The organism is Shewanella psychropiezotolerans (genome assembly GCF_007197555.1).
GTDB classification, from domain to species: Bacteria; Pseudomonadota; Gammaproteobacteria; order Enterobacterales; family Shewanellaceae; genus Shewanella; species Shewanella psychropiezotolerans.
This window is the reverse complement of the sequence record NZ_CP041614.1, coordinates 3,454,696-3,512,366: the sequence shown is the minus strand read 5'-3', so window position 1 is coordinate 3,512,366 and position 57,671 is coordinate 3,454,696. Positions and strand designations below refer to the sequence as shown.

The following is a 57,671-nucleotide window of genomic DNA, read 5'->3' as shown; positions in this document are numbered from 1 at the left end:
CTACCGCGGGGGACGTCGAAAAAGCGTCTGGATTAGGAGGTGTGCAGTGTCCCACTAGCCTTATCATATTATCTCATATCATCCACAGACCATTTACAGCATCATATCCTCTTCGACTTTAACTCGCTAGTTTAAAGGGGCATAAACTGAGATCTTAGCGAGCGTCAGTAATATTTAAGCTTGATGTGTCACGATTAATTTAACGAACAGTTATGACTTGTGAAATAAATAGAGTGGTGGCTATTTATGATAAATACTTAGATTTCACTGGGGGTTTAGGTTTTCTACTAGAAGTCTAGGTTTGGCAAAGAGTCAATGATGATAAAGAAGCCCATAATTCATCAATGAATTATGGGCTTTAAAACTGAAGTCATGACAAAATTAATTTGGTACTAATCAGCTACATTACCTCTGCTTCACTCGCCACAGGCTTATTCGCCGGGTGCTTCATGACACCAAACTTGTGGAACAAGATCAGGCCTAGGGCTGTGATTAAACCGAAGGCACCTATGATGTACCACATCAGATCTGGTCTTTGTGCTTGTTTTGCCACCTCAGAATAGAGATAGCCGGACAAGGGACCCGCCAGTAGGAAGCCGATGGCAGATGATACGAAGTAGTAACCCATAAACATGGCTTTTTTGTCGTGTGGGGCAAAGCTGGCGACATATTCCTGACTTTTAGGTGAGGCTACCATCTCCCCAATAGAGAATACCAAGATAGAAGTCAGTACCATCACGCCTCCCATGATGGCGCCGTGAGCCACACCACCTAAAGCGGTGCCAAAGGCAATGATCACAGTTCCGGCGACCAGAACGGGTAAAGCCTGGAATTTCTCTGCAACGCGACTAACTAATAACTGCAAGAATACGATAGAGAGAAAGTTAAGGCCTATCATATATTCAGGGTTAATCTGGCGATATTCTGTAGACCAAGCATTCGCATAGCCTTCAGCTTGAGAAGGATCTGCGGCTATCGCATTTAACCCCAGGCTAAGTTCAGATACGGGCACCATGACTTTATAATGTACCAGGTCAAAGTAAGCGGCCTGAGCCGTGAGTTCCTGATTAACTAAAGCGGCAGACAGTCTGGTGAGCTCAGTTTGTAAGCTTGAAAGATCGACCGGAGCCAGGAAGCTGAGAAGGTTCGGATAAGACGCCATCATGGCGATAAGATCCGATGTATCGACAAAATCACGAATATAGATGGGTAGCGTGATGAATATTTGCTGATAGACCATCCAGAAACCAGACAAAATCAGCAGATAGATCACGAAGGGCTTATTACCGATAGCGATTTTTTGCTTATACCAAGGCGCGGTGAGATCTGACTTTCCCTTCAAGTTCCACAAGTAGTGTCCCGAGAACCAAGCTAGATAGACCAAGAGTGTAGTTTGTCCCGACAGCCACTTAGCGCCATAAGACATGAGGATGATCAGAGTCCCGAAGAAGAGCAGCGCGAAGCGTAAGTTACCCAGTACTTCCTGTATATCGGCGAAGACGGCCTTGAGTGGTTTGCCTTTTTGCGCATTTTGATCTGTGGGTTCCTTGTAGAAGAGTAGGGCGGGTATAAAGTTAACCGCAATCCAGAATGATGACATGATAAACACCCAGTCCCAGCTTATTGCTCGAACATAGCCTGCAATGAAGGGGCCGAGAAACCCGCCGATGTTGACCATCATGTAGAAAATTCCGAAACCTAAGCCGCGGTTGGTATCATCGGTCGTACGGGCAACGGTGCCAGTAACCACAGGTTTGAAACAGGCTGCACCGAGCGCCACGCCCATAAAGGCAATGAAGAAACCTGCGAAAGAGTCCACTTGTCCCAGAATGAAGTAACTGGGACACATGATGGCATAGGATATCAGAAACATCTTACGGTAACCGTATCGGTCAGCCAAGGCGCCTGTGATAACAGGAAATAAGTAGAGGAAGAAAGGGATCATGCCTTGGAGTAAGCCACGTTCCTGATCGCTAAAGCCTAAGCCACCTTGCTGAGAAGGCGAGGTCATGTAGAGGGATGACAGGGTAAAAAAACCATACCAGGCAAGACGTTCGAAGATCTCCATGGTGTTGGCGACGAAGAAAGTCTTGGGCAAGGGGGTTCGAGTCACTTGTGTCATACTACGTCCTGTATATTTTATACGATTCATTCATGCTATCCACATATATGCAGGAATTCAAGTTATGTGACAATAAGGTTAAAAATGAAAAGGTGACTGATGTAATTTTGACCGTTATGGAGTTGCCTTTAGCGTTTATTCGGTCATAATGGCGCCAAATTTTTCTTTATGTGATCTATCTATCTATGGCCGTACTCGATATTTTAACTATTCCCGATGAACGTCTTAAACGCAAAGCCCGCGTAGTTGAAGATATAGACTCGGTTCAAGGTTTTATAGATGATCTGCTCGAGACCCTGTATGACACCGAAGATGGCATAGGGCTGGCGGCGACACAAGTCGGTAGTCAGCACGCCATCTTAGTCATAGATCTGTCAGAGGAAAGAGACCAGCCACAGGTGCTGATCAATCCGGAAATTATGGCAACTCAAGGTGACTTTATAGGCGAGGAGGGGTGTTTATCTATCCCTGGCTATCGCGCTAAGGTGGCCAGAAGTGAGCAAGTCACAGTCAAAGCACTGGATCGTACCGGTAAAGCGTTTGAAATAGAGACAGATACATTTTTGGCGATTGTATTACAGCACGAAATGGATCATCTGCAAGGCATAGTATTTACCGATCACCTGTCGAAACTTAAGCAGCAAATAGCACTTAAGAAAGTGAAGAAGTACGGCTGAGTAAGTTACTGCTTAAGGGTTTGCTCGACTCAGCTTGTTGATGCCTCATAGTTTTGCTCTTTCATGGCATGAAGACGCTCTATTTTTACCGTCTCCATGAGGTTTAAGGGCAAGTTAAAGCTGATACATAGCCCTCCTCTGAGATGGTTTTTGGCACTCACTTCCCCCCCAGTAATTTAAGGCTCTGTTTAACTATTGCGAGTCCCAATCCGTATCCCCCCTGACTAGAGTGTCTGGCTTCATCCATTCTGGTGAAGGGGTTGAAGAGGTTTTCTAATTTGTCTTCCGGGATCCCGGGACCGTCGTCTTCTATATCAACGACCAGATTGCCGTCATTGATACGCGAACTAATGATAACAGTACAGGTTTCACCCGCATATTTAAGCGCATTTCTCAGTACATTATCTAAGGCTCGAATGAGAAAGTTGGCGTCAGTCTGGATATTTAAGTCGTGGGTAAACTCAGTCCAGGTGATGGTTTGCTCAGCTTTAGCTTCAAACTGGATATCTGCCAAGACTCTAGAACGAATATGGCTTAAGGCAACTGAAGCGTAGGTCAACTCTACGTAGGCATTATTGAGTCGACTGTAATCTAAAATACTATTGATAAGGGAGGCCATCTGATGATTTTCTTGCTCTAAGCGTTGTATAAATTTGTGCTGTTCAGGGCTCGCTTGCCTCGCTAAGAGGTGTAGTGCTAGCTCCTGCCTGGCTAAGGGAGTCCTGAGTTCATGGGATACATCCCTCAATAAGCGCTTCTGATTTTGCATCGATTGCTGTACTTGTTCCGCCATATGATCGAACTCTGTGGCGAGGTGATAAAATTCAGGTTCTTTAACTGAGAAATGCTGGGCGATCCTGGTGTCTAATCGACCACTGGCCAAGGCTTGTGTGCCTAATTTCAAATGTTTAAGCGGTGTAATTAAGTATCTGGTCAAAATGGAAGTGAATACCAGTAATACAGATATTCCCACCAGAACGCGAATAACCCAAAGGCTTTGGGTTAGCTTTTGAGCCGGGTGTAGCTCGGGCTTTAACTGCACCACTAGAGTCAAGGGGCCATTGAAATAGGTGGCATTAGGCAGAGGAATACCAATCAGAGGCTTTCTGACACTGTTTCCCATAGGCAGATGAAGTTGCCGCATATATTGTAATTTGAAGATGAAATGGGGATGCAATTCTGATTTTGTGATGGATTTGAGGTCTTTGTCTAACACATAAACACGGAATTCCTGATTTTGTTCCCATCTTGTTAATGCTGTTAGAGCATCATTGTTGACTAATTCGGTTGCCTGATTAGCCAAGTGAATAATTTGAGCCTGAGTAGATTGAGGCAGAGTCAATAAGCGGTTGATCACAACCCTTTCAATCCCTGTAGCGATAAGTAAAATAGCCAATAGAGATAAGGCAAAGTAACTGAATAGTTTCACTTGTAGGCCTGAGAATAGACCCGTTATTGGTATGGACATAATTCGCTATAACTGTATTTATTGGAATGAGAATTGTTATCGTTAGATTTTATCTCACAGTAGATGATTTTCCTAGTACAAGAGAGTAAATAGGTGAGCTGTCACTGCTTATACAGTTTTCGTATAATGACTTTCCTATTTTCATGCATGAATAATGATAAGAGTAAAAATAGATGAACTTGGTCTTGTTAACGCATCAAAGAGAAGTAGATCGCCCAACCAACACAGGTTTACTTGCATTAAACGCTTTTCCTCAATGGTGTAGGCGGATCATTTGGTCTAGGGTGTCTCCGGATCTAGCCTTGATAGAATTAATTCGCAGCCATAGAGCCGCGGTACTTTTTCCAAGAACTAAAGATCTATGTCTCTCAGAAGGAAGTTGTGATCCAGATGGAAAAGATGGGCCAGTGCCTATGGAAAATACTCAGGCTCAGCTCTATCTCGAGCACATGCCTGATACGCTCATTATATTAGATGCAACTTGGCAAGAGGCCCGTAAGATGATGAGGCAAAGTCCTTATCTTAAGGCTGCTGATAAGTTTGCTTTAACTGAGCAGGCGGATTCAGGCTTTACTCTGAGACGTAATCAAATAGAAGGGGGATTGTGCACCCTAGAGTGCATCATCGGCCTACTCGAGTTAAAGAATCATCATGAAGAGGCTGAGCTGTTAAAACAAGCCCTCATTGATTTTCAAGCAGGCTGACAGTCTGGATAAATCTAAATTCTACGGCTTATATCAGTGTTAAGTATACACAGAGAAAGTGACTTACCGCACCAGCGAGCACAAATAGATGCCATATTGCGTGGTTATAGGGAATGCGTTTACCAACATAGAATATCACCCCAAAACTGTAAAGTAATCCGCCCAAAATCAATAACTGAAAACCTAGAACTGTCATCGAATCGATCAGCTCACTCATCACGGTTGCGCACAGCCAGCCCATTAATAAGTAGAGGGCAACGCTCAGCTTCTTGAAACGATTAATAAACCGAGTTTTGAATAATACTCCACCGAATGCCAGGGACCAGATGGCGATGAGAATAATATTAGCCTTGGTACCATCCAGGGCGATAAGCATCAGAGGAGTATAGGTACCTGCGATTAAAAAATAAATGGCGCAATGATCTGCAATCTTAAGTCTGAGTTTCCAAACAGGAGAGGAAACCGAATGATATAAAGTTGAGCAGGAAAAAAGTAAGATAATGCTGGCACAGTAGATAACCAGCCCAAATAATTGAATGCTATCGAGTGTTTGCTGGCCTTTTATCAGAGAGAGTGCAAGCCCGATAATCCCCGCCACAATACCCAGACCATGGCTTATGCTGTTAGCCATCTCTTCTTTATGACTATAGCCGCTGCTATTAACTGAGACAGTTGATACTTGCTGGGCCAATGATTCTTCTAGTGGCATATATACCAATTCCATTAAATTTATGGTTAATTCAGAGCTCTCTCAGGGTTGTTAATTCAAGGCGCATTGTTGAGGAAATGGTTATTCCCTTTTAAGACAACACAACACAACACAGAAGTAGCAGTCCTGAGAAGCTCACGTAGTGCGGCTTTAAAAACACTTTATGCTGCGCAAGTGGCTTTCGATATAGAATAACTATTAGCTTCAATCCCCTTACTTGCCTACAGCGTTTTTAACTCCCGCTGAATGACCACTTACTTAATGGAACTGATATTTAAGTTTCTCTTAAATCGTTTCGGTGGAGTCTAACAGTAAATTCAGCATAAAACCACACTTGAGCGTACACGTGTAAGCTAAGTTTTATTCGTCAAAATGAACTTTCTGTCTTATTTGTAATCTGATTTTTATTGATATTGAGTCCAGAATGAAATCCTGGTACTGACTGATTCGCTGCATTTGAAGTGAAATGAACAAACAATGATAAACCACAGGGATGATATTATTGAAAGCGTTTCGCGTAGAGGAAGTTCTACTTAATGAAAACAAGGAAGGACTGAAGGGGGTAAAGGCGGATAAGTGCGCCGTGAATCTCGATATTCAGTTTGATACCTCCTTCGAGCCTCAAGAGCTGAATCATGAGCTCAGGCCATTTATCTTATCTGCTAATGAGCATGCTGATCTTGTAGTAAATAAGCGCAGGATTTCTTGGCTATGGGTGAGCGTTCTGGTCATTAGCGGTCATCTGGCCCTGGTGCTCACCTTAGATATCCTCTGGACCTCCGCTCCCTTGTTATACCCGCAAGATAAGATCTATGGCATTAAATCTGAAGCACCTCAATTAAAAGGTCCTCAATTGAAAGCCTATATGTATTATCAAGCCCCTGTGATAAAGAAAGGTCACTCTGAATTAATCGATAATAGAGTGCAGGAGCCTAATCGTGCAGCAGCTGTTTTGACAGAGAGTGACGTGTCTCAAGTTCAGCTTAAGCCGAAATCAAAGCAGGCCCCCTTTGTACAGGACCCCGTTGGAATAGAAGCTAAACAATCTCTGGCTAAGCAAGAAGATGTTTTCAAGCCAAAGAAAGCTTCTTCTATGAGTCAATCTTCCTATTTCTTCTCCCCGGAACAAGAGAACAATGACGAGAACGATAGGCTTAATATTTCAAGTTTTAGTGCCTCTACCCAAAAATACCTTTCTCGCCAGAGAGAGGCGGCTCTGGGTGAGTTTTTTGTCGAACAAGCTAATCAATATACCCGAACTAAAACGCTCAGTGAGATGGATGGTGAGATGATCATTCTCGAACTCCCTGAGATAGATACCTGGAGTGATGCTGAGACTCTAGATAGTGAGTTAGATCCAAATCGAATCGTTAAACAGGGAGATACCTGCTATCGAATCGTTAAAACCCCCAATCCAATTAATCCCCATGCCGAGAATCTTGGCTATCCATTTCGCTGTGATGGTGACTCAGTTGTGGCGGCGTTAACGCGAGCGATAGCAAAAAGAGTGCATAAAAGGCCTATTAAGTCATAATTTTAATGATGAAATAATTTAATGACTAATTAGTAACTTCAACTTAAATATTGCAAATTAAATTACATTGCCAATAAATACAAATATTTAACTTTTAAGTTGTCATGATTTTTTTAGATTTGGTATCTTTACAAAAGCCTTGTTAACTTTGATGTTTTAAGATTATACTTCTCACATCTTGTCGGAGTGCCTAATTGGCTGAGACCGTTTATTCGGGATCCGTTGAACCTGATCAGGTTAAAACCTGCGAAGGAAACAAGCATGATAATGTCCATAAATCGTGTGAATTTTTGTATTCATTGAATCATGATATCTTGATTCAATAGCTGCTAATTTTAGTGCCATCGCCTCAATTTTTTGAGCCGACGACCTTGAGTCTTAGTATCTGGTTTTCAGAATAGATCCGTTTATTGTCATTATCTGTGACTTCGAGACTTCGTTCTCGTGTCTGCTATTCAACTCTCCAGGCAAGCAACTTCATTTCAATTAAAGTGAGATTGCTTATGTCAAACCGCCGCGAAACCCGAGCTCAAGCTCAAGAGTTCATCGATACCCTAAAGCCGCTACAGCACCCTAATTCTGAGAAAGTTTATCTAACCGGTAGTCGTGAAGATCTCCGTGTCGGTATGCGCCAAATTCTCCTGTCCGATACCATGGTGGGGGGACTGAGTCGGATCCTATCTTGGAGCCCAATGCGCCGCTAAGAGTCTATGACTGCGCCGGGCCATATTCAGATCCCGATGCCGATATTAATGTCCGCAGGGGTCTGGATAAATTCAGAAATAACTGGATTGTAGAGCGTGACGACACTGAGCAACTTGTCGGTGCCAGTTCAGGATTTACTCAGCAAAGACTTGCCGACGATGGCTTAGATCACCTGAGATTCGATTCTTTGCTTCCTCCAAGAAAGGCGAAACCGGGTCAGTGTGTCACTCAGTTACATTATGCCAGACAAGGGATTATTACCCCTGAAATGGAATATATCGCCATTCGCGAAAACATGGCCCAGTCAGAGATAACCGACGAGGTATTGACCCGGAAGGCTCCGGGTGAAAGCTTCGGTGCCTCGATTTCAGAGCCTATCACCCCCGAATTTGTCAGAAGTGAGATTGCCCGAGGCCGTGCGATTATTCCGTTGAACATCAACCATCCAGAAGCTGAGCCCATGATCATAGGCCGGAATTTTCTGGTTAAGGTCAATGCTAATATCGGTAACTCGGCGGTGACTTCATCTATCGAAGAGGAAGTCGAAAAGCTGGTCTGGTCTACTCGTTGGGGCGCGGATACTGTGATGGACTTGTCCACCGGCCGTTATATACATGAAACCCGCGAGTGGATCATTCGTAACTCTCCGGTTCCTATCGGAACTGTGCCTATCTATCAGGCCTTAGAGAAGGTGAACGGTGTCGCCGAAGATCTGACCTGGGATGTGTTTAAGGACACCTTGATTGAGCAGGCTGAGCAGGGCGTCGATTACTTCACCATTCATGCCGGTGTATTACTGCGTTACGTGCCTATGACGGCAAATCGCCTGACAGGTATAGTCTCACGCGGTGGCTCCATTATGGCAAAGTGGTGTCTGTCCCATCATCAGGAAAATTTCCTCTATGAGCACTTCAGAGATATCTGTAAGCTTTGTGCCGCTTATGATGTGTCCTTATCTCTCGGGGATGGTATGCGTCCGGGCTCCATCGCCGATGCGAATGATGAGGCACAGTTTGCCGAGCTTGAAACCTTAGGCGAGTTGGTTAAGATTGCCTGGGAGTACGATGTGCAGACCATCATAGAAGGCCCTGGTCACATTCCCATGAATCTTATTAAAGAGAACATGGAAAAACAGTTAGCAGTGTGTGATGAGGCCCCTTTCTATACCTTAGGCCCACAAACGACTGATATCGCACCTGGGTACGATCACTTTACCTCTGGCATTGGGGCGGCGATGATCGCCTGGTTTGGTTGCTCCATGCTCTGTTATGTGACGCCTAAAGAGCACCTTGGATTACCAAACAAGGAAGATGTAAAGCAGGGATTAATCGCCTATAAGATTGCGGCTCATGCCGGTGATGTGGCTAAAGGACACCCGACGGCGCAAATTCGTGACAATGCCTTATCCAAGGCTCGTTTCGAGTTCCGCTGGGAAGATCAATATAACCTGGGACTGGATCCACAAACCGCCAAAGCCTATCACGATGAATCTCTGCCTCAGGAATCGGCCAAGGTGGCTCATTTCTGCTCCATGTGCGGGCCTAAGTTCTGTTCGATGAAGATCAGCCAAGAGGTGCGTGAATATGCCGCGGCCCAGAAGCTTGAAATGCAGACCAATGACGAGTTTAAGGCGAGAAGCACGGCCGATTTAAGCTCTGATATGGATAGAGAGAAGGGGATGGCCATGATGTCGGCTGAGTTTAAGGCTAAGGGTGCCGCCCTCTATCATGAAGCTGGCACGGCTAAACCTGTACTCGATGAAGTTGAGGGCTAATCTAATGGCAAATGTAGAGCCGACTTTGTCGGCTTTAAAGCCTGTTGTTTGGTCAATAGCAGGCTCTGACAGTGGCGGCGGTGCGGGCATTCAGGCGGATCTCGCCACCATGAATGATCTCGCTTGTCATGCTTGCACTGTGATCACGACATTAACGGCCCAGAGCTCAGTTGCAGTCAATTTGGTTGAGCCAGTCTCCGATGAGATGCTGTTGGCTCAACTCGATACCTTGCTACAAGACTTGCCCCCAAAGCGATAAAGATAGGCCTGTTAGCAAATCAGCAGCAGATAGCTCTCTTGAGTCGATGGCTTGCCCTGGACCTTCATGATCACAAGAAGCGCAGTGGTACTGAAGTCGCGGTTATCTTAGATCCCGTTATGATAGCCAGTTGCGGTGACAGGTTAGATGGAGATGACAATCGACTCGATTTTTCGCCATTTAAAGGCTTACTTACGCTGATCACCCCAATGCCGTTGAGCTTGGTGAGCTGGTGGGGCAAACCTTAGTTGGCATGTCCCAGTATCATCTTGCAGCCAAAGATTTATCGCAATTACTCGACACCAATGTGTTGGCTAAAGGTGGGGATAAAGGTCCAGCTTGGCACATCGACTCGGCCCAAGATATCTTCGTCTGTACTTGCGCCGCCGCTTGCTCTGAATTGCATCTGCAACGTAGTTTTTTGTTATCGAGTCCGCGTATCGCATCGAACAATAATCATGGTACCGGATGCACCTTAAGCTCAGCTATCGCCAGTGTGATGGCCACAGGGTTTGTGCTCCATGATGCTATTGTCGTGGCTAAAGCCTATGTGTCTGCCGGAATAAAACACAGTTATCGTGTGGGTGAGGGACCCGGGCCTTTAGCGCGCACCGCATGGCCTAGAGAACTGAGTGATTTTCCGGCGATCAGCAGCTTAGGCGACGGACCTTCTCTTCCGGTTGGGATTAAGTTTAAGAAGATAGATGAGCGGTTGGGCCTCTATCCTGTGGTGTCTGACTTGCCAGTGTTAGAAACCTTGCTCAGAGCCGGAGCTAAAACGATTCAACTTAGGATAAAGGATGAGGGTGATTCTCAGCTTGAGGATAAAATAGCGCACGCCATCGCCCTAGGCCGGGATTATCAGGCTAAGGTATTTATCAATGATTATTGGGAATTGGCGCTCAAGCATAATGCTTATGGTGTGCATCTAGGTCAGGAAGATCTCTATGATGCCGATCTTAAGCGTATTGCTGACGCACAACTTGCCCTAGGGATATCGAGTCACAGCTATTTCGAGCTCTTGCTCGCATCGCAAATCACGCCTTCCTATATCGCACTGGGTCATATCTTTCCAACGACCACTAAGGTGATGCCATCTGCGCCTCAAGGCCTGATGAAACTGCAACACTATGTGGACTTGTTTAAGGGACATTATCCCTTGGTGGCCATTGGCGGCATAGATGCCAGCCGTATAGAGACTGTTAAGAGAACCGGGGTTGATGATGTTGCAGTGGTGAGAGCGGTGACCGAATCACAGCAGCCTGGCGTCGCCTATCTAGCCTTATCCTCTGCCTGGGAGAAAGCTTATGTCCGTCAGTAATTCCGATTTTCTACGCTACTCTAGACAAATCTTATTGCCGGATGTCGGTGAAACGGGCCAGGTTAACTTGTCGCAGGCCCATGTCGCTATTGTCGGTGTTGGTGGTCTGGGGAATCTGGTGGCTCAGTATCTGGCGGCAGCCGGTGTGGGTAACTTGACACTGATAGATGATGATAAGGTTGAGTTATCAAACTTGCCCAGGCAACTGCTTTTTAGTGATAAGGATATAGGTGAGTATAAATCAGAGACTGCCGCGTATAAGCTCTCAAACGCTTATCTTGGCTGTAACGTGCAAGCCGAAACCGATAAATTAGCCGAGAATAATAGTCAGACATTACTGGTACACATGGATCTAGTCTTCGATTGCACCGATGATTTTGGCACTCGTCAGTTGATCAACTTGACCTGCCTTCGAGTTAAGGCGCCACTAATAACGGCCTCGGTGGCCAACTTTAACGGTCAGCTTTTTATGGTAGATATGGAGTCTGCTCCCGATTCGGGCTGTTATGCATGCCTGTTTCCTGAAGACACTCTCGTCAGTGAGACTTGCCAGAGTGTTGGAGTCTTAGGCCCTATGGTTGGAGTGATGGCATCCATGCAGGCGCTGCTTGGTATGAATCTACTCTTAGGGATCCCAGTGCCATCAGGAAAATTCCTCAGGTTCGATGGCCTTTCTATGCAATGGCGTGAAGCGAGATTGATTCGAGATCTTGCTTGTCATGTCTGTGGTGAACGAGTGGAACCATTCAAAAGTCAAACCAAGACTCAATCTCGGACATCTGATCCAAGCTTGAACTGTGATGGAGAGGTATAAATGAGCCCCAACATATCCGAAAATAATACCAGCGAAACATTAATCGAAGTCATGCTCAACGATGAGCAGGTTTTCTTATCGAGTGAGTCGAGCATATCAGTTTTACTTCTGCTGCAAAATATTGCCGCTAATTCTGTTGCACTGGTACGTAACGGGCAAGTATTGCCTAAGTCACGTTGGAAAGAGACCTTGTGCTGTCATGGCGATCAATTTGAAGTATTTGCCCTAGTGGCGGGAGGCTAAGATGTTAACCATTGCCGATCATCAATTTTCATCCCGACTATTTACCGGTACGGGAAAATTTTCAACATCAGCCCTCATGTTAGAGGCGATCGCGTGTTCAGGCTCTGAACTTGTCACTATGGCGATGAAGCGACTCGATCTGAAAACGGGTAGCGATGATATCTTGCAGCCCTTGTTAAGCAGTGGGGTTAAGCTCTTGCCCAATACATCAGGGGCCAGAAATGCCAAGGAAGCGGTCTTCGCGGCCGAACTTGCCAGAGAAATCTTGGATACTCCCTGGATAAAACTTGAGATCCACCCCGATCCTAAGTATCTGATGCCGGATCCTATAGAAACCTTAGAAGCGGCTAAGATCCTTTGTGATAAAGGCTTCGTTGTCTTGCCCTATGTCCATGCCGATCCGGTACTGTGCCGTCGACTCGAAGAAGTTGGCTGCGCCGCCGTGATGCCATTAGGCAGCCCTATTGGGTCTAATCAAGGTTTAGCAACAGAGACGTTTCTGAAAATGATCATCGAGCAAGCCAAGGTGCCTGTGATCGTGGATGCTGGCATTGGTGCGCCTTCTCAGGCAACACGTGTCATGGAGCTTGGCGCCGATGCTGTACTGGTCAATACTGCCATCGCCAGTAGCCGAGACCCGGCAGCCATGGGCCGCTGTTTCGCCGCTGCGGTACAGACAGGAAGGGATGCTTATCTTGCTGGCTTAGGTCATGTAAGGTCTGTTGCAAGTGAAACCAGTCCATTGACGGGATTTCTTAATGAGTAAATGTGAATTTATCGGGATATGCCCATGAGTTTCCTATCCTATCTGCAGGGGATCTCCCGCGAGAAGCTGAAATTAGCCCTCTATTCGGCCACCAGTGATGATGTAGAACGTGCCCTTAATTCGGCCGAGGGGGATCTCAATAGTCTACTCGCGCTGTTATCGCCTGCGGCAGAACCCTATATCGAACAGATGGCTCAACAGTCTGTTCGGCTGACAAGGCAGAGGTTTGGGGCAAATATAGGTATGTTTTTACCCCTATATCTGTCGAATTTATGTGCCAATGAGTGTGATTATTGTGGTTTTAGCATGAGTAATAAGCTGAAACGCAAGACATTAAATGGCCCGGAACTCGAAGCCGAGATGGCGGTGATTAAAAAACTAGGTTACGACTCCATCTTGTTAGTCTCCGGAGAGCACGAAACGAAAGTCGGCATCGATTACTTTAAACAGGTTTTACCTCAGGTTAAGAATGAGTTTAGCTACTTGGCAATGGAAGTGCAGCCATTGGCCGAGCATGAGTACGCCGAGCTGGTGGGGTTAGGTCTCGATGCCGTGATGATCTATCAAGAAACCTATAATCCCCAGACCTATGCCGAGCACCACACTCGGGGCAAGAAAAAGGATTTCGCCTATCGCTTAGATACGCCAGAGCGCGTTGCTAAAGCCGGCGTTGATAAGGTTGGACTCGGGGTCCTGTTAGGCTTAGATGATTGGCGTTTGGATGCGCTCTTGTTAGGTCATCACCTTGCTTATCTTGAGTCTAAGTACTGGCGTACCCGATACAGTGTTTCATTGCCTAGATTGAGGCCTTGTACTGGCGGGATAACCCCTAAGGTTGAGATGACCGATAAGGGCTTAGTGCAACTTATCTGTGCATTTAGGCTGTTTAATCAGCAGTTGGATATCAGTTTGTCGACTCGGGAATCACCAGAACTCAGAGATAACCTGTTTTCACTCGGGATAACCAATTTAAGTGCCGGCAGCTCGACTCAACCCGGCGGTTATGTCAATCCGGATACTCAGTTAGATCAGTTTGAGATCAGTGATGATAGAACGCCGGTTCAGGTGAGTCATGCGATGAAGCAAAGGGGATTAAATCCGGTGTGGAAAGATTGGGAGTCAGCTTGGATCGGGGGCTAGGTATATTCACGGATAAATTTAGGTTAACGATTTTTAGCGGTAAGCAAGGTGAAGAGACAAGTCTGGTCTCATCTCATCAGGGCTAGGCCTGCTTGCTGAGTAAAACAGCTAAAGACCCGTTTAATCGTGTTCAACTCAGCTTTATATAACTTCATGGCCTATAGTTTAGCTGTACTTTTGTCTGGTGCTGATTAATAATTGAACTAACACCAAATGAATGTTGGAGCTAAAGGTATGCAAATTCCTCCAAGTAATGTATCGGGTCTGGCCGGATTACAAAGCGCACAGTCAGGATTGACTCAAGCGACTATCGATGTCGCTAAGCCTGCAAGTGCTGATCTTAAAACTGATGAAACGAGGCCAGTTGAAGAAGTCGATCAAACACAAGCCCTCGTATCAGCAATAGAGGCTGAGCAGCAAGGCGAAGCCGCTGTCGAAGTGATAGAAACATCATCGGAGACCTTAGGTACTATTATCAACCTAGAGGTGTAGTTGTCATGTTAGGGGTGAGATTTTCACCTGATGTACCGGTTGGACATAGAACCACGCCGATATCCCCGTCGGCGAGTTCGGCTGAAGGTTCAGTGCCTGGCACTAAGTTTAGTGCTGCACCTTCTACGCCCATTTCCCCTACAAATGTCTCTGTGCGCAATAAACCATCCAGTGCAAGTTTGGGCTCAGATAAAGCGACGACACTCCATTCATCAAATATTGTTGATTTAAGCCGTGTGTCATCAGATTTAGTATCTGATGTTAATTTGGGCTTAGATTTGAAATCCATCTCTAGCGCAAGTGACACTAACCTAAGTGTCAATTTATCAGGCGCCAACTCAAGCCAAACAAGTTTTAGCCTCAATTTAGGTCCATTGACAGTTAGAGGGCTAGTGAATCCCACTGAGCAAGCCACAGACCTGTCACCCCGATTTAAACACAGTGTTGTGAGCGAGCCTCAGGAGAGTATCAAGCCATTCGATACTCCTGTTACAAAGGCTCAGGGCCAGGAAATTGACCATAATATGCAGGAACGTGGAGGGGGCTCCCCCGATGGCTCGGCTGAAGAGGGGATGGAACCGATATTTCCCCCTTTTGCTGGTGATGACTCCGTTGTCAGTGCAGACGAAGGCGATGCACAGAAAGCAGATGCGAAGCGGGACGCCATTGCGTTACTGGAGCAGCAGCTTCTTAAAGAGCTATCGAGTCGAGATGCGGAAGTTAAAGCCCACGAACAGGCTCACTCTACCGTGGGTGGCAACCTGGCACAGAGTCCACAATTTAGCTATGAAAAGGGCAGTGATGGCCGTCGCTATGCGGTTAATGGCGAAGTTCAGATAGATATTTCAGTGGTGGCAGGGGATCCTCTTGCCACTGTCAACAAGATGAAAAAGGTCTATGCGGCGGCGATGGCACCGACCAATCCTTCGATGGCCGATATTCGTGTAGCATCAGAAGCATTGAAAAAGCTTAATGATGCCAAGGCGCAACTGGTCGATGTGCGTCAGGAGAAACCCCTTAGTCTGGATGAGATGAAGCCATTAATTAGTGCCCAGAGTGCGATTAAAGGTGTTGTATTTCCTGAGCCTCATAAGCCGCAAGTCTTCGGTGAAGTCGATGAGGATGGCGCTATCTCATCTTCCTTGGTGGACTCACCTTCACCTCTGGACGATGTGTTTACTGTGTCACCCTTGATTGAACTGATTAACGAGCAGATCCCTTCAAGTGCCGATCCAATTTCAGAGTCGAGTACGGAATCGAGTACTGAGTCAGCCCCAGTTGAACTGTCGACTGGCACCCTATCTTTTGGGTCTGAACGAATTGCCAAGTACTATGCCGCCAATGCCTTTACTGAAGATGTTTATCCTAAAGCTGACTCCTTATACCAATCGGTATAAATAGGGATAAGAGAGTCTCAAACGTTAATATCACTCCAAGTGTTAACGCAATGGTATAGCATTAAGACTGACCGTGTTCCGTCTCATTGGATGAGTTATGCATATCGACGATGATCTTTTCTAACAGTTCAGAAGCTGGTCCCTGAACATCTCGGTTTGGTATCACCAGACTCATCATCACTCTTCTATGACTATTTCCCTTTAACTTGAGTTGACACAGCTGTCCTTGAGAGAGCAAGGAGTCGACTAAGTGTTTGGGTATCCAGCAAAAACCTATGTTTTTATTTAAAATAGCCAAGGCCTCGTGGAAATTAGATACGGTCCATCTTTGCTCAGCTTTTAACCAGCCAATATCGATATGGGTCGCCTTTCCCGTATCTTTAATGACTATCTGCAGGTGTTGAGCCAAGGTTTGATCGTCTTCTATATTCGGATTTTGAGCTAATGCATGTTCAGGATGACAAACCAACAGAAAGTCCAGTTCACACAGAGGCTCCGAGATGTAGCCCTTAGGCGGAACGCCGCCACATATGGCGATATCGACGGCTTGGTCTTTAATCAGATCATGTGTTCCGCTGATCACTGAGTCTATTATGGTGATACGAGTTCCGCGGCTTTGTGGCTGAAATGTGGCCAGGGCATCGACTAGCATACCCATGGGGTAGACTATCTCTCTTGCTATGGTCAGTTTAGGCTCCCATCCTTTTTCTAAATTATTGGCGAGGAGTTCAAGTTCAGCCACAGACTGGGTGATGTGCCTAGAACGTCTCAACAAGACATCACCTTGCTCGGTCAAATAGGCTTTTCGTCCTCTGACTTCAAGCAGTTGGATCCCTAATTGAGATTGAAGCTTAGCGACGGCATGATTAAGAGAGGATTGGCTCTTATTAAGGGCTGCAGCAGCCTGAGAGTAGCCACCAAAATCGACGACGGCTTGTAATATTCGCCATTGTTCTAGAGTTGATTTCGCTCTATCCATGTTTAATCTGACCTAAAGTGCTATCTATAATATTCATTGAGTTAAAAATGGCCCGAGTATATTCAGGCCATTGTCATTACTTGTTAACCGATACTTGCTTAGGCATGTACTTCTTGGTGGCCTTGAGTTCAGTAAAATATGGCCCCTTATGCAGCTTCTGTGGCCAATTGAGTAGCATCATAGCCAAGACATTTCTGTGCTCACCCAGCGCTAAATCAGGATTTCCCATAGGTGAACGAATAAACTGCACACTTTCATCGAAGGCGTTCACAATATGGGCTTGAGTCTTGGCAACAACCGGATTATCAGACAGTCCTGCCAGGTGAAAGCTAATTCCCACTTCGGCAATGATATCGTCGGTGGCATCTTCTAAGATGCGATCAATATTGTCTTCAAAGTAATCCAAAATCCAGGCGAACTCTTTAGGATCTACATCGTGTTGGTAGTATTCGCTCGCTGCAAATATGAAATGAGTGAGGCCGTATAACTTGTTCTGATACTGTTTTTTATTGAGTTCACTATCCTTATTGTTTGGATAAACTTCAATGAAGGCCTGTTTGTATTCATTGACATAGTCTCCAACCCCTAACTGCTTAGCCCAGTAGGCGTAATTGATTAATTGCGCCGCCCAGGACTTAATCATGGCCTTATCGGTTAGACCAGTCTTTAAATCGGTCTTCTTCAGCGCTGTGATCAATTTATCATTACAGGGACCCGTTAACCCGAACTCATCGATACGGCTCGAAAACCTGAGTAATACATCGGTATAAAATAGAAATTCAGGGAAGGGTTCTAATGCCTTCTTTCTGGCCTTAGCCCTAGGACCTTTACCGAGTACAGAAATGGCTTTTTCAGCCTCCGATGTGATAAAGCCAGGTTTATCGAGAGAGCAGGCATAGAAGGCTTGAGATTCGGTGACTGCATAGAGGTCGACGAGCGCGGCATTGGCATACTTTTCATCACCCGTCATGCGGTAGAGACGGATCCCATAATGGCCCTGCACGCGAGGAGGCAATTGGTAAAGGTGCAGTTCGAGATTATTCTTGATGCCTTGATATACTTTATCGTTTTGTGTCTGGCTTGTGTCAATGACAGCGCTAGCCGTTAGACTAAATAGGGCAAGTGAAAGTGTACTGATCTTGAGAAAATTTTTCTTGGTAAGAAAAGCCATCTTGTATCCTTTTAATGAGAGATAGTGCATCGACAGGTTCACCGAGTAATATTTTAAGCCTTTGATTTATTGGTTTGGAATCTTCATTGACCACCAGTGTATTGTACACACTGGGTTGATTTTCACAGTGTTTTGTAGATTGATAGAGGTATTGAGAGAGTGAGGCTTGCCAAAGCTCCTGATAGTACAGGGGGCCGGAAGTGACGATAGCGTAAAAATTATAGGGATAATCTTCAAGGCTTGTCCATTCTCCTGTGAATGACTCGATAAATTCAACGTCGAGTCTCTTATAGGGTTTTAGGCTAGTATTGGAATAAAAATCTAACGCGACTTTAGCCCTGAATACTTTAAGTTGCTTGGCGAAAAGACTAATGGAACTTTCGCGACTTAGTTCTGTATAAGGTTCGATAAGGCCTTCCGCTAGGTATAAGGCTAACCAAAGCTCACCAATATTACTGGTATCGAGAGTCTCCCCAATTGTGTTTACCAGATAATAATGACTGCTGAGCGATAGCGCCGAAAGGGCTGAAGCGTATGCCTTAATTAAGTCTTGTTTGTCTTTTATGCGACTCAGCTCTTGCTTCATTGACAGTTGAACTTGTCCAAACTGACGCCCTAGCACCGGTGCTCTTAAGATATGTATCTTGCTGCGCTTGGCTAGCTCTATAAATATATCCCCTAACAATCGACCTTGATACCAGACTCGCTGGATATTTCCAGTCACTGTTTCGAAATCAAAGCCTAATGTTTCGGCTCTTACCTGTATCTTATCCACGAGCTCTGCTGCTGTTATGTTTGCCATGTGCATGCTTTTTGATTGAGACAGGTAGTAGCCTAGACTCCAGGGGGCTGTGGGGGCAACCTCAGTTTGGGAGTCTAGAAAGATTTTGACTAATTCAGGTGTTGATAGAAACTGCTTTGCCAGAGAGAAACTGGCATAGTCTGCAAATCCTTTGTCATGTGCCTGCAGGGTCCTTAGTTGCAAAATCCGCTCAAGAGCCGGCTGGTTCTTCTCTTTTGCCCGTCCTTGATAGGCTTGCCAAACACGTTTTTGACAGACTGTATCATCCTGCTTGATTAAATAGGCCGCAATGCTGAGATTAAAAGCATTGCTAGATTTAGGATCCTTTGAGTGCTTATTTTTAGTGTCATTGCCGACTCCATTTGTCATCGTTGACTTGTTATATTCTGTGTTTAATTGGCAATCTTGCTCGGTAAATCGCAATGTCAGTTGCTGGGTTCTTAAACCCTGCTTTATGCTGGCTTGAGCCGTGTGCAGCTGAGATTTCTGTGCCAAAGACAGATGATTTACTTCGAGTGCATCGAATCTGTTTAACAGTTGGCTGAGCTCCTTATTATTGGCCGCCGTTGCTAACTGATTGGTGAGTTGTGTTAACCAGGGCGAGTTCAGCGTTTCAGCCATCATATCGGCCAAGTGCAGTTGACATTGCAGCAGGCTTTCCTGGTAGAGGGGAGGTAGAGGGTAGCTGCGGTAATATTGCAATCTGTCTTTGATATTAAACAGGCTTAGTAGCGAGGCTTCAAGGGTGTGACTCTGCTTGATGAGAGCTTCATCGGGCTCGGTTACTGTGGCTGAATTGACGTGTGAGAATTGCGAGTCACCTGCAAATGAATCGCCAGGCGACTGCAGTTGCAAGCATTGCTCTACAAGTAAAGGCAGAGGAGAAACGGCGGCCTTGACCGCCGTAGTGAATATAAGACTAGAGCTGAGCGCTATGACAAAAATGCTTCTTAGCATATTCAACTCGTTCATCCACTGTCATATTATGATTACCGAGTTTGTCCACATTATCCAGATAGGGCAAGATCCCTCGGTTATTGGCTATTTGTATGGCGAGACCGGGACGGGCATTGAGCTCAAGCAGCAAGGGTCCCTTGTCTCTATCGAGTACCATATCTGTGCCTAAATAGCCCATCTCACTCATCTCATAAGCTTTAGAAGCCGTGTGGAGCAAGAAGTCCCAGTGAGGAACTTCAATATCCGTGAGCTTCTTATTGGTATCCGGATGAAAATCGATGGGCTCATCAAACTGTACTGCATGCAGTCCCTTACCCGTGCCGATATCGACACCAACTCCTACCGCTCCCTGATGCAAGTTAGCCTTACCATCGGAGGCTGCTGTCGACAGACGTAACATGCCCATGACGGGGAAGCCTTTGTAAACGATGAGGCGAATGTCCGGCACGCCTTCATAGGAGTAGCCATCGAAAACCGGATCGAATTGGATAAGTCCCTCAACGATGGCCACGTCGGGATTTCCGCCAAGAGAAAACAGGCCACTGAGTACATTCGATACATGGCGGTATACTTCAGAAGGCGTGACCTCTTGACCGTTAGGTTTATAGTAACGACCCGCTTCGACCTTAGTGATCACTAAGATCCCTTTACCACCCGAGCCTTTTGACGGCTTGATAACAAAGCCATCTTCAGAGGCAACCATGGCCGGGATATCTTCAATCTCATGTTGCTCCCTCACCACGCCGATAAGGGAAGGGACGGCGATGTTATTGGCTAATGCCAGTTGTTTGGTCGTGAGTTTATCATCGACTCGCTTGTAGAATTTACGTGGATTACAGCGACCAATATAGTCGATGTTACGCTTATTCATGCCAAGCACACCCTTGCTGCTCAGAGCTGATGGCCAAGCTAATGAGAACTTCATGGTTATTCTCCAGTCAAGGGCTTAAAGCGTCTAAGTTCGAGCAAACGGTAACCGGTATATTGCCCCATAAGTAGCACGACAGCTAAGATAACTAAATGGATCCCCAAGAAATTAAATACCCAGTGCTGTATCCAAGGCGCGCTCATAGCCAAGTAAGCCAGAGTGGCGACAAACAGGCTACCACCACCTTGTAAAACCACTTCCTTAGGGCCTTCCTCTTCCCATAGAATAGACATTCTTTCTATGGTCCAGGCAAGAATGATCATAGGGAAAAAGGTGATGGTCAATCCTTCACTGAGGCCAAACTTATATGACAATAAGGTAAACACGCCTATGATACCGATAACCACTATGATCACCGCCGATATTCGGGAGATAAGCAGAAGGTTCAGTTGTGACAGATAGGAGCGGATCATCAGGCCACAAGCGACGATCAGTATGAAACCAACCAGACCTGTTAACAATGTCGTTTGAATGAATGCCAATGCAATCAAGACTGGCATAAAAGTGCCAGAAGTCTTAAGGCCTACAAGGACACGAAGAAACACCACCATTAACACGCCTATGGGGATTAATAAGATGCCTTTAAACAGGCTTTGTTCTTCCAGAGGCAGTTGATATAAGGAAAAATCGAGTGCGCCTTTATTGTTCATCACATCCAGAGAGGTGGCCAGTGCCGAACGGGTATCCTGAAGCATTGAAAAATTCACTTGGGAATTGATGCCACCGGTCACATCTAAGGTCGATTTACCCGATCTATCCCATAGAAGTAGGTTATCAGGGCGCCCTTGAGTGCCATCTTTAGGATTGAAAAGGTGCCACTCGCCATCATCATAGACTTCTACAAAGTTGGCTAGCTGTTGTCTGCGTCGTTGATCTTCAAGATTCAAGCCGCTGACTATTTGAGCCGGGATCCCTTTGCTATTGAGCATGTTTACAAAAAGCTTGCTAGGGGAGTTGCTACTCAAGAGTAATTCGATATTTTGACTGCGTTCTTCGGCGTTGAAGGCTTTATTGAGCTGCTGAGCGAATGAGAGGTTGGTTGCACTCTTGGCCCAGACTTCTTCGATGGCTTGCTCTGCTGCGACTTTCTCTGTCGCTGGCCAGATAAATGTATTGGCAACATCAGGGTACCCAGCGCTTTAATCGTGGTGATCCCTGTGGGGATAAGGGTGACTTTATAATAAAGATCTTGCCGGCCATTAGCCGAACGAATCGACCAGATTGCCCGTTTGTTTTGCGGGTCATCTGTGATCGTTAATCCAAAGCCGGGTGAGCTGGCATTCTCAACTAAGATTTCAAATGCCGGATCGTTTGGTAGTGAAAATGAGACTTCTGCGGGTTCTCCAGTGCCTTGGAAGCTGACTTTTGCCTCGACGGCCCAGCTTTGAACTTGCTTACCAGGTAAGAAAGGCACATTGTGTTCTATCCCACGAAAAACACTGCTCGCTATGCCTGCGATAAACAACAGTGCAACCAGTATGTAAAAGGGTTTCTTAGAATGCATTAACTCTATTCCTATTTATTTTCGGCTGAGTGAGCCAGTTTTTTTCCATGGATAAACGTTTGCCCCACATCGACGATGGCAATGTCTTGCATAAATTTACGCCCTAACAAGAGAGGGAAGTCGAGATGACTACGATCGACTAAGTTAAGATCGGTCTCAGCCTTGTATTTGCCAATCTGTAAATGTGCATGGATCACCGGACGGCGGTCACTTTTTTCATCGGCTTCTTGCTTGATACGCACAAAACGTTCTACTCTCGACTCGAACGTTTCTGCTGGGGCATCGCTGCCCTGAGTCAATACATCGAAACGCACCCATTGCTTGCCATCACGTTCGAACAGGATGATATTGCGGGCATCGAGAGAGGAGGATTCGGCTCCGGTGTCGATACGCGTCTTAAAACTCGCTTTAATCTCATCGATATAGACATTTTCTGTCGCGCCCAGTAGGAACTTGCCACCTAAGGGGGAGGGAGGACATTCCTGCGCAATTGGAGTGATGGCATCTTTTGGTTCAAGTTTTAGCTGAGCTATCTGAGTCTCGAGGGCTGTCAGTTGTGTCGATAACCCGGTATAACTTGCTACTTGTGCCTGAGTACTTTCATCTATAACAGCAACGAGATCGGCTTGTTGTTTCGCTAAGCTGGTTTCTAATGCTGCAGCATCAATCGGTTGTGGTAATTTTTCGGTTTGATTTGTCAACGCGCAACCTGCCAAGGTTGTAATTGCAGCGATACAGAATATCTGCTTTAACATAGTGCTTCCCATTACTATTGTGTTTAGTCCGGTGGATCATTTTCAAGCTTTACCGCTTGAGCTTATGTAAGCCTAGATTAAATTAAATCTTTATTAGGCTGGTTTTTTGTGGCGATAAACGTAGCACGCTTAGGCGCTGGGTAACCCTCTATCGTCAGATCGATATTGGTCGGATCCAGATAATCTACTAAAGATTCATTGGGCATCCAATCGGTACTTCTCTGCTCGGCTAACGAGGTCACATCGATGTCGACACATCTTACATTGATAAAGTCGGCTTTCTTAAGCCAAGCTTCTAAAGCGGCGGCTGAAGGCAGAAACCATACATTATTCATCTTGGCATATCTATCTTCAGGCACGAGAACGGTATTTTCATCACCATCTATGACTAATGTCTCTAAAACGAGTTCACCACCTGTTCGCAATTGATCTCTAAGTTGTAACAAATGATCGATTGGTGATCTGCGATGATAGAGTACTCCCATAGAAAAGACAGTGTCGAAAGCGTCTAAGGGGGGAGTTCCTCTATGCCTAGGGGCAATAAGTGAATAGGATGCTGTTCACCGGCCAATCTCTTGATTGCTTCGAATTGGCACAAGAAGAGGGTGGCAGGATCGATACCCACGACATGTTTAGCGCCTTCACCTAGCATGCGCCACATATGATAACCACTGCCACAGCCTACATCGAGTATGGTTCGATTATTTAAAGGCGATAGGTGAGGCAGCACGCGTTCCCACTTCCAGTCAGAGCGCCACTCAGTATCTATCTCTATGCCATGGACAGAGAAGGGGCCCTTGCGCCAAGGCTGAAAAATACGCAATAAGTTTTCGAGTTTCTCTTGTTCACCCGAGCTTAGTTGGCTACCAGATCCAATTGTGACACTCGTTTTTAGATCTAAGCTGTCGGGCGCCGGATAGTGGAGCTTATTGAGGACCTTTTCCCATTTAGGTAAGGTGCCGTGTTTATGCTCTCTCTGCCATTGACCCAATATTGCTGGCAATGTCTCTAACCAATGCTGCAGGCTTGAATCTGCGATCTGTTTGTAAAAGGAGCTGAAACTAATCACTTGCTTATCACCTTTTGAAGCTATTGAGTTGAAATTATATACGAAATCTGTCGTTATTCTTGGTTTCTAAGACTTAATGGCGACCATAGAGGCGAAATTGAAGCACTGAAACCATATATTGAAATGTTTGAAGCCCTGTTTTCTAAGTCTATGTTGGTGTTGTGACAAGGTATCTGGCTTCATCACATTTTCCAGAGAACTGCGTTTTTGACTTATTTCCAGTTCGCTATAACCATTGGCTCGCTTAAAGTCCAAGTGAAGATCATATAAGAGTGTTTGTATCGCATCATCTTTAAAATTTAATTTCTCTGAAAGAATCAGAATGCCACCCGGATTGAGTCCCTGATAGATCTTGCTCAACAGCTCGTCTCTGTCTGAAGGGGCCAGAAACTGCATGGTGAAGTTAAGAACCACCATGGAGGCATTTTCTATCTTGATATCTCTGATGTCACCGCAGACTAAATCCACAGGCGTGCCACTCACGTAAGCCGTTAAGTTCTCACGACAGCGTTCAATCATAGACTGGCTATTGTCGACGGCGATAATATGACAATTACGGTTATCTATCTGACGTCTGATACTTAAAGTAGCGGCCCCAAGCGAGCAACCTAGGTCATAGATATTGCTATCGGGAGTGGCGAATTTTTGTGCGAAAGCGCCTAAGGAATTAATAATTTGGCCATAGCCTGGTACAGAACGCTTGATCATGTCGTTGAACACGCCCGCCACTTTTTCATCAAACTGAAAGTCGCTTACGTTTTCGCATGCTTGAGCATAGATATTATCTTGAGATGATGTCATTAGATTTTAGTGTGTAAATTCAACCTTTCATTCTATCGAAATAACACCATATGCGGCAAGCCTAGTACTGGATATTTCTCGTAAAGTTTTGTCTAATAGCGAATGTATAACAAGATTTTTACACTCGCTTAGCTTTTTGGATATGACATTTGAAATATTTTACCTTAGTTTTTGTCGTTTGTTTTCTGGTTTTATCTTCGGCTTCCCTTTGGGCAGATGAAGCTAAACCGCTTATTTTAGTGATGGGAGAAGACAGTTATCCATACCAGTTTGTCGATGAGCAAGGCGAGCCTAGTGGTGTTCTGGTGGATATGTGGAAGGAGTGGTCCAAACAAACGGCAACGCCTGTCATGTTCGTTTCTCGTCATTGGACCGATGCATTAGATCAACTAGCTGATGGTGATGCTGACCTGCATATAGGTATGGCTGTGACTCAGAGTCGCAGCGACAAGTTTGTCTTTGCTCAAGCGCTCACTCATGTCAGTACTTATCTCTATCTGCATCAAGATTTGCCTCAGAGATTGACGTTTGAGGCGTTAGGGCCTTATCAGGTTGGCATAGTCTCAGGGTCTTCACATGAGACTGAACTGCTTAAGCTGAGCTCGAAGATGAGGTTTAAGCGTTATAAGAACAGGCATGAACTGCTCGAAGGCGTGTTACGTGGAGAGGTAAAAGTCTTCGCGGGAATGCAGGGGTATCTCAGAGATAAAAAGATCAACAAACAGATCATCAGTTTATTCCCCCTCTCTCGCCGAATATTAATTAAACAAGTTCCAATGAGGCCTGCACTGAATAAGTCAGATACCAAGTTATTGCGGCAAGTTAATGCCGGGTTTGCCGCTATCGATAAGGGACGCTTCGATGCTATCGAAGAACATTGGATTGGCATAAAACGTCAACAGAACGGATTAACTATAGCGACGACGATAAATCTTGAGCCATTCATATCCCTTGGAGGAGATGGTATGCCTCATGGACTGTATGTCGATATCTGGAATCTCTGGTCTGAGAAAACCGGGATCCCTATCTCCTTTGTCACATCTGAAATTAATCAATCTCTGGATCGCGTTAAATCAGGTAAGGCAGATGTGCATATTGGATACCCTGAGAGTGATAAATTTAAAACTGGACTATTGAGGAGTCAGCTGCTTTATCGGGTGAAAAGCAGGCTGCATAACTACGGGAAGCCCATAGACTCGCTACAGAGTCTGCAAGGAAGCCGAGTCGGCGCCGTGCCTACGGCGCCATATCTTGCAGCACTCAAGCAAGCACTGCCCAATGTCGAACTTAAATTATATGATTCAGTGACGGCCATGATTCAAGCGGCGAGAGAGGGTCATATTGGTAGTTTTGTTGCCTCTTCCTCCTGGACACATCATTACTTAGTGTTACAGGACGCATGGTCAGAGTTTTATCCTTTTCCTGAGCTGGAGTTTGTCACCGACATTTTTGTGTTAACTCATCCCCATAATGTCGGTTTATCGAACAGAATAAAGACGGGCTTTGAACTAATAGAAACGCATGAACTGGCCGAGATTGAGCGGAAATGGATCTTGAACAGTCAGGACCGCATCTTTGATTCTCGCCTTGAAACCTTACAATTATCGGGTGAAGAGCAGGAGTATCTAAAAGCATTAAAGTCGGTAAAAGTGGGATATCTCAAAGACTGGAAGCCGATGGAGTTTATCGGTGGAGATGACATATTTTCCGGGATCAACCGAGATGTAATCGATGTGATCACCAAGCAGCTTGGCGTCAGCGTCGAACCTGTTGCCTTTGATGAGTGGCAATCTCTTATCAAAGCACTTACTGAAGGGGAGGTCGATATCGCGGGAAGTGTTGCAGAAAATGCCGAAAGGAGAAAGAGCCTCTTATTTAGCGACCCCTATTGGCCTTCTCCATGGTCTCTGGCGACACCTCTCGAAAGAGAGGCCATCTTCAATGTACAACAACTTGCGGGTCAAAGGTTAGCGATAGTCGAGGGCTATCAACTCGTTAATCAATTGATGGGGGGCGATTATGGCATTGAGTTAGTGTTAGTCACCGATCCCCATAGTGGATTGACTGCGGTGAAGGACGGCAAGGCCGATGCGTTTGTCGATAAGGCGATAAATTTGGCATCAACACTTAAGCATGGTGACTATGCTCAGTTGAAAATGTCTGTGCTGGCCGATTTTTCCGAGCAACATAGTCATTTCGGTGTTCATCCATCATTGGCACAATTTGTTCCGCTAATGAATTTAGCCATCAAGAATCTGGATCAGGCCAAGCGGCAAGCTATCTATCAGCATTGGATTCAACCTGTGGCTGTCCCCTCTCGAGAGTCTGACACCATTAAATGGTGTGTGAGCGTTATTCTTATCTTATTGATACTGATTGCGATCATCTTAATGTGTAGATTATTACTCGCAAAAGAGCGGCTGAAACGAACTCAACTTGAGAGTCAATTGAGTAAGATGACCAATTATGATCAGATGACAGGGTTTGCTAATCGCAGTCTGTTAGATGACAGATTGAAGCAGGCGGTGTTATTACACAGTCGAGAGCAGGCCACATTCGGCGTGCTTTTTATCGACATTGGAGGACTGAAACCCGTCAATAAAGAGATGGGTCATGATGTCGGTGATAAGTTACTCAAATTAGTGGCCGAAGAGATGAGCACTTGTATACGCCGCTCCGATACCTTAGCGCGATTTGGCAGCAATGAATTTGTCGTGGTATTGAATAAAACCAAAGATCTTGATCTCGTCTGTCAGGTCGCAGATACGATTATCATTAATTTATCGAAATCTTTTGATTGTGAGGACACTAAATTGAATGTTAGGGCGAGTATTGGCATTGCAATGTTTCCGGCAGACGGCGACAATGTGGTGGAGTTACTCAAGTCTGCCGATAAATTAATGTATAGAGCGAAACAAAGTGGTGGCAATTGCTACAAATCATCATGATAATGATTTTCACTCGAGATGAAATCGCAGATTTTAGCAAAATATGATTAATCCTTAGCCGACTAGAGGCTAAGTGGTTTTGTAAGCGGCAATATTTTACTATAATGCCGCTTTTGTGTTGATTAGAATATTCCTCAGCCTTAGGTTTGCGGATTAAAGGAAAGAGTTAGATGCGCAGTCAATATTGTGGAGACGTTAACAAGTCTCACGTTGGACAAGAAGTGACCCTAGTGGGTTGGGTAAATCGTAGCCGTGACCTTGGTGGAGTGGTTTTTCTCGACTTAAGAGACAGAGAAGGGATCGTACAGGTTGTTTATGATCCGGATTTACCTGAAGTGTTCGACGTTGCCAGTAGCCTGCGCAGTGAGTTCTGTGTCCAAATAAAAGGGTTAGTCCGTGCTCGTCCCGATAGTCAGATCAATGATCAGATGCGTACCGGTGAGATTGAGATCTTGGGCAAAGGGCTAACTATTCTAAACAGCTCAGCACCTCTGCCAATCAACATGGATAAGAATCAACACAACACGGAAGAGCAGCGACTTAAATATCGTTACCTTGATCTTCGTCGTCCAGAGATGGCCGAGCGTATTGTTTTTCGCGCTAAAGTCACTAGCGCCGTGCGTCGTTTCCTCGATGGGAATGGTTTCCTCGATATCGAAACACCGATATTGACCAAGGCTACGCCAGAAGGTGCACGAGATTATTTAGTGCCTAGCCGTACTTATAAGGGGCAATTCTTCGCGCTGCCTCAGTCTCCACAGCTATTTAAGCAGTTACTCATGATGTCGGGTTTCGATCGCTACTATCAAATCGTTAAGTGTTTCCGTGATGAAGACTTACGTGCCGATCGTCAGCCTGAATTCACCCAAATCGATATCGAAACCTCGTTTATGTCTTCTGCGCAGGTTATGGATAAAACCGAAGAGATGATGCGTGGTCTCTTCAAAGAGCTACTCAATGTTGATCTTGGTGAGTTTCCTAAGATGACCTTTGCCGAAGCCATGCGTCGTTTCGGCTCCGATAAGCCTGATCTTCGTAATCCGCTGGAACTTATCGATGTTGCCGATCTTCTTACCGATGTCGATTTTAAGGTGTTCCAGGGACCAGCCACGGATCCAGAGGGTCGTGTGGCGGTACTTTGTGTGCCAGGCGGTGCCAAGTTATCTCGTAAGCAATTAGACCAATATGCTAAGTATGTCACCATCTATGGCGCTAAAGGCTTAGCATGGATGAAGGTCAACGAGCTGGATAAAGGGCTCGAGGGCATTCAATCTCCGGTACTTAAGTTCCTTAGTGAAGATGTCGTTAAGTCACTGCTTGAGCGCACTAAGGCTAAGTCTGGCGATTTGATTTTATTTGGTGCAGATAAAGCGAACATCGTTGCCGAAGCTATGGGCGCATTGCGCATAAAAGCGGGTGAAGACTTCGATCTGCTAGAGGGCGATTGGAAACCACTATGGGTGGTCGATTTCCCTATGTTCGAGCCTACTTCGGACGGGGGCTTGCATGCCATGCATCATCCATTTACCGCGCCGAGCGGTATGACGCCGGAGCAACTCGAAGCCGATCCGACTTCCGCTATCTCAGATGCCTATGATATGGTGTTAAATGGCTGTGAGCTTGGCGGTGGTTCAGTGCGTATTCATAACAGTGAGATGCAAACGGCTGTGTTCCGTATTCTGGGTATCGAAGAGGAAGAGGCCAACGAGAAGTTTGGCTTCCTGCTAGAAGCATTGCGTTACGGTACACCACCTCATGCCGGTTTGGCTTTCGGTTTAGATAGAATCATCATGTTGATGACGGGGGCTTCCTCTATTCGTGATGTGATGGCATTCCCTAAAACCACTACTGCGGCTTGTCCTCTGACCAATGCACCTGGGTTTGCTAATCCTGAACAACTCCTTGAGTTAGGCATCAGCGTCATCGAGAACGAAGAAGAAAAAGAAACATCTGAGTAATCAAAAATCGGCCGGGGGAAACTCGGCTTTTTTATTGCCAATCTGACTCAAGTCTCATTTAGCGTTTACTTCTTTAACTTCTTCATCCGGTAATTTATTCTCTTCGAAATCAAGGAGCATTCACATGGCAGGTCACAGTAAATGGGACAACATCAAGCATCGTAAGGCGGCGCAAGATGCCAAGCGAGGTAAGCTTTTTACCAAGTTTATTCGTGAGTTAACCGTCGCTGCCCGTGAAGGTGGCTCAGATGCCGATTCTAACCCCAGATTACGCGCTGCTATCGATAAGTCACTGTCTAATAATATGACTCGCGATACTATCGAACGCGCCGTTAAGCGCGGAGCTGGGGAGCTTGATGGTCAGGTATTAGAGACCATCATGTATGAAGGTTATGGACCCGGTGGCACGGCTGTCATGGTCGAAACCATGACAGACAATAAGAATCGCACCGTATCGGGTGTGCGTAATGCATTCAGCAAATCCGGCGGTAACTTAGGGACAGATGGCTCGGTCTCATATCTGTTCGATAAGAAAGGTATCATCTCTTATGCTGAAGGAACTGATGAAGATATTGTCATGGATGCGGCTTTAGAAGCGGGCGCCGATGATGTGGTCAGCCATGAAGATGGCGCCATCGATGTCTTTACTAGCCCGGAAGATTTTGGCGCAGTCAAAGATGCCTTGGATGCTGTGGGTCTAGAATCTGTCAACGCAGAGGTGACTATGGTGCCCTCGACAAAAGCCTCTCTCGATGCCAGCACTGCGGCTAAGTTTCTGCGCTTAATTGATAATCTTGAAGATCATGATGATGTGCAAGAGGTGTATCATAACGCTGAGATCTCAGATGAAGTGATGGAGACACTAGAATAACCTATGTCAATAATTCTCGGGATCGATCCTGGCTCACGGATCACAGGCTATGGGGTGATCAAACGTAACGGTCGGCACCCTATCTACTTGGGAAGCGGCTGTATTCGTACCAATTCAGAAGATTTTTCCTATCGCCTTAAACAAATTTTTGATGGTATCTCCGAAATAATACGCCAGTACCAGCCGACTGAATTTGCCATAGAGCGTGTTTTTATGGCTAAAAATGCTGACTCGGCGCTTAAGTTAGGCCAAGCCAGAGGTGCTGCCATCGTTGCCGCGACCAATGCCGATCTCCCCGTTGGCGAATATTCGGCGACGCAGATAAAAAGTGCCGTGGTAGGCACAGGTAAGGCGCAGAAATCACAAGTTCAGCACATGGTACAGCAAATACTTAAACTATCGGCTTCACCACAAGCCGATGCCGCCGATGCATTGGGCGTCGCCATTTGCCATTTTCATACTAGTCAAAGTCTGTTGGCTTTAGGCGGAGTGGCAAGCAAAAGAACATATGGACGTTATAGATGATAGGTCGATTACGAGGCTTGCTCCTTGAGAAGCAAGCCCCCGAGATTTTGATAGAAGTGAGTGGCTTAGGTTACGAAGTCCAGATGCCCCTCACCAGTTTCTATGAACTCCCTGAGCTCAATAAAGAAGCGATAGTCTACACCCACTTTGTGGTACGTGAAGATGCTCAACTTCTCTATGGATTTATGACTAAGCAGGAGCGGGCTCTGTTTCGTTTGTTGATTAAAACCAATGGTGTCGGGCCAAAGCTGGCATTAACTATCTTGTCTGGTATGACATCGGCCGAGTTTGTTGCCTGTGTCGAACGGGACGATATTGCCACCTTAGTCAAATTACCGGGCGTCGGGAAGAAGACGGCCGAGCGGCTACTGGTAGAGATGCGTGATAAGCTCAAGAGCCTGATGGAAGCCTCGGCGGGCTCCGAGCGGGAATTTATGCTTAAGAGCAACTATACGCCGGCAAAGATAGTCAATACCGCCGAAGAGGATGCAATTGCTGCCCTGTTGGCCTTAGGCTATAAACCTGCACAGGCCAGTAAGTCTGTATCAGCAGCCTATAAGGACGGAATGAGTTCTCAAGAACTGATAAAATCTTCACTCAAGTCGATGCTGTAGTAATAATGCCTGTATAAGATGTAATTTAAAGAGAGATAAATGATAGAAGCCGATCGTATAATTCATGCAGAGCCTCAAGGTGTTGAGGTGTATGAAGAGCAGATAGATAGAGCCATGCGTCCTAAATTACTCGACGAGTACACGGGACAGGATGCGACTCGCGCTCAACTCAAGGTGTTTATTCAGGCGGCGCAGAATCGCGGTGAAGCACTGGATCATATGCTCATCTATGGCCCGCCAGGTTTAGGTAAAACGACCTTGGCTCTCATCGTTGCCAATGAGATGGGCGTTAATATCAAGTCGACCTCGGGTCCTGTGCTCGAAAAAGCGGGTGATTTAGCGGCGCTTCTGACCAACCTTGAATCTGGTGACGTGCTATTTATCGATGAGATCCATAGGCTCAGTCCTGTAGTTGAAGAGATCCTTTATCCTGCGATGGAAGACTATCAGCTGGATATCATGATAGGTGAGGGGCCAGCGGCTCGGTCGATTAAACTCGATTTACCACCATTTACCCTGATTGGTGCAACGACACGGGCGGGAGCGTTAACGTCCCCCTTACGGGCGAGATTTGGTATTCCCCTGAGGCTCGAGTTTTATAATGTTAAAGATCTCAGCACCATAGTGACTCGCTCGGCCAAAGTACTCGACCTCCCTATCGACGATGAAGGTTCACTGGAAATTGCGAGACGCTCTCGCGGGACGCCTCGTATCGCTAACCGTTTATTGAGACGTGTCAGAGATTACGCTGAGGTTAAACATGACGGTGAGATCAATAAGCGAGTTGCCGATCTCGCCTTAGATATGCTGGATGTTGATGTCGAAGGTTTCGATTATATGGACAGAAAACTCTTGCTGGCGATCATAGATAAATTCATGGGCGGTCCGGTTGGCCTAGATAATTTGGCCGCTGCTATTGGTGAGGAGCGGGAAACCATAGAGGATGTGCTGGAGCCTTTTCTTATTCAACAAGGCTTTATTCAGAGAACACCCCGTGGACGCATTGCCACTCAACGTGCCTATCAGCACTTTAATATGATTCAGCCAGAGAAAAACTAACTCTTGAGCTTGTCCCCGCTAGGTATATCGGAGGGTGATGATGCTTATCATTGTTCTTCGATAGTTAAGGTGTATTGCGGGTATTTTTGTCCCGCAGTACTATTTTTCCCCGCCACCACTTTTGCACCTATGTCTACATACTCGCCGTTGAGCCCAGGATTGTCTAAATCAGCCACAGGCAAGCCCTTATAGGTCTTATTTTTGTATCTCACTCTGAGGGTTTTTAAATTGATCTTAGTTTCATTTGCGAGTTGAAAAAAATTAATTATGATAGGTGAATTCGTATCTGAGGTCACCAGATAGCGTCCTTGGTGGTAATCATTATCAAGCAGAGTCGCATTGGTAGAATTGCCTAATCTCCCTTTCCAATTGACCGTTACCGTAGTACTCCTAGTCAGATTTTTAATCACAGAAGGGTACTTCAACGCTTGTATTTGTGTGATGGTGATGGTTGCACGTGCCGGTAAAGATAGCAAAATAAGCCCTATCATCGCTATATTCTTCATTAGCTGAATAGATGTGTTTGTTAAATGACCACCTAAGTGTGTTTTTAATCGCTGTTTGATGTTGGGCATTACTAAATCTCTTAATTTATTCAGCTATTGATGAGGCTGCTTTAGCGAAGAGTCATTGTTACTCGGTGTAACTTATATTTTAAATTATAAATAAAGTCATAATTTAGTTAGTTAGATATAAGTTATATCAAAAATCTCACCTAGGTTTCTTTCAATCCACGAAGCGTTAATTTTTACATTTCTAATTATAGGTAAGTCGTTTTTGATTACTGAGAGTCTATTCTTATACTGATTAACATACAAAAAGTAAGTGAATATATTCATTTTAATCAATATGTTAATCCATGATTTTTGCATGGTTAATTGTGTGTGTCAAATGTAAATAAAGTGTTGCTAAATATTTCAGTTTTGATAACCTAATAACAAGGCACTACCAAAGTGCCTTTTAAACATCGACTTATGTTAATCATGGAAGAAGTAAAGTAGAAAAATAGAGCACAAAGGATATTCATTAGCATAAGAGAACAAAATAACTAGAAGAACACTTTGGAAAGCCATTATGAAGAATGAATTACTCCTATCGACCCTGATCGCCTCAACATTGCTACTGTCTAGCCAAGCTGGCGCCACTCAAACAACTGGCACTGCTAATTTTAACTTGGTTTACCCAATCACAGTGACAGAAGCCACTGCAATGGAATTTGGTGATATTGACATATCCATCGATGGAACCTGTGCCCTGGATTATGCCAACGCCACAACGGGTGCTAACTGTATCGCTGGCGGTGCAACTGCGGCCTCTGGTGATTTCATCATTACAGCGGCAAACGGAATCGTGAACATTACGCTTTCTGGAGCCGATACTTCGGTAGCGGGTGTGACTTTTACGCCTACGATTGCTAGTTCAACGGTGACAGTTGCTGCTAACACGGCAAGCTTAAAAGTTGGCGGTACACTTGCAGTCGTTGCAGCGTCTGCTAGTGCTGGTGCACATGCTTTAAGCTATACGGTAGATGTGATCTATTAAGATTGACTGCCCTTATTCAAAGTATCCAGATTGTGGTCTTTACTCTGGGTAGGGATAAGGGCGCAGTTTTGCTCGTAGTAAGCTAACCAAAAATAAGCTTGAATCACTGCATAAGTGTTTCATATAATTTAGCTGGGCGATGTTATGAATAAATATTTAATAGGCTGCATTGCAGCCTTATTTTGCAGTTTTAATCTAGATGCAAATCTACTGGTTACACCAACCCGTGCAGAATTGGATGATACTAGTCAGCGAAGTAGTGTATTTTCCCTGGTAAATAAAGGCTCGAGTACGGCTCGCTACAACATCTATTTTGAGGATAAGGTGCAATTGGCCGAAGGTGGTTATCGTTCGATTGTCGATGATAAAGCCGTATTATCTCAGTATGTTCGATATTCACCAAGACGAGTGACCCTAGAACCAGAGCAGGGGACTCGTGTTAGGATGGCGGTTAGATTGCCTAAAAATACCCCAGTCGCCGAGTATCGTAGCTACATCGTTTTTCATCAAATCCCGCTCACCCCCGTCATTGCAAGTAAAGCCAGTAATGATAACGCTGATACCTTTAGCCTTTCGGTTACAGCTTATATGCGGATCTCAATTCCTGTCATCTTAAGAGTCGGCGAGCTCAATGGGGAGGTGATGATAGATGAAGTGACTGATGAGAAAGCTCAAACTAGCCTTAATGTCACTCTCATTCGTCAGGGACAACGCAGTACCTATGGGGATATTGAATTATTTGTCGAAAATATCACAGAGGGGCTGGTTCATCTCGAAAGTGTGGGAAGTGTAAAAAATGCGGCTATCTACACTGAACTTAGTAAGAGAAGTTTCCTGGTAACCTTATCCAGAGAGCTTAAGGAGGGCACTGAAGTTATCGTTCGCTATACGGAAAGTAAGACTCTTAAGGATGCACAAATCGTCGAAAAACGTATCGTTATATAGTGACGATAAATACGCCTCGATATGAATCCGTCAAGCCGAACAGATCATAAACTGAAAAAACATGGTTTTTTATGGTCGATGTTTTTTTTGTTTTCCATCTTGCTATTGCTTGGTTATCTGTTGTGTATCAAGCTTACATTCAGCCTTGTGGATGATGTAACTAGTCACAAACTTTCCTTCGATGAAGCGCCGAGCAGTATAACCTCGAATAGAACAGAGGAAATTGTAGCAGGCGAGAATCAATTATATCCTAATGATTATCGTCCAGACACAAGCGCTTCTGTTAACGGCAGTGAATCAGAGTTAAATATTGCTGAAAAGCTCACGTTCAGCCAATCCCAAGTTATCCCAGTAGAGTCCGTTCAGGTTTATCCTCAAAACCTGTCTAAAAAACAGCCAAGATATAACAGTGAGGAACAAGCGACTCAAACCAGAGTTATTCAGGGTGAAGTCATTGTTAAATCAGTCCCTAGTCAAAAAAGTGTTATTGATAAGAGTAACAGACATGTAGAACAGGCAGAAATACAAGATACTTTGCGCTTGGCTAAGCAGCAGTCGATATCGACTTGGGCTGGTAACTCGATAAGCTGTGGTCAGCCTCTGTCGATTCCATACCAGGAATCTTTAGCCTCGCAAGATCTCTTCATTATCAGTCAGCTTAAATATGGCAAGTTGATCATGAGTGATGAGTTGTTTGCTTATCAAGAGGAGGGCAAACAGTACCTTCCTATGCAACTTCTCGCCGAATTACTCATGCTCCCCGTTCAATTCGATGCTGATACAAGAAGCCTTAGTGGTTGGTATCTATCTCCCGAGAAAACTATCGATGTAAGTAACAACTTGATGATGTTTTGGGGGAATGGCAATGACTGCAGTATAAAAAATACCAGAGTGTTTTATGACGACTGGGATCTCTATGTAGAGAGCAGAGTCATCGAGCAGATGTTTGGACTAAAAATAGTATTTGAGCCCTCAAGACAAGGTTTCTCTATCCTTGAATCTGCCACTATCCCTCTTTCACAGCTACAAGAGAGAAAGAGAAGATATGAGCTTTTTACCGCACAGCAGGAACAAAATAATAAGTTAAAGATTAAAGAGATCAAAAGAGAAGATGCCATGATAGGGGATCTTGCCATGAGCTTGGATCTCGGTATTGTTTCCCAACAGAAACTCGATATTAAAAAGTCACAGGTTGAAGGGTTTATTCAAGCCCGAACCGATATCGGCGGGCATAATGTCTATGTCGGTTATTCCTGGTCTGAAACTGATGAAGTGATCAATGCCTATATAGAGAAGACGTTAGCCGATTCTTGGGTTAAACATTATCGTATTGGTAGCATAGAGTCTCATTCTATGCCGCTGATATCTGAATCAAGCGCAGGAGTCGGTGTTAGAGTCACTGCTGGTGAAGGCTTTACCGACGATTTTCGTTATATCACGGTCGAGGGAGAGGTCGAGCCTGATTGGGATGTCGAGCTTTACCGAAACAATAGTTTGATTTCAATACAGAGAGTCGGTTCAAATGCCAATTATCGATTTACTCAGGTTCCTTACTATATGGGTCTCAATCAATATCAATTACGATTCTTCGGCCCTAATGGTGAGACGAGAACCGAATCTTTTAGCAAGATGTTGGATAGTTCAGTATTAGACAAGGGAAGCTTAGGTTTTAGTTACGGATCCATGCTGAGAGAGCAAGATGACCTGCAGCAACATTACTTAAATGTAAATTGGGCCGTAACTGATCGCCTTACGACAGGCGTCTCGATTGTTAAACAGGAGATTGCAGAAGATGACTGGTTAACAATTCCTAAAGTCAGTATTAATTTTTTAGGAGGAAAAAATCTTCTCCAGCTTAATTATGCCGATACTGGTGATGGCTTTGCCACTGGAGTCATTGTTCAGGGAAGTGGCGGAGACATTGACTGGTTAGCTGATTGGGAGTTCTTCGATGACTTTTCGAGTTGGGAAAACCTGGATGACAGGCTCAAGCAACAGGCACAGCTAAATTTAAACGGCAGCTTTGCGATGTCAGATCTTAGTTGGTCATTATCCGGTAACTGGAAAGAACATACGTTGGGCAGTGATTTTCTGCAATTTAATGCCATGCTCTCGGGTCAATATCATCGGCTTTCCTATAGCAATGAGCTCAGATGGCAATCCTCTCTCTATGAAAACAGGATCTATAATCGAATTGCGGCTTCGGGACGAGTACATGATTGGTATTTAAGAAGCTATCTCGACCTGGCTGTCGCTCCAGAACTCGAAGTCAATCAGTGGGTCTTAAATGCAAATTCATCGATAAGTGAAAGGCTTAATTACCAGGTAGAATTGAACTATCACCCACAAAATGATGATCCTTTTAGCGTACGTAACTCTATTGCCTATCTATTTGATCATAGTGCATTACGTTTGGTCATAGACAATCATTCTGATGGTGACTGGTTTGCGCAATTAAGGTGGAATAGCTCACTTCTATGGCAGCCGGAAACTAACCTTTGGCTATTAGATAGACTAAGCCATCTCAACACTGGCGCCGTTAAAATCATCGCATTTCAGGATGATAATGCTGATGGTGTGTTTGATGATAACGAACTCGCCGTAAGTGGTTTGAGCTTTTCAGGCCATAGTCAGTCAGACAATACTACAGATCACAAAGGTGAGTTGCTGATAACTCATCTACAAACGACAAGGCCCCAGCGCCTGTTACTCAAAGAGTCGAGCCTCTCGGATCCTTTTCTTGTGCCCTCGACGATAGCTATCACTGTGAATCCACATCCTGGTAATATTCAAGAGATCTTGTATCCCGTCTTATACACTGCAGAGCTCGAGGGTAACGTGGTGAGCCGAGTGGGTAGCAAGCTCCTACCTGCGATGGGCATGTTAGTCACACTAAGAAACGAAGCACTGAATCTCGAATACAAGACCAGAGTTGAATATGATGGTGTCTTTATATTTGATCGTGTGATATCGGGCCGATATCAAATCTTTATCGAAGATAAGCTAACGCTTGAGCTGATTCTGAAACCTGGTGATTATCTTGAGTTAGAGAAAATAACACTAGATTAGTAACCATTGGCATACTATCTAAGTGCTTGACAGAACAAGATGGTTTTTTTGAGCTGTTTCACAGCGGTAAAAACATTTACTTCCTATAATAAAATCAGACTTAACCTTGCTGGTTTTCTATGTTAACGACTTTTCTTCTCGCATCAATCATTGGTCAGACAAGCTTCAACCTTGTTGTTCCATTGCAGATAGCCGAAACACAAACGATTAATTTAGGCCATATTTCTAACCTGGAGTCGGCTCGATGTCGAGTGGCTTCTAATCTAAGGTCCGGTGATGCTTGTGTGGAGTCGGAATGGGGAAGTGGCGTGATAAGAATAACTGGGGGGATAGATGAGAGCATAATGATGCGAGTGTCTACGGTGAGCGCTGATGGCATAAGTTTTATCCCTTTACTGTCTAATGGTACTCAGTCAGATATGTATCTCATTCAAGATGGCGTGCTTGATGTCTCCATCGGTGGGGAGTTAACCCTTCTCAAGTCTCTAGCACTTGGTCAATACAAAATAAGTTATATGGTCGAAGTAAATTATCAATAGCGTAAATAAAACTGAATAGATAAGAGTGGAAAACCATTCCTTTTACGTATTTAAAATTATTTATTCTCCTTATTGTTAAACGTAATTTGAGTTTATAAAACACCAAATGTTATTAGCTGTGCTGTATGGTCATCGCAGAAGCTTATTGTGGTTACAGGGGTAACAAGTTGTATCTTGTTGTGATTTTGTTCCGTGTTAATAATAATTTAAATGTTATTTAATGGTCGAGAGTCAGCCTGAACCTAAGCTGACAATTAAGACAAACATATGCCTACCAAGTTGACCTTAGCCAAAAAAACATTACCGAATGCCATTCGATATATCAGCTAGCGGTCAAAAGTGTGACGCACATCACACTTTTGCTTATTCCGTAGGTTGTGAACTTGTTAACTTCTGGCCAGGTGGAATCTCTGCCTTGTTAGTGTTATCTGAGTTTTTTATGCTGTTTGATAACATGTCTCTTTCATTTCACTTTATAAAACCTCGTTATTATCACTGTTGGTTATCTTTATTTTAACCTTTCCGCATCAAGGGTTAATTAATTTGGTGATTGACTGACTTATGGTGAAACTATAGTTTCAATTTCAACGCCGTTAATATCGATTAACAAAGTGAAACAAATCGGTAAATAAACAAAAATAATTGGCGCAGAATAAAAACAAATAACGAGAAAGTAATCATAAGTTAGGGAGTAAATCTTAATGATAAGAACATCGCTGCATTCAAGTAGTAAGTTATCGCAAGCTATCAAGCTTGGGTTAATCGCATCGGTTTCAACTACTGCATTCACAGTATCAAACACCGCATTCGCACAAGAAGAAACAGCTAAGGTAGAGCGGATTTCAGTAACAGGCTCCCGTATTCAGCGTCAAGATATGGAATCAGCATCGCCAATCACAGTGATAGATGCTGCGTCTATACGTGCAGAAGGCTTCACTTCAGTAGATGAAATCCTACAAGCACAAACATCTATGGCCGGTGCAGCAATAGGCTCAAGCACCAACAATGGTGCAGACGGCGCTGCACAGGTTGATTTACGCGGTATGGGTGCGGAGCGCACGCTTGTACTCTTGAACGGACGTCGCATGGTTAACTCGGGGTCTGGTGCTGATAGTGCGGTAGATTTGAACTCAATTCCTGTTGCTTTGATAGCGCGTATTGAGATCCTAAAAGATGGTGCATCAGCTGTATATGGCTCAGATGCCATTGCAGGCGTAGTCAATATCATCACTAAGAAAGACTTCGAAGGCTTTCAGGTCGATGTGACGGGTGGTGTTACAGACAAAAGTGACGGTGAAAATGGTGAAGTAAGTGCACTTTACGGCTTCAACACAGATACAGGTAACTATACTTTTGGTGCTGCTTTCTCGAAGCGTGAAGGCGTGGTTCAATCAGATCGTGATTGGACAGATCCAGGTTCCAGTTCATTCATTCCTACTGGCTCATTGGGCGGTAAGGTACAAGACGAGAATGGTAATTGGGTAGACCGTACAGAAGGTTATGATTATACCCAAGACAGTTGGTACCAAACACCCAGTGAGCGTTACAGTCTTTTTGCTAACATGACGCAAGAACTTGGAAGCGATGTTGTTTTAACTGGTGACTTTTTATATACCAAGCGTAAATCGAGTCAACAATTAGCACCACAACCAGCAGACGTTATGTTAAATGTTTGTGGTGATGCAAATATAGATCCTTCAGCTCCATGTATCACTCTCGATCAATCGATGATAGATGGTGATATTGAAGCAGATAAGACTGGTCGTGTTAACTATCGTAGACGTACGAATGATGTTGGCCCACGCATTTACTCTCAAGATACCGATACCTATCGTATATCTGCAGGCCTAGCTGGTTCACTAGATATTAACACAGGTATGGATTGGGATGTTTCGTATACATATGGTAACAACAAGGCTAATACATCTGTTGCTAACTCCATTAATGCAACGAACATGAAACAGTCAATTTACGCAAACCAAGATGCATGGTTTAGTGGTGACCCATTATCTCAAGGTATTGTAGACGATATCAGCTACTTAGAAGAAACTGATGGTGGTAATGAACAGCATGTGTTATCAGCTGGCCTTAACGGTGAACTGATGGAACTTGATGCTGGTGCTGTTGGTTTTGCAATCGGTGCAGAATATCGTTATGAGAGTGGTTATTACAATCCTGATCCTGTGGTTGTAGCAGGTGATAGTACAGCTGCTCAGCAAGATCCCACTGATGGTAGTTATAATGTGTTCTCTGTCTTCCAGGAAGTCAGTGTGCCATTCACCGATAAGTTAACCGGTGAATTCGCATTACGTTATGATGATTATTCGACATTTGGTAGTGCAGCCACTTGGAAAATTGGTTTCACTTATGAAGCTACTGATGATTTGATGCTTCGTACTGTAGCGGCGACAGGTTTCCGCGCACCAAATGTAAATGAATTATACGGCGGTAATACTGGCTCATATGATTATCTTACTGACCCATGGGATAATGAGCAAGATCCGCAAATCTTGGTTAATTACACATCTGATGAAGATTTAAAGCCGGAAGAGTCTGAATCATATACAGCTGGTTTAGTTTACTCGCCAAGCTATATAGATGGTATGTCACTAACTTTAGATTACTGGCGCTTTAAGGTTCAGAATGCCATCGTACGTCTCGACGCTCAAGCTGGTTTGACTAACTGTTTTGAGGGAGATACCACGGCTTGTGAAACTTTCAATATTACGCCTGATGGAAATCTAGAAAACTTTACTAACCCATTAACTAATGTTGGTTATCAGGACACTAGTGGTATAGATTTCAACTTAGCGTATAATTTTGAAGCACTAAGTCTAGATTGGACCATCAGTAACGATACCACTTACCTGCTGAATTTTGAGCAAGATGGTATAGATTACACTAATACCATCGATGGTAACTTCGGTGCCTATGCCCAAGTGCGTAATAACTTTAGCATCAAAGCGGGCCAAGATGATTGGACGCTAATGTACTTCAACCGTTATATCGGTGAAATGGATGACTTAGGTGCGGGTACTAAGGTAGACGCTATTCTATATCATAATGTTTCAGGTACTTATCACTTCAATGATGCTTGGATGATGAGTGCAGGTGTTAAGAATATCACCGATGAAGAGCCATCTAGAGTATCTAATGGTAGTGATGGTGGTACGGTTCCAGAAGTATACGATACCATCGGTCGTCAGTATTATGCTGGTGTGACATTTAAGTTCTAAATAGAGCTGAGCTAGTACTTGAAGATAGTATGTTAAAAAGCGCCTTTCGGCGCTTTTTTTATGTCCTTAAAAAACTGATTAGCCTAATCCCTTAGAGGCTGAGCTCATCTGGATGAGTTCTATCTTGTAGCCATCAGGATCTTCCACAAAAGCAATCTCTGCAGTGCCACCCGCAACTGGGCCAGGCGCTCTGACTATGTTTCCCCAGCGGCTTCTATGGCCTTACAACGGCCATAGATGTCTTCTTCACCTATAGCTAAATGTCCAAAGGCATTACCCATCTCATAGCTATCCGTATCCCAGTTGTGAGTCAGCTCTATAACGCCGGCTCCGGTGGATTCTTCATCGAAACCGACGAAGGCAAGGGTATACCTATATTGGGTGTTCTCAGACTTTCGCAGCAGCTTCATACCCATAATTTGAGTGTAAAAGTGAATACTTTTTTCTAGATCGACGACACGGATCATGGTGTGTAAAAATTGAGACATTAAAACCTCGGTAGTGTTTAATTATTAGCAATAGCAGTGTTCTTGTTAAAGATTATAACCCATTGAATCTAAAATCCTCGGCACATTTATTTCATAACGTTTGTAGGAGAATAACCTAGGTGTAGATCACACTCTGATGCTTTTATGGTGTGAATTTAAGTCATTTCTTAAGATAATGTGCCATCTAGTTATGATTTATACTGACACTGAATAGGAAAGTGAATGAATACTGAATTAAAAATGGCATTTGGTTTGAGTGCAATTATCGGCATATTTTTATCTATCTTCTTTTTGGCTATGTTTTAACGCTTATCCTTAAGTGTTATTCAGCATAAAAAAAGCCGCTAAGCGGCTTTTTAAGTGTTTGTAATATAAGTATTAATAGGGTTAACCAGAGTGGTTTAACCTTCAGGGTAGACCTTCTCTTTAAACTCACATAAGTCTTCTATCAAGCAACTTCCGCATCGTGGCTTTCTGGCTAAGCAGGTATATCTGCCGTGAAGAATAAACCAGTGGTGAACATCGACCATAAATTCTGCCGGGACGACCTTTAACATTTTTTGCTCGACCTGGTCGACGTTTTTGCCCATTGCAAACTTGGTTCTGTTTGCAACTCTGAATATATGGGTATCTATGGCTATAGTAGGCCAGCCGAAGGCGGTATTGAGTACCACGTTAGCCGTTTTGCGTCCCACACCGGGAAGAGACTCCAGGGCCTCACGGTCTTCAGGGACTTGTCCGTGATATTTCTCGACTAAGATCCCACAGGCTTTAATGACATTAACGGCTTTATTATTATATAAGCCAATAGTCTTGATATACGTTTTTAGGCCGTCTACGCCTAAGGCATAGATGGCCTCTGGGGTATTAGCGACAGGAAACAGTTTATTGGTTGCCTTGTTGACGCTGACATCGGTCGCTTGTGCCGAAAGGGTAACGGCTACCAGTAATTCGAACGGGCTGGAGAAATTCAGCTCAGTCTCTGGATGAGGATTATTCTCTCTGAGGATCTCTAATATCCGCTGACGTTTATCTTTATTCATATGTTTTCTTATACTTGCATCAAATGAGGTTCACGATTTCGCGCATAGCTGGCAGCATTAGCTGACTTTAGTAATTCTTGCTCGCTTCACTGGCCCTTGTACGGTCACTTCCGGCTGCTTGTCTGCAATTATTTTATCGATAACATTCTTAAGGGCGATCAAGAATCCCATGCCTATGAAGGCACCAGGTGGGAGCATAGCCAAGAGAAAACTTGTTTCAAAATGCCAGATATGTATCGTGAGCCCTGCCGCCCAATCACCGAGTAAGAGATCGGCGCCATCAAACAGTGTGCCTTGTCCAAGGATCTCTCTGCAGGCGCCTAAAATGGCTAAGACCACTAAGAAGCCTAAGCCCATCATAAAACCATCAAACGCAGATTTAGCGAGGGAATTACGGGATGCAAATGCTTCGGCGCGTCCGATAATCACACAGTTGGTCACAATCAAGGGAAGGAAGATCCCCAGCGACAAATAGAGTCCATAGGCGTAGGCGTTGATGAGAAGTTGAACACTGGTCACTAAGGCCGCAATTATCATCACAAACACCGGAATACGGATCTCTTTTGGGACAAAATCTTTCACTAAAGAGACTAAAATATTAGAACAAATCAACACCAACATGGTCGCCAGACCTAAGCCTAACGCATTGGTTAAGGTTGCTGTTACTGCCAGCAAAGGGCACAGGCCTAAGAGTTGTACCAGACCTGGATTGTTCTTCCATAACCCTTGGAATGCAATCTCTTTATAGGCACTCATCGCGCTGGGTTTTGAATCCGCGGCAATATCCAGTACGGGCTCATCAGATGTATCGATATTAGATCCATTCATCGGTAATCAACCTCACAGTTTGCAGGACGTTTGAGTAAGGTTTCACTATTTGCATTAAAATAAATTAGTGCCTTACGTACGGCTTTAACATAGGCTCTGGGGTAATTGTTGCTCCGGTAAATTGGTCGAAATCACCACCATCTTTCTTAACCTTCCAGCGTTTATCTGTGTCAGATTGGAGCCTCTTTTGATTGAAACTCAATACCCAATCAGATTTTCTCAGGTCAATTTTATCACCGAGCCCAGGCGTCTCCGCATGGGAAAGCGTCCTGACTCCGAGGACTTTTCCGCTACTGTCGATACCTATGATTAACTTGATATTGCCATTGTACCCATCCGGGGCAATGGCTTCCATGGCGATGGCGACGGGAACCGATTGATTAGTGGCGATATAAGAAGGTAACGGCATATCGATACCCATAGCTTCCTCATCGTGGATCAAGATACAGTACTCGGTCAGTTCATTGTCATGCATGCTGTCCGGTATCAGTTGATGCAGGGTGCGTTTTAATTCGAGCTGCTGTTGTTCTTTAATTTTATCGACAGTTTGGTAGTTGACTACGGCCACAAAAGCGGTGCATAACAGAGCGAATAGTCCCAGCAAGAAGCCGTTTTTTAAGATTGATTTCTTCATATGTAATTCTCTGTATTAGCTTCTGGATCTGTGACCATAAGTTCTGGGTTTCATATAGTGATCGATGAAAGGTGCACACAGGTTGGCGAGTAAAATGGCGAAGGCGTAAGCATCCGGGTAACCACCATAAGTGCGTATGATATAGACTAAGACACCGATTAAGGCGCCAAATAACAGTCGTCCCCTGACACTGGTTGCAGCGGTAACCGGATCGGTAGCAATGAAAAAAGCAGCCAGCATGCTTGCACCGGAAAACAGGTGAAATAGGGGGCCTGCATGGGTATCCGGATTTAGAATAAACCCAATGCTTGCACAGACGTAGAGTGCTCCTAGGAGTCCCACACTGATATGCCAGCGGATTAATTTCATCTTTATCATGGCCAGTCCACCGGCGAGATAAGCCATATTGACCCAAAACCAGCCAACACCATAGCCATCACTAAAAATAGATTTAGTCAGGCTTTCTGTACTGGTTAATCCCATAGCGAGATCTGTTTTCAAGGTATCCAGTGGGGTGGCCATAGCAATGCCATCGAAGCCCATTTTGTAAGCACTGATTTCCGCTTGGGTGCCGCCGAAAAATATCATCTGTAAACTGGCTAATATGTCCAGAGGCTGGCTGGCAATGACACTTGGGGCTACCCAGCTAGTCATCTGTACGGGGAAGGAGATCAGTAGCATGACGTACGCCGCCATTGCTGGGTTAAATATGTTGTGCCCAAGTCCACCATAGAGATGTTTAACTATGATGATAGCAAACATCGCGCCCATGACGGTTAACCACCATGGAGCAAGCGGCGGAACTGCTATGCCGATAAAGAGGGCGGTGAGTAAGGCGCTATTGTCCTTTAACGTAGCTAATACCGGCCTTTTTCTTAACGTTAATACACTAGCCTCACAAAACAGCGCGACAGAGATGGCAAGCAGCAGTTGAATGATGGTGCCCCAGCCAAAAAAATAGCATTGCACCGCTACGCCAGGTAAGGCGCACAGTAGCACTCTTTGCATCAAGGTACTGGTTTGGAATCGACGACTCAAATGAGGCGAAGAGGCAATCTTAAATGCCATCAATTAATCCTTATCATGTTCTGTTTCGGTGCTGATTTTCAGGGCCGCTTTCTTCGCCTTGGCTTTAGCTATGGTCGCAGCAATTCGAGTTTTCTTATCATCGACTGGAGCACTTATTGGACTGGTACCGGCTTCATCAGCGCCTTGCTGCGCTGCAGCCTTCTTGGCCTTGGCTCTTGCTATAGTTGCTGCTATTCGAGCTTTCTTGTCGTCGACAGGAGCACTGACTGCATTGGTATCGGCTTCATCTGCACTTTGCTGTAAAGCAGCTTTCTTTGCCTTGGCTCTTGCTACAGTGGCAGCTATTCGGGCTTTCTTATCGTCGACAGGAGCACTGACTGGACTGGTATCGGCTTCATCAGAGTTTTGCTGTGCTGCAGCCTTCTTCGCCTTGGTTTTAGCCACTGTGGTAGCTATTCGAGCCTTTATATCATCGACTGGATCACTTACTGTATTGGTATTGGCTTCATCAGCGCCTTGCTGCGCTGCAGCTTTCTTCGCCTTGGCTTTAGCCACAGTGGCTGCAATTCGAGCCTTCTTGTCGTCGACAGGAGTGTTTACGGTACTGATATTAGCTGCATCAGAGCTAATACCTGCCGAAGAGTCAGCTGTGTCTTGTTTCAAGCCAGCTTTCTTGGCTTTGGCTCTCGCTACGGCAGCGGCGATTTTTACCTGCCGCTCGTCAGCAGGAGTGTTAGTTTCTGGCATTGAACTTGTTATGTTGCTTGCCTTGTCGTCTTGGATCGCGGCTTCTTTTTGTGCAGCCTTCTTAGCCTTGGCACGGGCCACCGCGGCGGAAATATCTTTGCGTTTGCTCTGTGTTTCAGACCCCGCTGCTGTGCTTGAGCCGCTTGTCGAGTCTGTGACTTGAGGGGCTGCAGTCGAGTTAGCTTCTGCGTTTGCCGCTTCTTTCTTCGCTTTAATTCTTGCCATTGCAAGGGCGACAGCATCTTTATCCGATGAGGACATGTTTGACTTGCGTCTTGCCGCTGAGGCTTTTTGTTTCTCTTCTCTTGCCCGTTTTTCATCTTCGAGGCGTTGGGTTCGAAGATCGAATCTTTGTTTAGCCAGTTCCGCCTGTTTCTTTTCTTCGGCTTCGGCTTTTATCGCAGACTTAGCGATACGATAGTATTCAACTAAAGGGATTTCACTGGGACAAACGTAAGTACAACAACCACATTCGATGCAGTCGGCCAAGTTATAGCTAGTGGCTTTATCGTATTCTTGGGCCTTTGCATGCCAGAATAACTGCTGGGGGAGGAGCTGGGCAGGACACACGTGAGCGCATTCACCACAACGAACACAGGGGAGCTCTTTCTGTTCGGGGGCGAGTTCGTCGCCAGCAGGTAACAGAATACAATTAGAGCCCTTTAGTGTTGGGGCATTGTCGTTATGCAAGGCATAACCCATCATAGGCCCACCTATGATCACCTTGTCATGTTCATTGCCTATGAATTGAGTTTGGGTCAAGACATGAGAGATTGGGGTGCCGATGGGGATCCAGTAATTACCTGGCTCCTGAGTGTTGTCACCAGTGACGGTGACTACACGCTCAATAAGAGGGTAATTACGCAGAATAGCCTCGTTGATGGCATAAGCCGTTGCAACATTCTGCACCACGATGCCAAGTTGAGCTGGAATAGCCCCAGATGGGACCTCTTGCCCCGTCAAAATCTGAATAAGTTGTTTCTCGCCTCCGGAAGGATAAAGTGTCGGTACACTTGTGATCCTGACGCCACCTTTTGGTAGCGAGCTTCGATTCAATGCATGTTGCATCTCCTCAATGGCTTCTGGTTTATTGTCTTCAATGGCGATGATTAGGCGTTTTGGAGTCAGTAACCTATGAATGATGGCGATACCATTGAGGATCTCATCGCTCTTTTCACGCATGATCATGTCATCTGAAGTAATGTAAGGTTCACATTCAATTCCATTGATGATGACTAATTCAATATCACTGGCTGGGCTGAGTTTTATATGGGTCGGAAATGCAGCGCCGCCAAGGCCAGCGATTCCCGCTTGCTGTATTTTCGTCAGCAGTTGTTTGTCTGTTAGCTGGTCGACTTCATCCGCAGAGAGTGCTGGGTGAATATTCCCATCATGAGTCTCTAGCCCATCAGCCTTGATGACGCAGCTCAATACTGCTAATCCTGAGGCATGGTTTCCCGGACGTGTTTCAATGCACGATACATGGCCTGAAGTCGGTGCGTGTGCCGATAGATGGCCAAAATGCGTGCCCTTGGTGAGAACAGCACCTTTAGCGACATAATCACCTTGTTTTACTATCAATACTGCAGATTCGCCGACCTGAGGCAGGGGGACTAGATACTCATCAGCCAGGGGCAAGGTTTTGATCGGTGTTCTGTTAGAGAGCTTTTTTCTCTCTGGAGGATGAATACCGCCAATTGACCGCCAAAGTGTCCCTTTATCAATTTGTTCGAATAAAGTTAGCACTTTACATCCTCATCTATGGTTTTCACTGGGATAGCGTTTAACTTCCAATCCCAATTTTTGATATTTTGTGTGACCGGTAGCATGTCAATGCAATCGACAGGGCAGGGCTCAACACACAGATCACAACCCGTACAGTAATCTGTTATGACGGTGTGCATCAACTTGCCTGTGCCTAAAATGGCATCCACAGGACAGGCTTGAATGCATTTAGTGCAGCCAATACATTCATCTTCACGTATGTATGCGATTTTTTTAACCTGTACTTCCTCGGTCGCAGTCAGAGGCTCAGGATCAACTCCAGCCATATCGGCCAGCTTTTCCATGGTGGCGGTGCCACCGGGAGGACATTTATTGATCTTGTCTCCATTCGCTATGGCTTCAGCATAGGGACGGCAACCCGGGTAACCACATTGGCCACATTGTGTTTGAGGCAGTAAGGCTTCAAGCTGGTCCACCAGAGGATCGCCTTCGACTTTAAATTTTTCTGCTGCGAAACCAAGCAAGAGACCAAAAAATAGTGCGAGGACAGTCAGTAAGATTATTGCGATAAATATTCCAGACATGACTATTTAACTAACCCCGTGAATCCCATAAATGCCAGCGACATCAAGCCCGCGGTTATCATTGCAATGGCTCCACCTCTAAAGGGTAAGGGCACATCTGCAGCTGCGAGACGCTCGCGCATGGCTGAAAACAGGATGAGTACGAGTGAGAAGCCGACAGCGGCGCCAAAACCATATACGGCAGACTGGATAAAATTATGTTTTTCATTGATGTTGAGTAGCGCTACACCTAATACGGCGCAGTTTGTGGTGATCAATGGCAGATATATTCCGAGTGCCCTATAGAGGGATGCACTGGTTTTCTGAACTAACATTTCAGTAAATTGCACTACTACGGCGATAACCAAAATGAAACTCATGGTTCTAAGGTAATCGAGATCAAACGGCAGTAGCAGATATTGATTGACCAGATAACTTAATACCGAGGCCAATGTCAGCACGAATGTGGTCGCCATTGACATGCCTATGGCGGACTCAAGCTTGCTGGAGACTCCCATGAAAGGGCAGAGACCAAGAAATTTTACTAATACAAAATTATTGACCAGAACTGTGCCGATCAACAATAGGAGATACTCACTCATCTCATTTCATTTTTGGGAATAATTATTAATGGTATTATCAGCTTTTCCAGTGCCAGAAACAACACATAGAATACAAGGTTTTAATTAATTGGGTCATCTAGCTAAAAAACGATCATTTAGGCTCCAACACCTGTATGGCTTGAGGTTGGGCAATATAATATCCTTGTAAGCCATCGATAAGCATTTTTTCTAGTGTGAGCTTCTCCTCTTGTCGCTCTACACTGGTGGCGATTACTCGAATGCCAAGCCTACGTGAAATATCTACTATCATCTTGATAAAAAACATATTATTTGTATCTTTCTCGATGGATTCCGTGTAGCTCCCATCGAGTTTGATGAAGTCAGGGCGAACTTCTCTGAAGAACTTAAATGAGCTGAAGCCCATGCCAAAATGCTCCACAGCCACTCGGGCCCCGACACTGTGCATGACCTGAACAAATTTGTAACTGGAGGCTAAATTAGATTGCATACCCGCTTCATTGGTTTCAAAAACGAGTCTTGCCGCGATATGACGTCTCTTTATCAGTTGATCTTTTAACCAGGCGACGAATGATTCTTGCATTATGGATGACGAGCTGATGTTGATGCCGTACGCCCCTTCAAGTGCCGGGGTATCCATCAGTATTTTTAATGTGTTCATCACAATCAACTTATCTAACTCTAAAATCATGCCATGACGTTCAGCCATTGCAATGACTGTTGCAGTAGGCAAAAATTTCCCTTCACTGTTATAAAAGCGAGAAAAGAGCTCTTTATAGACTTTAACTTCGGTTCGGCAGGGCTGTATGGGTTGCTGATAAAATTTTATTGCGCGTCTTCTAATCAAATCTTCGATGGCTAATTTCCAGCGAGTATCACCGTAGACTTCATCGCCATTAAGTCTATCTTGCATATGAAAACAATTAGGGCCTAAGGTTTGTGCAATGCTGACTGCTGTGTCACCTAAGGTGAGTAAGTTCATTGGCTCACTATCATGCCGGTAGGGTACAAGACCAACATGTGCAATCGAATCCGTTTCTAATGTTTGTTGGTATTCGTCGAACAAAGACTTCAAACTTTCGAGAAATGGAATGCCATCTTTCAAAATAAGATCGGGAATGAAAACCGCAAAGTCGGCGGTTGAAATTCGATAGCATTGTGAGTTTGGGTATTTATTTATGGCTTTTCTTATGCAGTTAGCAACTTTCGCTAGATAATCATCACCGGCAGACCGACCATGGTTTTGATTTATCGGCCCAAGCTCACTGGCTTTTATCATAGCCAAGAGGCCAATTTGCTCCTTGCCTAAGGTAGCGAATGATTCGAGTTTTTGGGTGAACTTTATTCTGGTTTCAAATCCTGTAATAGCATCTTGAAAAGCAACACGTTGCAATTTGTCATTTTCTTTAGCCAATTCATCTGAGCGATGTTTAAGTTCTAATTTACATTTCTCAAGGGCTTTGGCTAAGGGGTGAAGCTCAAATGATAACTTTGACGAAGCTAATGCATCGTATGACTGGCTCGATAAGCTCTCTATGTAACTGGCGGCGTAATTGATGGATTTTTTAAAACGGGCCATAACCAGCAGGTAAAAGAGGGCTATTGATAGATAACTTAGCCATAAAACCAACAGAATTTGTATAAACCTGTTGGTCGTGTGTTCGATTAAATCACCTGTGTAGAGTTTAACTTGTAATCGTCCGTTACTGATATCACGTGTATCGGGAAGGTCTATGGGAAAGAGGCGTTCCAAAGTCGTTTCTTTTTCAGGAAAAAGCGTGCCTTGAGTCACATTTTTGCTGCTGTCATCCTTATGGATATATTGAAAAAATTGGAAAGAGGCATGCTTATTTAACTCTGCTAAGAGTTTTTTCCCGTTTGTTGCAGAAAAGGTCGTGTTGTCGAAGGCCGCTTGATAAGTTGCGAGTCTTTGTTGGGATTTGGCTTGAAGCGAATTGTTGCTGTCTAGATAGACAAGGCTAGTGATACCTGCAAAGAGGATAAATAAAAAGGCATGAAAGAGTCTAGATAAGCTCATAAGCGTTCCGTTCGCGGAGATAGAATACATCTATTATTCTAGTAAATTCTGAACGTTATTCTAAACTTAAATGAGGATAAATAGAAAGAGCTAGATTGGAGGTAGTGAAAAAAGATTGGCTCCCCGGACTGGACTCGAACCAGTGACATACGGATTAACAGTCCGCCGTTCTACCAACTGAACTACAGGGGAATCGTTTTTCTTTTTATATATAGGTTTAAAATGGCTCCCCGGACTGGACTCGAACCAGTGACATACGGATTAACAGTCCGCCGTTCTACCAACTGAACTACAGGGGAATCGCTTTAAACATGCTACTGAACTACTTAATTAAAATGGCTCCCCGGACTGGACTCGAACCAGTGACATACGGATTAACAGTCCGCCGTTCTACCAACTGAACTACAGGGGAATCGCTTTAAATAATTTTCTTGAATAAATGGCTCCCCGGACTGGACTCGAACCAGTGACATACGGATTAACAGTCCGCCGTTCTACCAACTGAACTACAGGGGAAACGTTTTCATTCAACTCAGATATCTATTAAAAATGGCTCCCCAGACTGGACTCGAACCAGTGACATACGGATTAACAGTCCGCCGTTCTACCAACTGAACTACAGGGGAATACTTTTAACACATCATTCTGAACGTCTTCAATTTAGGTAACTTTGGCTCCCCGGACTGGACTCGAACCAGTGACATACGGATTAACAGTCCGCCGTTCTACCAACTGAACTACAGGGGAAACGTTAAAGCTACTCGTCGTTGAAGACGGAGCGCATACTAAATCGCTCTTGATGATGAGTCAACTCGAGGAAGAAAAAAAAGTGTAATTATGCTGTTAAGTGCTCATCTAATGTTCGTCCTGACGTAGATTCGCTCATTTTGGTGCTTGTGTGAGCAATTTTTATGGTGTGGGAAACATGATTTACTGCATGACTCTTATTTTTGTCGATTATCTGGTTGGTTCGGACCTAATGAGCTCCCTGAAATTACTGAATTATATCAATTAGCGCTTTAATGACCATTAACAATAATGAATTGGTGAGTGGTTTCATAAGTGAATAGTAATTAGAGAGGGTTATTAAAGAGAGGCAGTGAGTAGGCATTATCGTTCTCGTTATCATTCTGCTTACTGCACGAGCTCAAGTGCAATCTGCTTCTTTATCACTTCCTACTATAAGCCTTGAAATCTGATGCAGACTTTCATATGTAGTAAAATTACATCTAAGGGTGTTTTTAAGCAGGTTTTATAGGGAGGTGTTAAAACCCCCGCAGGGTAAGGGCTAGATTGAGTTATCCACTAAATCTGTGGATAAGCCTGTGGGTTAAGTCTAAAAATGTGTTTCAAAGCCTCATATACAGGGGGTTGAACTTAAAATCGTCAAAATTTTCACCCTCCAGTAAAATCATTTAAAAATAATAGGTTAGCAAATGCAAGTGTTTATTGTAACCGAGCGGTGCATCGTTACAATAATGTAACTGTAGCGATAGTTCTAGTTGTGAATTAATCCGCCAGTTTCATTGGTTTCCGGTTAACTATTAACCTTATCTACTGTTTTTAATCTATGTTTTAAAATTTCATTAAAAATAAATGGAATTGTCATTATTTTCTGCTACGACTTTAGCGTCAATGATAAGTTTAAGGGGATTAAAGTTTCCGTTATCGCATTATTGTTCCAATTTATCTCGATGGAGATAAATATATCTCATCTTTATTCACACGACTCCCTTAATTGGTTTAAAATAATGCGCTGCTTAAAAAAGGAACTCGGTTAGTGACAGAATCAACATTTCGGCTGGAATCAGAATACACGCCTGCAGGCGATCAACCCAAGGCGATAGCTAAGTTGGTCGATGGCATTGAAGCTGGACTTGCAACTCAGACTTTACTTGGGGTTACGGGCTCAGGTAAAACATTTACTATTGCCAATGTTATCAAACAGATGGGGAGGCCAACGATCATCATGGCCCCGAACAAAACGTTGGCGGCGCAGCTATACGGAGAGATGAAAGAGTTTTTCCCGCACAACGCTGTAGAATATTTTGTCTCTTACTACGATTATTATCAACCCGAGGCCTACGTTCCCTCCACCAACACCTTCATAGAGAAAGATGCATCGGTGAATGCACATATAGAACAGATGCGCCTTTCTGCAACGAAAGCACTCCTAGAGCGAAAGGATGTGGTCTTAATCGCTTCGGTATCTGCTATCTATGGTCTAGGTGACCCCAAATCTTATTTGAAGATGTTGTTACATCTAAGACAGGGTGACTTCATGGGGCAAAGGGATATTCTCTTACGTCTCAGTGAACTCCAATACACACGTAACGATATTTCGTTAGATCGTGGTACTTTTCGAGTCAGGGGGGAAGTGATTGATATATTTCCGGCAGATTCTGACAAGCATGCGATACGTGTTGAACTTTTTGATGACGAGATTGAGCGGCTAAGCATGTTCGATCCTCTCACTGGCCATATTATAAAGCGTATAGCCAGGATCTCTGTGTACCCCAAGAGCCATTATGTTACTCCCAGAGAAAACATTATTGCGGCGACAGAAGAGATAAAGGTGGAGCTCAGAGAGCGCAAGCAGCAATTACTGGACAATAATAAGTTAATTGAAGCTCAGCGAATATCTGAGCGAGTTCAATACGACCTGGAAATGATGGTGGAATTGGGTTATTGCTCAGGTATTGAAAATTATTCACGATACCTATCTGGTAGAGCCACCGGAGAGGGGCCGCCCACATTGCTGGACTATTTACCCGATGATGGCTTGCTGATCATCGATGAATCTCATGTCACAGTGCCTCAAATCGGTGCCATGTATAAAGGCGACCGCTCGAGGAAGTCTAATCTGGTGGAATATGGTTTCCGTCTACCTTCTGCGCTCGATAACCGTCCTCTTAAATTTGAAGAGTTTGAGAACTTGATGCCTCAAACCATTTTTGTCTCAGCGACTCCGAGTCAATATGAGATCGATAAGTGCGATGGAGAGATTGCAGAGCAAGTGGTTAGACCTACAGGTTTACTGGATCCCGAAGTGGAAGTCAGGCCGGTGGGGACACAGGTCGATGATCTGCTTTCTGAGATAGGCAAAAGGATTAAGGTCAATGAGCGGGTGTTGGTCACGACACTCACAAAGCGCATGTCGGAAGACTTAAGTGAATATCTAGACGAGCATGGGATCAAGGTGAGATATCTGCACTCAGATATCGATACGGTTGAAAGAGTAGAGATAATTCGAGATCTGCGTTTGGGCGTCTTCGATGTACTGGTTGGCATCAACTTACTGCGTGAAGGCCTGGATATGCCGGAAGTATCACTGGTGTGTATTCTCGATGCAGATAAAGAGGGCTTCTTGCGCTCCGAACGTTCGTTAATTCAGACTATGGGCCGCGCAGCCCGAAATATTAATGGCAAGGTGATCTTGTATGCTGACCGTATCACTAAATCCATGGCGGCAGCCATGGGGGAAACAGAGCGGCGGCGTAAAATGCAGCATCAATTTAATCTCGATAACGGTATAACGCCTAAAGGTGTAGTGAAAAAAATTACCGATGTGATGGATGTGGGCGAGAGAGACAAGGGGATCTTAGGGGATTACCGTAGTCTTAATGTTGCAGAAAATAGGGCTAAATATGTCGTTCAGGATGCGGCAAGTTTAAGCCATCAAATCGATGCACTAGAGAAGCTGATGCATGAACATGCGAAGAACTTAGAATTTGAACAGGCTGCGGCAGTCAGAGATCAGGTGATGAAGCTCAGAGATGCCTTTATTAAAGCTTGATAAATAGAGCTTAACATTAAGCCGCAATACTCTAACCAGTATTGCGGCTTAATTTTGATACACATTCAAGCTCAATGCTATTTATCAACAGGCTTGTCTGCACCTTGTCTACGCAAAGCGCTAATAGCGTAAAGCATTAAGAAGACGATTATGCCGCTGATAACGCCCACAAGATGAGCCTCTGTCGCGACTCTTGCTCCTATCATTTCAGTGACCTCCTGACTGGCACCATAAACCTGCTCATAAGACACTTTGATGATGACACCAACTAACAATAGGTAACCTGACTTTAATCCTGTGGTGATGTCTTTTATCGCGCCGTAGGTAAACAATCCATGCAGCATGCCACTCAATCCTACATATCCGATCAAACCTGGATAAAACAGGTAGAGGCCTATACCTTGAAGCAGACAACAGAGCACGAAGAGCGAAGTGAACAGCAATAAACGATAATGGGTGTGGTGGAGCAGCACTATGACCCAGAGGCCCGCCAGATTCATGAGTAAATGCCAGGCATTGGTGTGAAGCAAGTTGCCGCTCAGTAGTCGCCAATACTCACCTTCACCTATCTCCACTCTTCTATAAGCGAGGGAGTCAGCCAGGTTTAACCAATAGAGCCCTATGCATAGGAGCGTGACCAGAGTGACCAGACAATAACTCGAAGATAACCACTGCCTGATTTTTGTGGGGGCGATAAGCGTCATAGCTATTGAGCTATTTTGGCGGTTAAATCTAACTGTACTTGCGCCTTATTATTCAAGTAGTCATCTAACCCTGTTTGTCTTAATAAACAAGCTGGGCAGGTACCACAGCCTGATCCAATGATATCGTTATAACAGGTCAAGGTCTCATCTCGGACTAAGTCCAGGCTATTATACTTATCGGCAAGTGCCCAGGTTTCGGCCTTATTTAGCCACATCAAAGGAGTAACAAGCTCAAGCTGCCTGTCCATTCCCTGAACGAGCGCCGATGCCATCGCCTTAACAAAGTCATCACGGCAATCGGGATAGCCAGAATAGTCCGTTTCACACACGCCTGTTATCACTGCTTCTGCACCCAGTTGGTAGGCAAAAATCCCGGCTAAAGTGAGAAACAAGATATTACGACCCGGCACAAAAGTATTGGGCAAACCATTGTCCATGAGGGTGTTCGATACGGCGATATCGTCTCTGGTTAATGCCGAAATGGCGAGTTCGTTTAACATGGTGACATCCAGAACTTTATGACTCGCTAGACCAAGACGTTTACCTAGTTCCTTAGCGACTTCAATTTCCTGACTATGACGTTGTCCATAATCGAAGGTGATACCATGGACTTCATCATATTGCTCGAGTGCTTGGATTAAACAGGTTGTTGAATCTTGTCCACCACTAAAAACGACGACTGCTTTTGACATATTGATCACTCAAGTATTTAAATTGTCATCATTTTAACTGACAGACCTTCGCTTGTATAATATCACGTGTACGGTTATCGGCTTTTTACTCATTCTATAGACACTTTAAAGCTTGCCTGTAAACTCAAAATACACTATAAATGCCGGCCATCCTTGTAGAGGTAGACCATGAAGTATCCAGTGAATGAAGTTTTCGAGACCATCCAGGGGGAAGGTGTTTTTACCGGCGTACCTGCTATCTTTGTGAGACTTCAGGGGTGCCCGGTTGGGTGTTCATGGTGTGATACTAAACATACGTGGGATGTTCTTGAGCAAAACCGAGTCGCCCCAGAATTGGTTATCCAGGTTGATGGAGAGATTGGCCGCTGGTCCGAGTTGACCGCGATAGAGCTGATTAACTTTTTTA

General features: G+C 44.7%; 42 protein-coding genes, 6 tRNA genes, 6 pseudogenes and 1 riboswitch (1 of these 55 running past the window's edge). Of the genes and pseudogenes, 24 read left to right on the top strand and 30 right to left on the bottom strand.

Going from position 1 to position 57,671, the window contains the following annotated elements:
* Positions 1-400: 400 nt before the first annotated feature.
* Positions 401-2,122, bottom strand: coding sequence for an MFS transporter (locus FM037_RS15595; protein ID WP_144048983.1), 1,722 nt, complete (start codon positions 2,120-2,122; stop codon positions 401-403).
* A gap of 185 nt (positions 2,123-2,307) precedes the next feature.
* Here FM037_RS15595 and def point away from each other — a divergent pair, with 185 nt between their 5' ends.
* Positions 2,308-2,799 (top strand): peptide deformylase, encoded by a 492-nt coding sequence (def, locus tag FM037_RS15590; protein ID WP_144046735.1) that lies wholly within the window; start codon positions 2,308-2,310, stop codon positions 2,797-2,799.
* 157 nt (positions 2,800-2,956) lie between these two features.
* On the opposite strand, the gene FM037_RS15585 is transcribed toward def, so the two are convergent.
* Positions 2,957-4,267: a sensor histidine kinase gene (locus tag FM037_RS15585; RefSeq protein WP_144046734.1), complete on the bottom strand. Its 1,311-nt coding sequence runs from the start codon at positions 4,265-4,267 to the stop codon at positions 2,957-2,959.
* Between the two features lie 173 nt (positions 4,268-4,440).
* Between FM037_RS15585 and FM037_RS15580 the strand changes: the two genes are divergently transcribed.
* Positions 4,441-4,971, top strand: a complete 531-nt coding sequence (locus FM037_RS15580) for a DTW domain-containing protein (protein ID WP_144046733.1) — start codon at positions 4,441-4,443, stop codon at positions 4,969-4,971.
* 28 nt (positions 4,972-4,999) lie between these two features.
* Here FM037_RS15580 and trhA read toward each other — a convergent pair whose 3' ends face one another.
* Complete coding sequence (gene trhA / locus FM037_RS15575) at positions 5,000-5,680, bottom strand: PAQR family membrane homeostasis protein TrhA (protein WP_144046732.1); 681 nt, start codon at positions 5,678-5,680, stop codon at positions 5,000-5,002.
* 502 nt (positions 5,681-6,182) lie between these two features.
* Between trhA and FM037_RS15570 the strand changes: the two genes are divergently transcribed.
* The 8 genes and pseudogenes from FM037_RS15570 (at position 6,183) to FM037_RS15535 (ending at position 14,728) form a co-directional block, all read left to right on the top strand.
* Entirely contained in the window at positions 6,183-7,214 is a 1,032-nt protein-coding gene (locus tag FM037_RS15570) for a hypothetical protein (protein WP_144046731.1), read from the top strand.
* Between the two features lie 172 nt (positions 7,215-7,386).
* Positions 7,387-7,486, top strand: a riboswitch (TPP riboswitch).
* A 231-nt stretch (positions 7,487-7,717) separates the two neighbouring features.
* Positions 7,718-9,693, top strand: a pseudogene (thiC, locus tag FM037_RS15565) (phosphomethylpyrimidine synthase ThiC).
* A gap of 4 nt (positions 9,694-9,697) precedes the next feature.
* Positions 9,698-11,273, top strand: a pseudogene (thiE, locus tag FM037_RS15560) (thiamine phosphate synthase).
* On the top strand, positions 11,260-12,087 hold the full coding sequence (locus FM037_RS15555; RefSeq protein ID WP_144046730.1) for a HesA/MoeB/ThiF family protein: 828 nt from the start codon (positions 11,260-11,262) through the stop codon (positions 12,085-12,087). The pseudogene thiE and the gene FM037_RS15555 overlap by 14 nt, the downstream one beginning before the upstream one ends.
* Entirely contained in the window at positions 12,088-12,330 is a 243-nt protein-coding gene (thiS, locus tag FM037_RS15550) for a sulfur carrier protein ThiS (RefSeq protein ID WP_144046729.1), read from the top strand.
* Position 12,331: 1 nt separating this feature from the next.
* Positions 12,332-13,096 (top strand): thiazole synthase, encoded by a 765-nt coding sequence (locus FM037_RS15545; protein WP_144046728.1) that lies wholly within the window; start codon positions 12,332-12,334, stop codon positions 13,094-13,096.
* 24 nt (positions 13,097-13,120) lie between these two features.
* Positions 13,121-14,236 (top strand): 2-iminoacetate synthase ThiH, encoded by a 1,116-nt coding sequence (gene thiH / locus FM037_RS15540; RefSeq protein WP_144046727.1) that lies wholly within the window; start codon positions 13,121-13,123, stop codon positions 14,234-14,236.
* Between the two features lie 234 nt (positions 14,237-14,470).
* Positions 14,471-14,728: a chemotaxis protein gene (locus FM037_RS15535; RefSeq protein WP_144046726.1), complete on the top strand. Its 258-nt coding sequence runs from the start codon at positions 14,471-14,473 to the stop codon at positions 14,726-14,728.
* On the opposite strand, the gene FM037_RS28570 is transcribed toward FM037_RS15535, so the two are convergent.
* On the bottom strand, positions 14,712-15,092 hold the full coding sequence (locus FM037_RS28570) for a hypothetical protein (RefSeq protein ID WP_185976835.1): 381 nt from the start codon (positions 15,090-15,092) through the stop codon (positions 14,712-14,714). The genes FM037_RS15535 and FM037_RS28570 overlap by 17 nt on opposite strands.
* A 28-nt stretch (positions 15,093-15,120) precedes the next feature.
* On the opposite strand from FM037_RS28570, the gene FM037_RS15530 reads away from it, so the two are divergent.
* Positions 15,121-16,125, top strand: coding sequence for a putative metalloprotease CJM1_0395 family protein (locus FM037_RS15530; RefSeq protein ID WP_185976834.1), 1,005 nt, complete (start codon positions 15,121-15,123; stop codon positions 16,123-16,125).
* Between the two features lie 61 nt (positions 16,126-16,186).
* Here FM037_RS15530 and FM037_RS15525 read toward each other — a convergent pair whose 3' ends face one another.
* The 8 genes and pseudogenes from FM037_RS15525 to cmoA all read right to left on the bottom strand — a co-directional run bounded on the left by FM037_RS15525 (position 16,187) and on the right by cmoA (position 25,091).
* Positions 16,187-17,104 carry a LysR family transcriptional regulator gene (locus FM037_RS15525; protein WP_144046724.1) on the bottom strand — a complete coding sequence of 306 codons (918 nt, stop codon included), beginning with the start codon at positions 17,102-17,104 and terminating at the stop codon, positions 16,187-16,189.
* Positions 17,105-17,180: 76 nt separating this feature from the next.
* Positions 17,181-18,275 (bottom strand): DUF3541 domain-containing protein, encoded by a 1,095-nt coding sequence (locus FM037_RS15520; RefSeq protein WP_144046723.1) that lies wholly within the window; start codon positions 18,273-18,275, stop codon positions 17,181-17,183.
* The gene (locus FM037_RS15515; protein WP_144046722.1) at positions 18,214-20,034 is read right to left on the bottom strand and encodes a M2 family metallopeptidase; all 1,821 of its coding nucleotides are present in this window, start codon (positions 20,032-20,034) and stop codon (positions 18,214-18,216) included. The genes FM037_RS15520 and FM037_RS15515 overlap by 62 nt, the downstream gene beginning before the upstream one ends.
* Complete coding sequence (locus tag FM037_RS15510; protein ID WP_144046721.1) at positions 19,997-20,959, bottom strand: alpha-L-glutamate ligase-like protein; 963 nt, start codon at positions 20,957-20,959, stop codon at positions 19,997-19,999. Before FM037_RS15510 ends, FM037_RS15515 begins: the two co-directional genes overlap by 38 nt.
* Positions 20,960-20,961: 2 nt before the next feature.
* Positions 20,962-22,466: pseudogene (locus FM037_RS15505) on the bottom strand (UUP1 family membrane protein).
* Positions 22,467-22,477: 11 nt separating this feature from the next.
* Complete coding sequence (locus FM037_RS15500) at positions 22,478-23,221, bottom strand: ATP-dependent zinc protease family protein (RefSeq protein WP_144046720.1); 744 nt, start codon at positions 23,219-23,221, stop codon at positions 22,478-22,480.
* A 77-nt stretch (positions 23,222-23,298) separates the two neighbouring features.
* A pseudogene (cmoB, locus tag FM037_RS15495) lies at positions 23,299-24,290 on the bottom strand (tRNA 5-methoxyuridine(34)/uridine 5-oxyacetic acid(34) synthase CmoB).
* Between the two features lie 66 nt (positions 24,291-24,356).
* Positions 24,357-25,091 carry a carboxy-S-adenosyl-L-methionine synthase CmoA gene (gene cmoA / locus FM037_RS15490; protein ID WP_144046719.1) on the bottom strand — a complete coding sequence of 245 codons (735 nt, stop codon included), beginning with the start codon at positions 25,089-25,091 and terminating at the stop codon, positions 24,357-24,359.
* A 149-nt stretch (positions 25,092-25,240) separates the two neighbouring features.
* Here cmoA and FM037_RS15485 point away from each other — a divergent pair, with 149 nt between their 5' ends.
* The 6 genes from FM037_RS15485 (at position 25,241) to ruvB (ending at position 33,066) form a co-directional block, all read left to right on the top strand.
* Positions 25,241-28,039, top strand: a complete 2,799-nt coding sequence (locus FM037_RS15485) for a transporter substrate-binding domain-containing protein (RefSeq protein WP_227992884.1) — start codon at positions 25,241-25,243, stop codon at positions 28,037-28,039.
* Positions 28,040-28,209: 170 nt separating this feature from the next.
* Positions 28,210-29,997: an aspartate--tRNA ligase gene (gene aspS / locus FM037_RS15480; RefSeq protein WP_144046718.1), complete on the top strand. Its 1,788-nt coding sequence runs from the start codon at positions 28,210-28,212 to the stop codon at positions 29,995-29,997.
* 124 nt (positions 29,998-30,121) lie between these two features.
* Positions 30,122-30,868 carry a YebC/PmpR family DNA-binding transcriptional regulator gene (locus tag FM037_RS15475; protein WP_144046717.1) on the top strand — a complete coding sequence of 249 codons (747 nt, stop codon included), beginning with the start codon at positions 30,122-30,124 and terminating at the stop codon, positions 30,866-30,868.
* Positions 30,869-30,871: 3 nt separating this feature from the next.
* Positions 30,872-31,393, top strand: a complete 522-nt coding sequence (gene ruvC, locus FM037_RS15470) for a crossover junction endodeoxyribonuclease RuvC (protein WP_144046716.1) — start codon at positions 30,872-30,874, stop codon at positions 31,391-31,393.
* Entirely contained in the window at positions 31,390-32,007 is a 618-nt protein-coding gene (ruvA, locus tag FM037_RS15465) for a Holliday junction branch migration protein RuvA (protein WP_144046715.1), read from the top strand. Before ruvC ends, ruvA begins: the two co-directional genes overlap by 4 nt.
* Positions 32,008-32,046: 39 nt before the next feature.
* Positions 32,047-33,066 carry a Holliday junction branch migration DNA helicase RuvB gene (ruvB, locus tag FM037_RS15460; RefSeq protein ID WP_144046714.1) on the top strand — a complete coding sequence of 340 codons (1,020 nt, stop codon included), beginning with the start codon at positions 32,047-32,049 and terminating at the stop codon, positions 33,064-33,066.
* Positions 33,067-33,113: 47 nt separating this feature from the next.
* On the opposite strand, the gene FM037_RS15455 is transcribed toward ruvB, so the two are convergent.
* Positions 33,114-33,641 carry a hypothetical protein gene (locus tag FM037_RS15455; RefSeq protein WP_185976833.1) on the bottom strand — a complete coding sequence of 176 codons (528 nt, stop codon included), beginning with the start codon at positions 33,639-33,641 and terminating at the stop codon, positions 33,114-33,116.
* A gap of 499 nt (positions 33,642-34,140) precedes the next feature.
* Here FM037_RS15455 and FM037_RS15450 point away from each other — a divergent pair, with 499 nt between their 5' ends.
* From FM037_RS15450 to FM037_RS15430, 5 genes are all read left to right on the top strand, one after another.
* Positions 34,141-34,608 (top strand): DUF4402 domain-containing protein, encoded by a 468-nt coding sequence (locus FM037_RS15450; RefSeq protein ID WP_144046713.1) that lies wholly within the window; start codon positions 34,141-34,143, stop codon positions 34,606-34,608.
* A gap of 144 nt (positions 34,609-34,752) precedes the next feature.
* On the top strand, positions 34,753-35,553 hold the full coding sequence (locus FM037_RS15445; RefSeq protein ID WP_144046712.1) for a fimbrial biogenesis chaperone: 801 nt from the start codon (positions 34,753-34,755) through the stop codon (positions 35,551-35,553).
* Positions 35,554-35,631: 78 nt separating this feature from the next.
* The gene (locus FM037_RS15440) at positions 35,632-38,622 is read left to right on the top strand and encodes a carboxypeptidase regulatory-like domain-containing protein (RefSeq protein WP_229380905.1); all 2,991 of its coding nucleotides are present in this window, start codon (positions 35,632-35,634) and stop codon (positions 38,620-38,622) included.
* Between the two features lie 119 nt (positions 38,623-38,741).
* Positions 38,742-39,161, top strand: a complete 420-nt coding sequence (locus tag FM037_RS15435; RefSeq protein ID WP_144046710.1) for a hypothetical protein — start codon at positions 38,742-38,744, stop codon at positions 39,159-39,161.
* A 701-nt stretch (positions 39,162-39,862) separates the two neighbouring features.
* Positions 39,863-42,397: a TonB-dependent receptor plug domain-containing protein gene (locus tag FM037_RS15430; RefSeq protein WP_185976832.1), complete on the top strand. Its 2,535-nt coding sequence runs from the start codon at positions 39,863-39,865 to the stop codon at positions 42,395-42,397.
* Between the two features lie 78 nt (positions 42,398-42,475).
* On the opposite strand, the pseudogene gloA reads toward FM037_RS15430, so the two are convergent.
* From gloA to FM037_RS15355, 15 genes and pseudogenes are all read right to left on the bottom strand, one after another.
* A pseudogene (gene gloA / locus FM037_RS15425) lies at positions 42,476-42,885 on the bottom strand (lactoylglutathione lyase).
* Between the two features lie 401 nt (positions 42,886-43,286).
* Positions 43,287-43,928, bottom strand: a complete 642-nt coding sequence (gene nth / locus FM037_RS15420) for an endonuclease III (protein WP_144046709.1) — start codon at positions 43,926-43,928, stop codon at positions 43,287-43,289.
* 57 nt (positions 43,929-43,985) lie between these two features.
* Positions 43,986-44,684: an electron transport complex subunit E gene (locus FM037_RS15415; RefSeq protein ID WP_144048980.1), complete on the bottom strand. Its 699-nt coding sequence runs from the start codon at positions 44,682-44,684 to the stop codon at positions 43,986-43,988.
* Positions 44,685-44,752: 68 nt separating this feature from the next.
* A pseudogene (rsxG, locus tag FM037_RS15410) lies at positions 44,753-45,390 on the bottom strand (electron transport complex subunit RsxG).
* Between the two features lie 15 nt (positions 45,391-45,405).
* Positions 45,406-46,458, bottom strand: a complete 1,053-nt coding sequence (gene rsxD / locus FM037_RS15405; protein ID WP_144046708.1) for an electron transport complex subunit RsxD — start codon at positions 46,456-46,458, stop codon at positions 45,406-45,408.
* Between the two features lie 3 nt (positions 46,459-46,461).
* Positions 46,462-48,912 (bottom strand): electron transport complex subunit RsxC, encoded by a 2,451-nt coding sequence (gene rsxC, locus FM037_RS15400; protein WP_144046707.1) that lies wholly within the window; start codon positions 48,910-48,912, stop codon positions 46,462-46,464.
* On the bottom strand, positions 48,906-49,475 hold the full coding sequence (gene rsxB, locus FM037_RS15395; RefSeq protein ID WP_144046706.1) for an electron transport complex subunit RsxB: 570 nt from the start codon (positions 49,473-49,475) through the stop codon (positions 48,906-48,908). Before rsxB ends, rsxC begins: the two co-directional genes overlap by 7 nt.
* A 2-nt stretch (positions 49,476-49,477) precedes the next feature.
* Positions 49,478-50,056 (bottom strand): electron transport complex subunit RsxA, encoded by a 579-nt coding sequence (gene rsxA, locus FM037_RS15390; protein ID WP_005501820.1) that lies wholly within the window; start codon positions 50,054-50,056, stop codon positions 49,478-49,480.
* 112 nt (positions 50,057-50,168) lie between these two features.
* Positions 50,169-52,073, bottom strand: a complete 1,905-nt coding sequence (locus FM037_RS15385) for an EAL domain-containing protein (protein WP_144046705.1) — start codon at positions 52,071-52,073, stop codon at positions 50,169-50,171.
* A 116-nt stretch (positions 52,074-52,189) separates the two neighbouring features.
* A tRNA-Asn gene (locus tag FM037_RS15380) sits at positions 52,190-52,265 on the bottom strand.
* A gap of 31 nt (positions 52,266-52,296) precedes the next feature.
* Positions 52,297-52,372, bottom strand: a tRNA-Asn gene (locus FM037_RS15375).
* 37 nt (positions 52,373-52,409) lie between these two features.
* A tRNA-Asn gene (locus tag FM037_RS15370) sits at positions 52,410-52,485 on the bottom strand.
* Between the two features lie 28 nt (positions 52,486-52,513).
* Positions 52,514-52,589 (bottom strand) — tRNA-Asn (locus tag FM037_RS15365).
* 34 nt (positions 52,590-52,623) lie between these two features.
* A tRNA-Asn gene (locus FM037_RS15360) sits at positions 52,624-52,699 on the bottom strand.
* A gap of 45 nt (positions 52,700-52,744) precedes the next feature.
* Positions 52,745-52,820: transfer RNA gene (locus FM037_RS15355), tRNA-Asn, on the bottom strand.
* Between the two features lie 1,033 nt (positions 52,821-53,853).
* On the opposite strand from FM037_RS15355, the gene uvrB reads away from it, so the two are divergent.
* Positions 53,854-55,869: an excinuclease ABC subunit UvrB gene (uvrB, locus tag FM037_RS15350; protein WP_144046704.1), complete on the top strand. Its 2,016-nt coding sequence runs from the start codon at positions 53,854-53,856 to the stop codon at positions 55,867-55,869.
* Between the two features lie 77 nt (positions 55,870-55,946).
* Here the strand turns inward: uvrB and rrtA are convergent, their stop codons facing one another.
* Together rrtA and queC are read right to left on the bottom strand one after the other, a co-directional pair.
* Positions 55,947-56,573, bottom strand: a complete 627-nt coding sequence (gene rrtA, locus FM037_RS15345) for a rhombosortase (protein ID WP_227992871.1) — start codon at positions 56,571-56,573, stop codon at positions 55,947-55,949.
* Between the two features lie 2 nt (positions 56,574-56,575).
* Complete coding sequence (queC, locus tag FM037_RS15340) at positions 56,576-57,265, bottom strand: 7-cyano-7-deazaguanine synthase QueC (protein WP_144046703.1); 690 nt, start codon at positions 57,263-57,265, stop codon at positions 56,576-56,578.
* Positions 57,266-57,433: 168 nt separating this feature from the next.
* On the opposite strand from queC, the gene queE reads away from it, so the two are divergent.
* Positions 57,434-57,671 carry the 5' portion of a 7-carboxy-7-deazaguanine synthase QueE gene (gene queE, locus FM037_RS15335; RefSeq protein ID WP_144046702.1) on the top strand. 431 nt of this gene lie beyond the right edge of the window, so 238 of the gene's 669 nt are visible here — the first part of the coding sequence; it begins with the start codon at positions 57,434-57,436; its stop codon lies beyond the right edge, outside the window.

Bases quoted from the DNA above. Each gene is read 5' to 3' on its own strand.
- FM037_RS15385 (WP_144046705.1), bottom strand. From the start codon at position 52,073: ATGAGCTTATCTAGACTCTTTCATGCCTTTTTATTTATCCTCTTTGCA.
- rrtA (WP_227992871.1), bottom strand. From the start codon at position 56,573: ATGACGCTTATCGCCCCCACAAAAATCAGGCAGTGGTTATCTTCGAGT.
- FM037_RS15435 (WP_144046710.1), top strand. From the start codon at position 38,742: ATGTTAACGACTTTTCTTCTCGCATCAATCATTGGTCAGACAAGCTTC.
- rsxB (WP_144046706.1), bottom strand. From the start codon at position 49,475: ATGTCTGGAATATTTATCGCAATAATCTTACTGACTGTCCTCGCACTA.
- ruvC (WP_144046716.1), top strand. From the start codon at position 30,872: ATGTCAATAATTCTCGGGATCGATCCTGGCTCACGGATCACAGGCTAT.
- FM037_RS15535 (WP_144046726.1), top strand. From the start codon at position 14,471: ATGCAAATTCCTCCAAGTAATGTATCGGGTCTGGCCGGATTACAAAGC.
- FM037_RS15445 (WP_144046712.1), top strand. From the start codon at position 34,753: ATGAATAAATATTTAATAGGCTGCATTGCAGCCTTATTTTGCAGTTTT.
- FM037_RS15515 (WP_144046722.1), bottom strand. From the start codon at position 20,034: ATGCTAAGAAGCATTTTTGTCATAGCGCTCAGCTCTAGTCTTATATTC.
- FM037_RS15595 (WP_144048983.1), bottom strand. From the start codon at position 2,122: ATGACACAAGTGACTCGAACCCCCTTGCCCAAGACTTTCTTCGTCGCC.
- thiH (WP_144046727.1), top strand. From the start codon at position 13,121: ATGAGTTTCCTATCCTATCTGCAGGGGATCTCCCGCGAGAAGCTGAAA.
- FM037_RS15510 (WP_144046721.1), bottom strand. From the start codon at position 20,959: ATGAAGTTCTCATTAGCTTGGCCATCAGCTCTGAGCAGCAAGGGTGTG.
- FM037_RS15580 (WP_144046733.1), top strand. From the start codon at position 4,441: ATGAACTTGGTCTTGTTAACGCATCAAAGAGAAGTAGATCGCCCAACC.
- thiS (WP_144046729.1), top strand. From the start codon at position 12,088: ATGAGCCCCAACATATCCGAAAATAATACCAGCGAAACATTAATCGAA.
- rsxD (WP_144046708.1), bottom strand. From the start codon at position 46,458: ATGGCATTTAAGATTGCCTCTTCGCCTCATTTGAGTCGTCGATTCCAA.
- ruvB (WP_144046714.1), top strand. From the start codon at position 32,047: ATGATAGAAGCCGATCGTATAATTCATGCAGAGCCTCAAGGTGTTGAG.
- FM037_RS15500 (WP_144046720.1), bottom strand. From the start codon at position 23,221: ATGTTAAAGCAGATATTCTGTATCGCTGCAATTACAACCTTGGCAGGT.
- FM037_RS15440 (WP_229380905.1), top strand. From the start codon at position 35,632: ATGTTTTTTTTGTTTTCCATCTTGCTATTGCTTGGTTATCTGTTGTGT.
- FM037_RS15520 (WP_144046723.1), bottom strand. From the start codon at position 18,275: ATGGCTTTTCTTACCAAGAAAAATTTTCTCAAGATCAGTACACTTTCA.
- nth (WP_144046709.1), bottom strand. From the start codon at position 43,928: ATGAATAAAGATAAACGTCAGCGGATATTAGAGATCCTCAGAGAGAAT.
- FM037_RS15475 (WP_144046717.1), top strand. From the start codon at position 30,122: ATGGCAGGTCACAGTAAATGGGACAACATCAAGCATCGTAAGGCGGCG.
- FM037_RS15450 (WP_144046713.1), top strand. From the start codon at position 34,141: ATGAAGAATGAATTACTCCTATCGACCCTGATCGCCTCAACATTGCTA.
- FM037_RS15585 (WP_144046734.1), bottom strand. From the start codon at position 4,267: ATGTCCATACCAATAACGGGTCTATTCTCAGGCCTACAAGTGAAACTA.
- aspS (WP_144046718.1), top strand. From the start codon at position 28,210: ATGCGCAGTCAATATTGTGGAGACGTTAACAAGTCTCACGTTGGACAA.
- ruvA (WP_144046715.1), top strand. From the start codon at position 31,390: ATGATAGGTCGATTACGAGGCTTGCTCCTTGAGAAGCAAGCCCCCGAG.
- queC (WP_144046703.1), bottom strand. From the start codon at position 57,265: ATGTCAAAAGCAGTCGTCGTTTTTAGTGGTGGACAAGATTCAACAACC.
- FM037_RS15455 (WP_185976833.1), bottom strand. From the start codon at position 33,641: ATGCCCAACATCAAACAGCGATTAAAAACACACTTAGGTGGTCATTTA.
- rsxA (WP_005501820.1), bottom strand. From the start codon at position 50,056: ATGAGTGAGTATCTCCTATTGTTGATCGGCACAGTTCTGGTCAATAAT.
- trhA (WP_144046732.1), bottom strand. From the start codon at position 5,680: ATGCCACTAGAAGAATCATTGGCCCAGCAAGTATCAACTGTCTCAGTT.
- FM037_RS15525 (WP_144046724.1), bottom strand. From the start codon at position 17,104: ATGGATAGAGCGAAATCAACTCTAGAACAATGGCGAATATTACAAGCC.
- cmoA (WP_144046719.1), bottom strand. From the start codon at position 25,091: ATGACATCATCTCAAGATAATATCTATGCTCAAGCATGCGAAAACGTA.
- FM037_RS15415 (WP_144048980.1), bottom strand. From the start codon at position 44,684: ATGAGTGCCTATAAAGAGATTGCATTCCAAGGGTTATGGAAGAACAAT.
- def (WP_144046735.1), top strand. From the start codon at position 2,308: ATGGCCGTACTCGATATTTTAACTATTCCCGATGAACGTCTTAAACGC.
- FM037_RS15430 (WP_185976832.1), top strand. From the start codon at position 39,863: ATGATAAGAACATCGCTGCATTCAAGTAGTAAGTTATCGCAAGCTATC.
- FM037_RS15545 (WP_144046728.1), top strand. From the start codon at position 12,332: ATGTTAACCATTGCCGATCATCAATTTTCATCCCGACTATTTACCGGT.
- FM037_RS15555 (WP_144046730.1), top strand. From the start codon at position 11,260: ATGTCCGTCAGTAATTCCGATTTTCTACGCTACTCTAGACAAATCTTA.